General features: G+C 59.0%; 51 protein-coding genes and 2 tRNA genes. 38 read left to right on the forward strand and 15 right to left on the reverse strand.

Features of this window, described 5'->3' with window-relative positions; translation table 11 throughout:
- Positions 1-227 precede the first annotated feature (227 nt).
- Positions 228-965 (forward strand): ABC transporter ATP-binding protein, encoded by a 738-nt coding sequence (locus tag HMPREF3169_RS04950; protein ID WP_061926034.1) that lies wholly within the window; start codon positions 228-230, stop codon positions 963-965.
- Complete coding sequence (locus HMPREF3169_RS04955; RefSeq protein WP_070432964.1) at positions 965-3,508, forward strand: ABC transporter permease; 2,544 nt, start codon at positions 965-967, stop codon at positions 3,506-3,508. Before HMPREF3169_RS04950 ends, HMPREF3169_RS04955 begins: the two co-directional genes overlap by 1 nt.
- On the opposite strand, the gene HMPREF3169_RS04960 is transcribed toward HMPREF3169_RS04955, so the two are convergent.
- Genes HMPREF3169_RS04960 through HMPREF3169_RS13095 form a run of 3 tightly spaced genes read right to left on the reverse strand, consistent with a single transcriptional unit; the run spans position 3,505 to position 4,356 of the window.
- On the reverse strand, positions 3,505-3,873 hold the full coding sequence (locus HMPREF3169_RS04960; protein WP_082778689.1) for a fluoride efflux transporter FluC: 369 nt from the start codon (positions 3,871-3,873) through the stop codon (positions 3,505-3,507). The genes HMPREF3169_RS04955 and HMPREF3169_RS04960 overlap by 4 nt on opposite strands.
- Entirely contained in the window at positions 3,870-4,178 is a 309-nt protein-coding gene (locus tag HMPREF3169_RS04965; RefSeq protein ID WP_070455856.1) for a fluoride efflux transporter family protein, read from the reverse strand. Before HMPREF3169_RS04965 ends, HMPREF3169_RS04960 begins: the two co-directional genes overlap by 4 nt.
- A gap of 10 nt (positions 4,179-4,188) precedes the next feature.
- Positions 4,189-4,356: a hypothetical protein gene (locus HMPREF3169_RS13095; protein WP_168162618.1), complete on the reverse strand. Its 168-nt coding sequence runs from the start codon at positions 4,354-4,356 to the stop codon at positions 4,189-4,191.
- A 167-nt stretch (positions 4,357-4,523) separates the two neighbouring features.
- On the opposite strand from HMPREF3169_RS13095, the gene pgm reads away from it, so the two are divergent.
- The 5 genes from pgm (at position 4,524) to HMPREF3169_RS04990 (ending at position 8,495) form a co-directional block, all read left to right on the forward strand.
- Complete coding sequence (pgm, locus tag HMPREF3169_RS04970; protein ID WP_070455857.1) at positions 4,524-6,140, forward strand: phosphoglucomutase (alpha-D-glucose-1,6-bisphosphate-dependent); 1,617 nt, start codon at positions 4,524-4,526, stop codon at positions 6,138-6,140.
- Positions 6,141-6,156: 16 nt separating this feature from the next.
- A complete protein-coding gene (locus HMPREF3169_RS04975; RefSeq protein ID WP_061924440.1) occupies positions 6,157-6,621 on the forward strand; it encodes a MauE/DoxX family redox-associated membrane protein in 465 nt (154 codons plus the stop codon).
- A gap of 35 nt (positions 6,622-6,656) precedes the next feature.
- Positions 6,657-7,427, forward strand: a complete 771-nt coding sequence (locus HMPREF3169_RS04980; protein WP_061924438.1) for a DsbA family protein — start codon at positions 6,657-6,659, stop codon at positions 7,425-7,427.
- Positions 7,428-7,566: 139 nt separating this feature from the next.
- Positions 7,567-7,639 (forward strand) — tRNA-Ala (locus HMPREF3169_RS04985).
- A gap of 133 nt (positions 7,640-7,772) precedes the next feature.
- Entirely contained in the window at positions 7,773-8,495 is a 723-nt protein-coding gene (locus HMPREF3169_RS04990; RefSeq protein ID WP_246815598.1) for a fructosamine kinase family protein, read from the forward strand.
- Positions 8,496-8,522: 27 nt separating this feature from the next.
- On the opposite strand, the gene nadE is transcribed toward HMPREF3169_RS04990, so the two are convergent.
- On the reverse strand, positions 8,523-9,347 hold the full coding sequence (nadE, locus tag HMPREF3169_RS04995) for an ammonia-dependent NAD(+) synthetase (RefSeq protein ID WP_070455859.1): 825 nt from the start codon (positions 9,345-9,347) through the stop codon (positions 8,523-8,525).
- Between nadE and HMPREF3169_RS05000 the strand changes: the two genes are divergently transcribed.
- The 5 genes from HMPREF3169_RS05000 to nrdE all read left to right on the forward strand — a co-directional run bounded on the left by HMPREF3169_RS05000 (position 9,346) and on the right by nrdE (position 14,378).
- Positions 9,346-10,716 carry a sugar porter family MFS transporter gene (locus tag HMPREF3169_RS05000; protein ID WP_070455941.1) on the forward strand — a complete coding sequence of 457 codons (1,371 nt, stop codon included), beginning with the start codon at positions 9,346-9,348 and terminating at the stop codon, positions 10,714-10,716. The two genes, nadE and HMPREF3169_RS05000, sit on opposite strands and share 2 nt — an antisense overlap.
- A 126-nt stretch (positions 10,717-10,842) precedes the next feature.
- Positions 10,843-10,965: a type B 50S ribosomal protein L36 gene (ykgO, locus tag HMPREF3169_RS05005; protein WP_003847162.1), complete on the forward strand. Its 123-nt coding sequence runs from the start codon at positions 10,843-10,845 to the stop codon at positions 10,963-10,965.
- Positions 10,966-11,410: 445 nt separating this feature from the next.
- Positions 11,411-11,650: a glutaredoxin-like protein NrdH gene (gene nrdH / locus HMPREF3169_RS05010; RefSeq protein WP_061924430.1), complete on the forward strand. Its 240-nt coding sequence runs from the start codon at positions 11,411-11,413 to the stop codon at positions 11,648-11,650.
- Positions 11,651-11,670: 20 nt separating this feature from the next.
- Positions 11,671-12,102 (forward strand): class Ib ribonucleoside-diphosphate reductase assembly flavoprotein NrdI, encoded by a 432-nt coding sequence (nrdI, locus tag HMPREF3169_RS05015; RefSeq protein ID WP_061924427.1) that lies wholly within the window; start codon positions 11,671-11,673, stop codon positions 12,100-12,102.
- Between the two features lie 113 nt (positions 12,103-12,215).
- A complete protein-coding gene (gene nrdE / locus HMPREF3169_RS05020) occupies positions 12,216-14,378 on the forward strand; it encodes a class 1b ribonucleoside-diphosphate reductase subunit alpha (protein ID WP_061924424.1) in 2,163 nt (720 codons plus the stop codon).
- A 115-nt stretch (positions 14,379-14,493) separates the two neighbouring features.
- On the opposite strand, the gene HMPREF3169_RS05025 is transcribed toward nrdE, so the two are convergent.
- Complete coding sequence (locus HMPREF3169_RS05025) at positions 14,494-15,210, reverse strand: FadR/GntR family transcriptional regulator (RefSeq protein WP_070455860.1); 717 nt, start codon at positions 15,208-15,210, stop codon at positions 14,494-14,496.
- 413 nt (positions 15,211-15,623) lie between these two features.
- Here HMPREF3169_RS05025 and nrdF point away from each other — a divergent pair, with 413 nt between their 5' ends.
- The 4 genes from nrdF to HMPREF3169_RS05045 all read left to right on the forward strand — a co-directional run bounded on the left by nrdF (position 15,624) and on the right by HMPREF3169_RS05045 (position 20,817).
- Entirely contained in the window at positions 15,624-16,613 is a 990-nt protein-coding gene (gene nrdF / locus HMPREF3169_RS05030) for a class 1b ribonucleoside-diphosphate reductase subunit beta (protein WP_061924418.1), read from the forward strand.
- A 411-nt stretch (positions 16,614-17,024) separates the two neighbouring features.
- Complete coding sequence (gene ctaD, locus HMPREF3169_RS05035) at positions 17,025-18,719, forward strand: aa3-type cytochrome oxidase subunit I (protein WP_070455861.1); 1,695 nt, start codon at positions 17,025-17,027, stop codon at positions 18,717-18,719.
- Positions 18,720-18,890: 171 nt separating this feature from the next.
- Positions 18,891-20,096, forward strand: coding sequence for a phosphoserine phosphatase SerB (gene serB / locus HMPREF3169_RS05040; RefSeq protein ID WP_070455944.1), 1,206 nt, complete (start codon positions 18,891-18,893; stop codon positions 20,094-20,096).
- Between the two features lie 34 nt (positions 20,097-20,130).
- Positions 20,131-20,817: a peptidyl-tRNA hydrolase gene (locus HMPREF3169_RS05045; RefSeq protein WP_070455943.1), complete on the forward strand. Its 687-nt coding sequence runs from the start codon at positions 20,131-20,133 to the stop codon at positions 20,815-20,817.
- Here HMPREF3169_RS05045 and HMPREF3169_RS05050 read toward each other — a convergent pair.
- The 3 genes from HMPREF3169_RS05050 to HMPREF3169_RS05060 all read right to left on the reverse strand — a co-directional run bounded on the left by HMPREF3169_RS05050 (position 20,786) and on the right by HMPREF3169_RS05060 (position 25,462).
- Positions 20,786-22,768 (reverse strand): ATP-dependent DNA helicase, encoded by a 1,983-nt coding sequence (locus HMPREF3169_RS05050; RefSeq protein ID WP_371441004.1) that lies wholly within the window; start codon positions 22,766-22,768, stop codon positions 20,786-20,788. The two genes, HMPREF3169_RS05045 and HMPREF3169_RS05050, sit on opposite strands and share 32 nt — an antisense overlap.
- Before the next feature lie 145 nt (positions 22,769-22,913).
- Positions 22,914-23,933 carry an HNH endonuclease signature motif containing protein gene (locus HMPREF3169_RS05055; RefSeq protein WP_070455862.1) on the reverse strand — a complete coding sequence of 340 codons (1,020 nt, stop codon included), beginning with the start codon at positions 23,931-23,933 and terminating at the stop codon, positions 22,914-22,916.
- Between the two features lie 188 nt (positions 23,934-24,121).
- Positions 24,122-25,462 carry a nicotinate phosphoribosyltransferase gene (locus HMPREF3169_RS05060; protein WP_061924449.1) on the reverse strand — a complete coding sequence of 447 codons (1,341 nt, stop codon included), beginning with the start codon at positions 25,460-25,462 and terminating at the stop codon, positions 24,122-24,124.
- A gap of 101 nt (positions 25,463-25,563) precedes the next feature.
- On the opposite strand from HMPREF3169_RS05060, the gene clpS reads away from it, so the two are divergent.
- From clpS to rdgB, 8 genes are all read left to right on the forward strand, one after another.
- A complete protein-coding gene (gene clpS, locus HMPREF3169_RS05065) occupies positions 25,564-25,902 on the forward strand; it encodes an ATP-dependent Clp protease adapter ClpS (RefSeq protein ID WP_201040749.1) in 339 nt (112 codons plus the stop codon).
- A gap of 14 nt (positions 25,903-25,916) precedes the next feature.
- On the forward strand, positions 25,917-26,453 hold the full coding sequence (locus HMPREF3169_RS05070; RefSeq protein ID WP_061924406.1) for a DUF2017 domain-containing protein: 537 nt from the start codon (positions 25,917-25,919) through the stop codon (positions 26,451-26,453).
- 3 nt (positions 26,454-26,456) lie between these two features.
- Positions 26,457-27,392 (forward strand): P1 family peptidase, encoded by a 936-nt coding sequence (locus HMPREF3169_RS05075; protein ID WP_201040747.1) that lies wholly within the window; start codon positions 26,457-26,459, stop codon positions 27,390-27,392.
- A 13-nt stretch (positions 27,393-27,405) separates the two neighbouring features.
- Entirely contained in the window at positions 27,406-28,047 is a 642-nt protein-coding gene (locus HMPREF3169_RS05080; RefSeq protein WP_061924401.1) for a rhomboid family intramembrane serine protease, read from the forward strand.
- Positions 28,048-28,824, forward strand: coding sequence for a glutamate racemase (murI, locus tag HMPREF3169_RS05085; protein ID WP_061924398.1), 777 nt, complete (start codon positions 28,048-28,050; stop codon positions 28,822-28,824).
- A gap of 80 nt (positions 28,825-28,904) precedes the next feature.
- Positions 28,905-29,672, forward strand: coding sequence for an MBL fold metallo-hydrolase (locus HMPREF3169_RS05090; protein ID WP_061924395.1), 768 nt, complete (start codon positions 28,905-28,907; stop codon positions 29,670-29,672).
- 13 nt (positions 29,673-29,685) lie between these two features.
- Complete coding sequence (gene rph / locus HMPREF3169_RS05095; protein WP_061924392.1) at positions 29,686-30,414, forward strand: ribonuclease PH; 729 nt, start codon at positions 29,686-29,688, stop codon at positions 30,412-30,414.
- Positions 30,408-31,010, forward strand: a complete 603-nt coding sequence (gene rdgB, locus HMPREF3169_RS05100) for an RdgB/HAM1 family non-canonical purine NTP pyrophosphatase (RefSeq protein ID WP_061924389.1) — start codon at positions 30,408-30,410, stop codon at positions 31,008-31,010. Before rph ends, rdgB begins: the two co-directional genes overlap by 7 nt.
- A 54-nt stretch (positions 31,011-31,064) precedes the next feature.
- Here rdgB and HMPREF3169_RS05105 read toward each other — a convergent pair whose 3' ends face one another.
- Both HMPREF3169_RS05105 and HMPREF3169_RS05110 read right to left on the reverse strand, forming a co-directional pair.
- Positions 31,065-31,409 (reverse strand): DUF3817 domain-containing protein, encoded by a 345-nt coding sequence (locus HMPREF3169_RS05105; RefSeq protein ID WP_061924386.1) that lies wholly within the window; start codon positions 31,407-31,409, stop codon positions 31,065-31,067.
- Positions 31,410-31,420: 11 nt separating this feature from the next.
- Positions 31,421-31,834 carry a hypothetical protein gene (locus HMPREF3169_RS05110; protein WP_061924384.1) on the reverse strand — a complete coding sequence of 138 codons (414 nt, stop codon included), beginning with the start codon at positions 31,832-31,834 and terminating at the stop codon, positions 31,421-31,423.
- Positions 31,835-31,928: 94 nt separating this feature from the next.
- On the opposite strand from HMPREF3169_RS05110, the gene HMPREF3169_RS05115 reads away from it, so the two are divergent.
- The 7 genes from HMPREF3169_RS05115 (at position 31,929) to HMPREF3169_RS05145 (ending at position 41,235) form a co-directional block, all read left to right on the forward strand.
- Positions 31,929-32,010 (forward strand) — tRNA-Leu (locus HMPREF3169_RS05115).
- 593 nt (positions 32,011-32,603) lie between these two features.
- Positions 32,604-34,766: a LamG-like jellyroll fold domain-containing protein gene (locus HMPREF3169_RS05120; RefSeq protein ID WP_061924380.1), complete on the forward strand. Its 2,163-nt coding sequence runs from the start codon at positions 32,604-32,606 to the stop codon at positions 34,764-34,766.
- Positions 34,767-35,266: 500 nt separating this feature from the next.
- Positions 35,267-37,357 (forward strand): formate C-acetyltransferase, encoded by a 2,091-nt coding sequence (pflB, locus tag HMPREF3169_RS05125; protein WP_061924377.1) that lies wholly within the window; start codon positions 35,267-35,269, stop codon positions 37,355-37,357.
- Positions 37,358-37,416: 59 nt separating this feature from the next.
- The gene (gene grcA2, locus HMPREF3169_RS13500; protein ID WP_061924374.1) at positions 37,417-37,668 is read left to right on the forward strand and encodes an autonomous glycyl radical cofactor GrcA2; all 252 of its coding nucleotides are present in this window, start codon (positions 37,417-37,419) and stop codon (positions 37,666-37,668) included.
- Positions 37,669-37,671: 3 nt separating this feature from the next.
- The gene (gene pflA / locus HMPREF3169_RS05135; RefSeq protein WP_061924371.1) at positions 37,672-38,541 is read left to right on the forward strand and encodes a pyruvate formate-lyase-activating protein; all 870 of its coding nucleotides are present in this window, start codon (positions 37,672-37,674) and stop codon (positions 38,539-38,541) included.
- A 68-nt stretch (positions 38,542-38,609) separates the two neighbouring features.
- Entirely contained in the window at positions 38,610-39,854 is a 1,245-nt protein-coding gene (locus HMPREF3169_RS05140; RefSeq protein WP_070455863.1) for an alpha/beta fold hydrolase, read from the forward strand.
- Positions 39,855-40,107: 253 nt separating this feature from the next.
- Positions 40,108-41,235, forward strand: a complete 1,128-nt coding sequence (locus tag HMPREF3169_RS05145) for an SPFH domain-containing protein (RefSeq protein WP_062037446.1) — start codon at positions 40,108-40,110, stop codon at positions 41,233-41,235.
- Between the two features lie 59 nt (positions 41,236-41,294).
- Here the strand turns inward: HMPREF3169_RS05145 and HMPREF3169_RS05150 are convergent, their stop codons facing one another.
- Both HMPREF3169_RS05150 and HMPREF3169_RS05155 read right to left on the reverse strand, forming a co-directional pair.
- The gene (locus tag HMPREF3169_RS05150; protein ID WP_062037449.1) at positions 41,295-41,609 is read right to left on the reverse strand and encodes a GNAT family N-acetyltransferase; all 315 of its coding nucleotides are present in this window, start codon (positions 41,607-41,609) and stop codon (positions 41,295-41,297) included.
- Positions 41,610-41,826: 217 nt separating this feature from the next.
- Entirely contained in the window at positions 41,827-42,588 is a 762-nt protein-coding gene (locus tag HMPREF3169_RS05155; protein WP_062037453.1) for an HNH endonuclease family protein, read from the reverse strand.
- Between the two features lie 37 nt (positions 42,589-42,625).
- Between HMPREF3169_RS05155 and HMPREF3169_RS05160 the strand changes: the two genes are divergently transcribed.
- The 6 genes from HMPREF3169_RS05160 (at position 42,626) to HMPREF3169_RS05185 (ending at position 55,576) form a co-directional block, all read left to right on the forward strand.
- The gene (locus tag HMPREF3169_RS05160) at positions 42,626-42,829 is read left to right on the forward strand and encodes a hypothetical protein (protein WP_145915051.1); all 204 of its coding nucleotides are present in this window, start codon (positions 42,626-42,628) and stop codon (positions 42,827-42,829) included.
- A gap of 147 nt (positions 42,830-42,976) precedes the next feature.
- A complete protein-coding gene (locus tag HMPREF3169_RS05165) occupies positions 42,977-52,090 on the forward strand; it encodes a type I polyketide synthase (protein WP_083286066.1) in 9,114 nt (3,037 codons plus the stop codon).
- 210 nt (positions 52,091-52,300) lie between these two features.
- Positions 52,301-53,266, forward strand: coding sequence for a substrate-binding domain-containing protein (locus HMPREF3169_RS05170; protein WP_371441006.1), 966 nt, complete (start codon positions 52,301-52,303; stop codon positions 53,264-53,266).
- A gap of 119 nt (positions 53,267-53,385) precedes the next feature.
- Positions 53,386-54,357: an ABC transporter permease gene (locus HMPREF3169_RS05175; RefSeq protein ID WP_201040752.1), complete on the forward strand. Its 972-nt coding sequence runs from the start codon at positions 53,386-53,388 to the stop codon at positions 54,355-54,357.
- An 11-nt stretch (positions 54,358-54,368) separates the two neighbouring features.
- On the forward strand, positions 54,369-55,133 hold the full coding sequence (locus HMPREF3169_RS05180; RefSeq protein WP_061924336.1) for an ATP-binding cassette domain-containing protein: 765 nt from the start codon (positions 54,369-54,371) through the stop codon (positions 55,131-55,133).
- Positions 55,134-55,144: 11 nt separating this feature from the next.
- Entirely contained in the window at positions 55,145-55,576 is a 432-nt protein-coding gene (locus tag HMPREF3169_RS05185) for a holo-ACP synthase AcpS (protein WP_061924333.1), read from the forward strand.
- Here HMPREF3169_RS05185 and HMPREF3169_RS05190 read toward each other — a convergent pair.
- Together HMPREF3169_RS05190 and bcp are read right to left on the reverse strand one after the other, a co-directional pair.
- Positions 55,573-56,205, reverse strand: coding sequence for a TetR/AcrR family transcriptional regulator (locus HMPREF3169_RS05190; protein WP_061924329.1), 633 nt, complete (start codon positions 56,203-56,205; stop codon positions 55,573-55,575). The genes HMPREF3169_RS05185 and HMPREF3169_RS05190 overlap by 4 nt on opposite strands.
- 8 nt (positions 56,206-56,213) lie before the next feature.
- Positions 56,214-56,684, reverse strand: coding sequence for a thioredoxin-dependent thiol peroxidase (gene bcp / locus HMPREF3169_RS05195; RefSeq protein ID WP_061924446.1), 471 nt, complete (start codon positions 56,682-56,684; stop codon positions 56,214-56,216).
- A gap of 118 nt (positions 56,685-56,802) precedes the next feature.
- Here bcp and HMPREF3169_RS05200 point away from each other — a divergent pair, with 118 nt between their 5' ends.
- Positions 56,803-57,081, forward strand: a complete 279-nt coding sequence (locus HMPREF3169_RS05200; RefSeq protein ID WP_061924326.1) for a DUF3618 domain-containing protein — start codon at positions 56,803-56,805, stop codon at positions 57,079-57,081.
- Between the two features lie 22 nt (positions 57,082-57,103).
- Here the strand turns inward: HMPREF3169_RS05200 and HMPREF3169_RS05205 are convergent, their stop codons facing one another.
- Positions 57,104-57,667 carry an isochorismatase family protein gene (locus HMPREF3169_RS05205; protein ID WP_070455947.1) on the reverse strand — a complete coding sequence of 188 codons (564 nt, stop codon included), beginning with the start codon at positions 57,665-57,667 and terminating at the stop codon, positions 57,104-57,106.
- Positions 57,668-57,671: the final 4 nt, after the last annotated feature.

The raw sequence follows: 57,671 nt of genomic DNA on the forward strand, positions 1-57,671 counted from the left end.
CCCGGTTTCGGCGGCTTCGATGGGTCGAACGCAGGTTAATTCAGCAACGAAACTATCAACCGGCATTTCCGGTCTATGCACGGCGGGGGAGTGGAGTAGTTCAACGTGGCGTTGATGAACCTTGGAGAAGGATCGGAATCTTCTTAGCAGTTATACGCCGGTCGGGTGTGGCAGCTAGGCTGGGATGGATAGCTTAAAACCATCATTACCGTGAGGAGATTCCCACCATGTGTCCACCGGAGAGGGCAGCGGCGCGCGCCGTCGAACTTTTTAAGCAATACGGGCAAGGCGATACCGCTGTTACCGCATTGGACCATGTCAACGTGGTCTTCGAGCGCAATAAATTTACTGCCATCATGGGCCCGTCAGGTTCAGGAAAGTCTACGCTGATGCACACCATGGCCGGTCTTGATTCAGCTACTAGTGGTTCAGCCTTTATCGGCGACACGGATATGTCGCAGCTAAACGACAAGTCCATCACCGCACTGCGCCGTGACCGCCTAGGGTTCATCTTCCAGTCTTTCAACTTGGTACCTACCCTAACTGCGGCAGAAAACATTACCCTGCCAATGAATATCGCTGGCAAGGAAGTAGATAAGTCCTGGTTCGATGAGGTGACAACCCGTCTGGGATTGGCACAGCGCCTGAGCCACCGTCCCGCAGAGCTTTCCGGCGGTCAGCAGCAGCGCGTGGCGTGTGCGCGTGCGCTTGTATCCCGCCCAGAGATCATCTTCGGCGATGAGCCCACCGGCAACCTTGATTCCAATTCTTCCGCGGAGGTTTTGGATATTCTGCGTACCGCAGTGGATCAAGATGACCAGACCGTCGTCATTGTCACCCACGATGCCAAGGCAGCCTCATACGCAGACCGCGTGGTCTTCCTGGCCGACGGCAAGCTGGTCAACGAGCTGCAGAATCCAACCATGGAATCCATCCACAAGGTCATGGCGGAGATCGAAAGCTAATGGCTAGAAATACCACCATGCGCAAGGTCTCCTTGCGCAATATCGTTGCCCATAAGCTCCGCCTTGCGCTGACGCTGCTCGCGGTCGTCCTTGGCACCGCCTTTATTGCCGGCTCGTTCATGTTCACCAATTCCCTGTCGAATACTTTCGATGCGGCGGTTTCCAATGCTTTTACTGGTGTTGACGCTGCCGTCAGCAAGAAGGATTCGGGCCCGGACTTGGATGAAAAGATGCGCCAGGACCTAGCTAACGACGACATGGTCGGCAAGGTCAACATCGAAAGCGCGCAAAACGTGGTCGTCGCCAATGACAAGGCCGAAGCATTCCAGACCACCGGCGGTGGGGCGAGCGTTAGGCCCTACTACAACGCTGAAGAGTCGGTAGGTGAGCCCGGCGAGATTATCCAGGGCGAGGCGCCACACGGTACTGGCGAGGTCACCATCAACGATGCCGCGGCAGAAAAGTACGGCGTCACCGTTGGCCAAAAGCTGCTCGTTGTCCACCCTGACAAGCGTGACGAGGTCACCGTCGCTGGCATCGAGAAGCCAGCCGTGGACGCAGGCCCAAGTATTACCCTGCAGATGGATAGCAAGGCCTTCGTTGAACGCTACGGAAACTCGCAGCAGCTGAAGGTCTCTGCCGCTGAGGGAGTAAGCCCAGAGCAGCTCGTCGATCATCTTAACGCCACCTACGACGTCGAGGCGGAGTCCGGCGAAAAGCTTGCAGAGGAAATGTCGGATGCTATTTCTTCGGCGCTGAAGTTCGTCAATTACTTCCTCATTGCCTTCGGCCTCATCGCGCTGTTGGTCGGCACCTTCATTATCGCGAACACCTTCTCCATGATCGTCGCACAGCGCACCAAAGAGTTTGCGCTGTTGCGTGCGCTGGGCGCATCGCGCCGACAAATTACCCGCTCGGTCGTCGTTGAGTCCTTCATCGTGGGCCTTTTGGGCTCCGCGGTGGGCGTCGTCGCCGGCATGGGCCTGGTGGCGATCATCAAGGCCGTGCTTGCATCCCGCGGCATGCCTGCAGATAGCGGCCTCGGATTGAGCCCGCTTGCGGTCATCGTGCCCATCATTCTGGGCACCGTGGTTACGGTGGTTTCCGCATGGGCACCTGCCCGCCGCGCGGGTGCAGTCGAGCCGGTTGAGGCCATGCGCACCACAGAGTCCGCTGCGGCAAGCTCGCTGAAGGTACGCACGATCGTCGGCGGTTTGCTCATGGGCTCGGGCGTCATCTTCGTCATCGCCGGCGTGCTTGTCGACGCCGCGACTGGCATCCGCGCCGGACTCGTCGGCCTGGGCGCGCTCAACTTGATCGTAGGCTTCAGCCTCGCAGGCCCCGCACTTTCACTACCCATCGTTCCTACCTTGGGCCGAGTCATCGGAGCGCCTTTCGGGGCCATCGGCAAGCTGGCGTCTACCAACTCCAAGCGCAACCCGCGCCGTACCGCAGCAACCGCCTTCGCGCTTACCCTTGGCGTTGTCCTCGTGACTGCCATCGGCATGCTGGGCGCCACTATGAAGTCCTCCGTTGCGGAGACGATGGAGAAGGACATCAGCGCCGATTACCTGCTCTCCGGGCCTTCCCAGGGCAGTTTCCCCACTCCGGTAGAGACAGGCGAGCGCGCCGCCAAGGCCGAGGGCGCTGGCGAAGTCATCACTGTCGGCACCGCGCCGGTGAAGGTCGAAGACCAAGCCTCGTTGAACTATGGCCCCGAACACACCATGTCGGAGACGGTTGATTCCAACCCACAAAACATCTTCATGCTGAACATGGTCGAAGGCGATAGCGACATCGCCGAGGGCGGTTTCATCGCCGATGCCACCACCGCAGGCGAGCAAGGCTGGAAGGTCGGCGAGAGCTACGAGCTTTCTGGCATGGTTCCGGGCAAGACTACAAAGGTCGAGCTGAAGGGCATTTATGAGGACTTCCAGATGCTGCCCAAGCTGGCGGTTTCCCAAAAGGACGTCGAGAAGCTGCTGCCTGGCGACGCCCTGACCGTAGCGATGGTTGGCGTCAACGCAGCGGAGGGCGTCGACTTGGAGCAACTGCGCACCAACCTGGAGGAATCCGTCAAGGACCTCGTGGTGGTGCAGGTGGCTTCCGGTGAAGAATACGCTGGCGAGGCCGCAAGCATGATTAACCAGATGCTGACCATTCTCTACGCGCTGTTGGCGCTTGCGGTCATCATCGCGGTGCTCGGCATCGTCAATACGCTGACCCTGGGCGTTATCGAACGCCGTCAGGAAATTGGCATGCTGCGCGCCGTTGGTACCCAGCGCCGTCAGATCCGCACGATGATCACCCTGGAGTCCGTCCAGATTGCAGTATTCGGCGCAGTGGTGGGCATGATTCTGGGCCTGGGCCTAGGCTGGGCCTTTATCAAGGTACTGTCCGAAGAGGGGCTTGGTAGCGCCGTTATTCCGTGGGGCATGCTGGCCATCTTGCTGGTGGGCTCTGCCGTGGTTGGCGTGCTGGCCGCGCTATGGCCAGCACATGGTGCATCCAAGACTCCGCCTTTGGATGCAATCGCGGACTAGAAGTTCTGATAGATAATCGGAGCCCACATCGCCCCGCGCCAGGCTAGAACGATGCCCAGCGCGAGGGTGAAGAAGAGGTACTGGATACACTTCCAGTACCTCTTTTCTTTAAGCATTTCTCCGAGCTCCTTGGCTAGGGTCGACCACGTGGAGAGCCCGCCGGCGAACCCGACGATGGCTAGGGGATAGAGGACCTCGCTAAGCGCGCCGCTTACTTGCTCAACAAAGCCGTAGGCGAAACCGATCGCGAGCGCGCCACACATATTTGCGGCGAAGGTGCTAACCGGAGCGGGCAGTACCTTGGTGAAACCGTAGCGGGCCATGCCGCCGAGGAAGGCGCCGGAGAGGATGTAGAGAACAATCACTTGGCGCCTACCTTGTCACCCAGGAGATAGGCTATAACGCAACCAACCACCGTTGCCAGCACGTAGCAGCCAGCCTGCGCGGCAGTAACGGAGGAGGTTAGGAAAGCGAACGTGGCGAAGCTAGTAAAGCCGCCGAGAACGCCCGTGCCCCAGAAGGGCCCCGGCTTGAAATAACCCATCAGGGCGCTGCCCAAAACGTTGATTAAAAGCAGCGGAATCATTCCTCCGCCCAACAGGGATGACAAAAAATAGCGGGCTACGGCGCCTAATGCGGCGCCGGACCCGACTACTAGTGCTTGAGGCATGGCCTACATATTACTTCCACTCCATCTGCTGGGAACGGACGAACGCCTCAACTTCCTCAACTGGCTTGTTGAGCTTGGGATCAAACTTCAAATAGGCCTTGGTCTCGCGGGCGATGAGAACGAATGGACCCCAAATCACCCCGGCGATGCTGTTGAGAATATTTGTCACTGGTTCCATGCTGAAAAGCTACTACGTGACAGAAAAGGTGATTTGTAGATCTGGTTCACATTTTCCCCCTTGTGGGGGTTAAAAGTCCTGCGAAACTCCACGTGGCTTGGCAAGCTAAAGCCACGCCTAAAACGGACTTTTGTACCTCCCCATCCACCCCCCTAAAGGAGCAATCCATGGCACATGAACGAGCTGGCCAGCTTGCGCAACCAAGTGACCTCATCGATATCGCGGAGCTTGTTACCGCCTACTACACCCGTGTTCCCGATGTAGAAAATCCGGACCAGCAGGTGGTCTTCGGTACCTCTGGTCACCGCGGTTCGGCTTTGGATGCCGCTTTCAATGAGCGGCACATTCTGGCCATTACCCAGGCCATCGTGGATTACCGTAAAGAGCAGGGCACCACGGGCGCAATCTTTGTTGGCCGCGATACCCATGCGCTTTCGGAGCCGGCCATGGTCTCTGCATTGGAGGTCCTGCTTGCAAATGAGGTTGAGGTGCGTGTCGACGACCGTGGCCGCTACACCCCAACCCCTGCTATCTCGCATGCCATCCTGACGCACCCAGGCACTGACGGCATCGTCATCACGCCTTCGCATAACCCGCCACGCGACGGCGGCTTCAAGTACAACCCACCAACGGGCGGGCCTGCCGATACTGTTGCCACGGATTGGATTGCGGCGCGCGCCAACGACTATCTGCGAGAAGGTCTTTCCGGTGTTGCCCGTGTAAACGTTTCCGGCGTGTTGGACGAGCGCTGCGCAAAACACAATTACGTCGATTCTTACGTGGCCGACCTGCGAAACGTCGTGGACATGGATGCCATCAAGAAGGCCGGCCTGCGCATCGGCGCTGACCCGATGGGCGGTGCCTCGGTGGACTATTGGGTGGCCATTGCCGAGCAATACGATCTGGACCTTACGGTGGTGAATCCGGCGGTGGATGGAACTTTCCGCTTCATGACGCTCGATACCGATGGCTTGATTCGCATGGACTGCTCCTCGCCGAACGCCATGGCCTCGCTCATCGCAAACCGTGAAAAGTTCGATCTGGCCACCGGCAACGACGCGGATGCGGACCGCCATGGCATCGTCACCCCGGATGCCGGGCTGATGAATCCAAACCACTACCTCGCAGTGGCCATTGACTACCTGTTTAGTCACCGCCCACAGTGGGGCAATGCTGGCGTGGGCAAGACGTTGGTTTCTTCCTCCATGGTGGACCGTGTCGTCGCCAAGCTCGGGCGCGAGCTGGTTGAGGTGCCTGTCGGCTTCAAGTGGTTTGTGCCTGGCCTTCTAGATGGCAGCATCGGCTTCGGTGGGGAGGAATCTGCTGGTGCTTCCTTCCTGCGTTTCGATGGCTCCGTGTGGTCTACCGATAAAGATGGCATCATCATGGATTTGCTCGCTGCTGAAATCACTGCGGTAACCGGCAAGAGCCCGTCGCAGCGCTACGCGGAGCTGGCTGAAGAATTCGGTGCCCCAGCTTATGCGCGCACCGATGCACCCGCTGACCGCGCGCAAAAAGCCATCCTGAAAAAGCTTTCCCCGCAGCAGGTAGAGGCCACAGATCTAGCCGGCGAGGAAATCACCGCTAAGCTCACCGAGGCGCCCGGAAATGGGGCTGCCATCGGTGGCCTTAAGGTGACAACCCGCAATGCTTGGTTTGCCGCGCGCCCATCCGGCACGGAAGATAAATACAAGATTTACGCGGAGTCTTTCCTGGGTGAGGAACATCTCAGGAAAGTGCAAGAAGAAGCACAGGAACTTGTTACCCAAGTGCTAGAAGTTTAGGGCTAAACTATCTCGGGTGACTAAGAAAATCGACAAGAAGCTGATCCTGGACGTCATTAGTGCGTTCGCTCGCTTCTACATGGCTTATATCTGGATTAAAGCCGGTTACGCCAAGTTGGGTGAAAATCTTTCAGTAACCCAATCTATTAGTGCTTATGAAGTTTTCACACCCGAGTGGTCTGGATATCTTGCGTATCTAATCGCCCCATTGGAAATCTGTGGTGGCGTCCTGCTGCTTCTAGGTCTTTTCTTGCGTCCGTCCTCTAAGGTTGCCACTTTTGTTCTTTTGCTGTTCATGATCGGCATCGGGCAAGCTTGGGGCCGCGGTTTGGGAATTGATTGCGGATGCTTCACAGTCAATCCTGACGAAGAGGCACAAGTGATGAACTATATGCAGACTCTTGCTCGTGATACGTTCTACCTAATCTTGACGGTGTGGACGATTAAGCGTCCGTTCAACAAATTTGCGTTGCACCCTTAGACTCTTAGAGCAAGCCATTTAAAAGGAGAATGTCAGTGGCAAAAGTAACTAACCCGAATAGCAAGGGTAACTCGGGCTTTTTCTGGGCAGTTGGAGTTCTGCTCGTTATCGCGGCCGTCGTTATTGGATACATCGTTATCAGCGGCAAGGACGCAAAGTCCGACAAGATTGCAGAAAACGCAGTCGACGTCACTATGGAAACTTCTGTTGATGACAACGGAATTGTGACGTTGAAGAGCGCAAAGACCAAGGAAAGCGCCCCAGAAGTAGACCTCTATGAGGACTTTTCTTGCCCTCACTGCGCTGAGCTCGCTGAAGGCAGTGACAAGGCGATGAAGGAAGCAGTCGAAAAGGGCGAGCTGGTTGTCAACGTGCACCCAATGAACTTCCTGGATCTGCGCGGCGTCGACCTGGAAAAGTTCATGTCCGATGACAGCATCAAGCTGGAGGGACACTCCTCCAAGTCCGCATCCGTGATGGACATTATCGCTCGTTCTGGCGATGCGAAGGCTTACTGGAACATGCGCGCTTACCTGTTTGAGAACCAGCAGTCCGTTGGCTCCTGGGACTTTGAGGACTTTGCAGAAGCTGCCAAGGGCTTCGGTGCTGACGGTGATGTGCAGAAGCAGATCAAGGACGCTGGCGTCGAGGCTGGTAACGAGATTGGTCGTGCGAACGCAAAGAAGCTTAAGGAAACCACGGGTACTGTTTCCTCCCCGCGCGTCATCAAGGACGGCAAGGACATCAACCCACCGAAGGGTACTCCTGTATCCCAGTGGAACTTTGTCCCGCAGGTAGTCAAGTAAGACTCTCGCGCTTCGCGAACCTCATGGGCAGCCGGTTATCGGCTGCCCATTTTTGTATTCCTGCAGGCGATTTGGTTCCGCTAAAAAGTTTCTGCTAACTTTATTTCAGTTGCTAGCGCGAGGTAATCGCGTTGGGAATGGGGCTATGGCGCAGCTGGTAGCGCATCACACTGGCAGTGTGGGGGTCACGGGTTCGAATCCCGTTAGCTCCACTTGATTCAAGGGTCGTCACTTTTGTGGCGGCCCTTTTTCTATTCCTTATTTAATGGGTTGTTTGTTTCTTAGCTCCTGCTAAGAGTACATGTCCGGGGTGGGGGCGTACGGTGGGGCGCCATGGAGACTTTTATGAAGCGAGTAGGCACTGCGGACCAAGCTGGCGCCGAGGTAGCGGGGTTGCGGTGGCTGGCGCAGGCACGGCCTGACGTTGTTGCTGAGGTGGCGGGAGTAGGAGCGCGCTTCATTAGCACCCGTCGCGTTGTGGAGTCGCGGCCGACGGCTAATGCCGCGCAGGCTTTCGGCCGGGCGCTGCGCGAGGTGCACGATGCGGGCGCGGATGCCTTCGGTGCAGCCCCGGCGGGGTGGAAGGGCCGCAATTATATTGGCCGCGTTGAGCAGGAATGCCGGCCGGTCGCGCACTGGGGCGATTTTTATGTGCACCAGCGGGTGCTGCCCTTCGTGGAGGTTAGTGGAGCACTTGGTGTGGAGTGCAGGGACGTCGTCAAGCGCGCCTGCGATGCGGTGCTAAAGCGGCAGTGGGATGTGCGTCCCGCGCGCATCCATGGCGATTTGTGGGCCGGAAACGTGTTATTTACTGCCGAAAGTGCGGTGATGATTGACCCGGCCGCCCATGGCGGGCACCCGCACACTGACCTGGCCATGCTGGCTCTTTTTGGCGCGCCCTACCTGGACGATATCTATCGCGGCTACGGGCTATCGCCCGATGAAAAGCGTTGGTTCCCGCTCCATCAGCTACATCCCCTTGCGGTACACGCGTTGACCCATGGCGTGGCCTATCATCGCGCGCTTGGCGACGCCGCGCATGCCACCCTGCAACTTTTAGAAGGATAGGTCGGGCTCGTTGTAGCGAGTACGGAGCTAAAGCGAGTGCGGGCCCGGCGGCATGATGCGCTTGTGCGCGCCGCGATGCCAGAGCTCTTCGATACGGGTACGGGCAGAGTCCGGGACCTCTTTGCCCTCAAGGTAGTCATCGATATGAGCGTAACTTACCCCGAGAGCTTCCTCGTCAGGCAGCTGTGGGCGGTCTTCCTCCAAATCTGCCGTGGGGACTTTCTTCCACGTCGACTCCGGCGCGCCCAAGTGGCGCAGCAGCTGGGCGCCCTGGCGCTTGTTGAGCCCTTCCAGCGGCACGAGGTCAGCCGCACCATCGCCCCACTTGGTGAAGAAGGCCGCGAGGTTCTCGGCAGCGTGATCGGTGCCGATGACCAGCGCGCCGACTTCACCGGCGATGGCGTACTGTGCCGTCATACGCAGACGGGCCTTGACGTTTCCGCGGTTGAAATCGCCTAAGCCCGGCTTGCCCAGGCTCTTCGCCACGGCGTCGTCAATGCCCTGCGTGGCCGGGGCGATATCCACCGTCAGGCGATGATCCGGCTGGATGAAGTCAAGGGCAATCTGTGCGTCCTCTTCATCGACCTGCACGCCGTGTGGCAGGCGTACCGCCCAGAACTGCGCGCCTTCAACTTTCTCCACCGCCATCTGCGCCAGGCGGCCGGCCAGAGTGGAATCCTGCCCGCCTGAAATGCCCAGGACGAAACCTTTGGCGCCAGTGTTGCGCAGATAATCCGCAAGGAAGTTAACGCGCGATTTCACTTCTTGTTCTGGATCGATTAAGGGCTTAACACCCAGGGCTTTTATGATACTTTCTTGCAACGGAAGTCCAGTTTGCGACATGACGCCCATGGTAGCGGGCTGCAAGGATGAACGAGTGAAGAATAAAACCTATGTCAAAGTCGTCGCCGTAGTCGCCGCACTAGGTGGCCTCCTCTTTGGCTACGACACCGGCGTTATGTCCGGTGCGCTGCTATTCATCGGTCCCGAATTTGACATGAATGCCAACCAAGAGGGCTGGGTTACCTCCATGCTCTTAGTCGGTGCCGCCGTCGGCGCGCTTGTTGCCGGCCGCGTCGCGGATGCAATCGGCCGCCGCAAGACCCTGACTCTCGGTGGCGCAGTATTCGTCGCTGGTTCGGTGTGGTGTGCGCTTGCCGGTTCTGTTGTGGCACTAGCTGCCGCCCGCACCTTCCTGGGGGTTGCGGTAGGCGCGGTATCCATTGTTTCGCCGATGTATATCTCCGAGATTTCCCCAGCGCGTGCCCGCGGCCGCCTGGTTTCGCTGAATACCTTGATGATCGTCGTCGGTCAGTTGGTGGCCTACCTGGTCAACTCCGCGCTCGCTGGCACCGGCTCATGGCGGTGGATGCTAGGCCTTGCCGCCGTACCAGGCGCCATGCTCGCCGTGGGCATGATCTTCCTGCCCGATACACCGGCCTGGCTGCTAAAGAAGCATCGCATCGACGAGGCCTGGAAGCTTGCTGCCCGGGTCGGTATCTCTGGAACCGAGCTCGGAACCGCTGGGGCGGCGGGAGCTTCCGAAGCCGCGAAACGCGGCGAGTGGGCGCGCTTAAAAGAAGAACGCTGGCTGCAAGTGACCGTGCTGCTTGCCATGCTGATGGGACTTACTCAGCAGATAACCGGCGTTAATGCCATCGTGTATTTTGCCCCGACCATGATGAGTCAGGTGGGTATTTCTACTGCGAACGCCGTGTATACCTCCATCCTCATCGGTACTGTATCCGTAGTCGCCTGCTGGTTGGGTCTGAAAGTCGTCGACCGTATCGGGCGCAAGCGCCTGCTCATCATCGGCCTGACCGGAAACGTCATTTCCTTGGTCGTTCTTTCCATCGCGTACCGCTTTGCCGAGGGCTCAAAACCTATGGCGTTGTTGTCGCTGGCGTTTATGGCCCTTTTCATTGCTTTCCAGCAGGCCGCTGTATCGCCGACCACCTGGCTGCTCATCTCCGAGCTCGTTCCCCCTGAGGTTCGCGGCATCGGCATGGGCATCGCTGGGCTTTCCCTGTGGGTAACCAACTGGGCGGTCGCGCAGTTCTTCCTGCCAATGGTCGAGTGGTTGACTGGCCCCGTTGCCTTTATGATCTTTGCTTTCTTAGGCTTTGCGGCGATCGCTTATACCAAGCTGTTGGTGCCGGAGACGATGGGCCGTAGTCTGGAAGAAGTAGGCGATGAGATGCAGGAGCGCTACGCTAATTAATCAGTGTTTTGGTTATGGCGCGCGCGTGGGGTAAGGTTTTTCCTCGTGTCATGGCCGTAACTTTGATGGCTGTGCTTTAAAAGTATTCAACCGCATGAAGTTTGCGCATAACGAAAGGAGCGCCCGATGAAGGTTCGTAAGTCTCTTCGGTCGCTGAAGAAGAAGCCGGGCGCCCAGGTTATTCGCCGCCACGGTAAGGTCTTCGTGATCAACAAGAAGGATCCGCGCTTCAAGGCTCGCCAGGGCTAGAAGCATCGGCTTTCTTGATTAGAAGCACCCGCCTAGGATTTCGGTTCTAGGCGGGTGCTTTTCTTTTGTGCTTGCCGACGTCGCTTTGGCTGCCCGATCCGCATCTCCTGTTGCGGGTGTGTTGTTAAAGCGATCAGTGGGCAAAGAATTGGTGACAATAGTGTTCTTTATCACAACTTTAGGTTGCCGGCAGGTAAACTTGCAGGAGTCTCATCGATGTAATTTCATGGCCGAGCGTCGGGCGGGTCAACATGTGGGGTCTGGGTGGATAACATCCTGGGAATATCACGAATGTAACTACTATATGTAGTGTGGGTTGCAGCTTTTTGCCACAAAGTATAGTGTCGTTCGTGTCGTTCCGGTGGGCTGGATGAAGCGCTAAAAGCGCACCTAGTTAGGCCGGATAACCCTTAAAAACTTGAACTAGCGTCAAAGGACTTTCATCATGAGCATCACTCTCTACACCAAGCCAGCCTGCGTCCAGTGCAACGCTACTAAGAAGGCCCTCGACCGTGCTGGCCTTGAATACACCTCTGTAGACGTCACCCTTGATGATGATGCTCGTGACTACGTCATGGCACTGGGGTATGTGCAGGCGCCGGTCGTTGAGGCCAATGGTGAGCACTGGTCTGGCTTCCGCCCAGAGCGCATCAAGGAGCTGGCCGCTCTAAGCGCCACCGCTTAAACGGGGCAGGGCTTATAGCAATGTTGGTTGTGTATTTTTCCTCCGCAACGGAAAATACCCGCCGTTTCGTTGACAAGCTGGGCCTGCCAAGCGCCCGCATCCCACTGCGTAAGAATGATGAGCCGCTCATTGTGAATGAGCCTTATGTTCTTGTCTGCCCCACCTACGGGGGAGGGGCCTCTGTTAGCCGCGAGAACTCTCGCCCTGTTCCGGGGCAAGTCATTCGTTTTCTCAACAATGAGCACAACCGCGGCCTCATCCGCGCGGTTATCTCCGGCGGAAACAGTAACTTCGGCGCAGACTTTGGCAAGGCCGGAGACGTAATCTCCGCCAAGTGCAAGGTGCCCTACGTTTATCGCTTCGAGTTACTTGGTACCGATGAAGACGTTAAGATTTGCAGGGAAGGCCTGCTGGCGAACGCAACGGCCCTAGGGCTGGAAGCCGCTGCCTAAACTTATAAAAATAGGTAACTGTGCAATGCGCAGTTACCTTACATATTTTTCTAAACCGTTTCTCACCGCGGCGTAAGACATGCGCTGCCAAGCAAAGGAAGGCTCCAAAAGCCGTGACAACGCAATTGGGCAAGACCGTAGCCGAACCAGTGAAGCCAGAAGAACAGCTTGATTACCACGCTCTGAATGCCTTGCTGAACCTTTACGACGAAGAGGGCAAGATTCAGTTCGATAAGGACCACGAGGCTGCCAACCAGTTCTTCCTGCAGCATGTCAACCAGAACACGGTCTACTTCCACGACTTGGAAGAAAAGATGCGTTACCTGGTGGAAAACAAGTACTACGAGCCAGCTCTGCTCGAGCAGTACGACTTTGACTTCATCAAGTCCCTATTCAAGCGCGCTTATTCCTATAAATTCCGCTTCAAGTCCTTCTTGGGTGCGTACAAGTATTACACCTCTTATACGCTCAAGACTTTTGACGGCCGCCGTTACCTCGAGCGCTTCGAGGACCGCGTTTCTATGACAGCTCTGTTCTTGGCAGACGGTGACACCACCATCGCTGAGCACCTCGTCGACGAAATCATGACCGGCCGCTTCCAGCCGGCAACCCCGACCTTCCTCAACGCTGGCAAGGCGCAGCGCGGCGAGCTCGTTTCCTGTTTCCTCCTGCGTATCGAGGACAACATGGAGTCCATCGGCCGTTCCATTAACTCTGCGCTACAGCTTTCCAAGCGCGGCGGCGGCGTGGCACTCTTACTGTCCAACATCCGCGAGGCCGGCGCTCCGATCAAGCACATCGAGAACCAGTCCTCCGGCGTTATCCCAGTCATGAAGCTGTTGGAGGATTCCTTCTCCTACGCAAACCAGTTGGGTGCGCGTCAGGGCGCAGGTGCCGTCTACCTCAATGCGCACCACCCAGACATCATGAACTTCCTCGACACCAAGCGTGAAAACGCCGACGAGAAGATTCGTATCAAGACCCTCTCCCTGGGTGTCGTCATCCCGGACATCACCTTCGAGCTGGCCAAGAAGAACGACGATATGTACCTGTTCTCGCCATACGACGTCGAGCGCGTCTACGGCAAGGCCTTCGGTGACATCTCCATCACCGAGCACTACGAAGAGATGGTCGAGGACCCACGCATTCGCAAGAAGAAGGTCAACGCCCGCCACTTCTTCCAGACCATCGCCGAGCTGCAGTTTGAATCCGGTTACCCGTACATCATGTTCGAGGACACCGTAAATAACGCGAACCCGGTCAAGACCGGTCGCATCAACATGTCCAACCTCTGCTCGGAAATCCTGCAGGTCAACTCTCCGTCCGTATTTGCCGACGATCTCAGCTACGAGACCATGGGCTCCGATATCTCCTGCAACCTTGGTTCGCTGAATATCGCCACCACCATGGATTCCCCAGACTTCGCTTTGACCGTCGAGACCGCCATCCGCGGCCTAACCGCCGTGGCCGACAAGACCGCCATCAACTCTGTACCTTCCGTGCGCAAGGGCAACGATGATTCCCACGCCATCGGCCTTGGCCAGATGAACCTCCACGGTTTCTTGGGCCGCGAGCACATCGAGTACGGCTCCGAGGAAGCGCTGGACTTCACCAACGCCTACTTCGCCGCGGTCCTCTACGCTGCTCTGCGTGCTTCCAACAAGATTGCCCGCGAGCGCGGCGAGTACTTCTCCGAGTTCCCGCAGTCTGAGTACGCCTCTGGCGAGTTCTTCGATCGTTATGACCCAGCCGAGTTCGCCCCACGCACCGCACGTGTGCAGGAGCTTTTCGACGCCTCGTCTATCCACACCCCAACTGCGGAAGACTGGGCTGCGCTGAAGGCGGACGTCGCCAAGCATGGCCTCTACAACCGCAACCTACAAGCAGTGCCGCCGACAGGCTCCATTTCTTATATCAACAACTCGACCTCTTCGATTCACCCAATTGCGTCGAAGATCGAAATCCGTAAGGAAGGCAAGATTGGCCGCGTCTACTACCCGGCGCCGCACATGGACAACGACAATCTGGAGTACTTCAAGGACTCCTACGAGATCGGCTACGAAAAGATCATCGATACCTACGCTGCCGCCACCAAGTACGTGGATCAGGGCTTGTCCCTGACCTTGTTCTTCAAGGACACCGCCACCACCCGCGATATCAACAGGGCGCAGATTTACGCATGGCGCAAGGGCATCAAGACCTTGTACTACATCCGCCTTCGTCAGATGGCGCTTGAAGGAACCGAAGTCGAAGGCTGCGTTTCCTGCATGCTCTAACTGCAAAGAGCCCTCACCTTAACGGGTGAGGGCTCTACTTTTGTTCTTGTGTTTGTTTCGCTCTTTTCGCCTTGCTTGTTTGCTTCTTTCCCCTTGCTTGGCGCAAAGGAGCCTTTTAAGCCTTCGCTCCGGCGCTTGCGCGGGCCTCGTCCAGGATGGCCCGCGCGATATTCTCCGCATCGTCTGGGCGTTGCTCCGCGATTGCGCGCGCCAACTCTTGATGCAAGTGGGCGGTGCCGGCGATGGGGTTGCGCTTTTCCGAACCGAAAACTGACTTTCCTTTGAGCATTGAGAGTAGGGAAGGGGTAAGCGCCGCGAACATCTCGTTGCCCGAAGCGTGCAGCACCATACTGTGGAAGCGCAGATCCGTAGCTAGCTCTTCGCCAACTCGGCGGGAAGGCTTCATCTCCAACTCGTGGAGACGCTTTGCGAGCTCCAGGATTTCTTCTCTTTCCTCTTCCGTTGCTTCCGTGGCGGCCATCCTTGCGGCGATCGGTTCGATGGCAAGGCGGAGCTGATTGAGAGAATTGAGCTGCTTTTTCTGGGAGGCCTCGCAAGCTAGGCGCCAGTCAATAATCGATTGATCGAATACTGACCACTCGCTCAACGACAGAACCGTAATACCGACGCGCCGTGAGGAAGAAACCATGCCTAGCTGCTCCAGAGCGCGCATGGCCTCGCGGGCAACGGTGCGCGAAATGTCGAAACGAACGCAGATATCTTGCAAGGTGAAGCGCTGGCCAGTTTCAATGGCGCCGCTCACTATTTCTGCGCCGATTTCGTCCAGAACAGTATTGAGCAGGGGAGTAGGAGACTCGCTGGTGCTGGTCACTGTAGGGGCTCCTCCTTTTATGAGACCGCAGTTTGAGAGTGCACGAGACAAAGCTGAAAGAGAATAATTGCCGGCATCCATAAGCCAATCTTGAAACGTAAATACATCTTAAGCGATTGCCGAATCGAACGCTTTCAATGCGTGCAATAGTTTTTGAATTGCGTTCAACCTCTAAACTTTCGGGGTACGCACCAAAGTTGTATTTCCCGGCTTTTCTAAAGCTCAGATTAGGCAGTCTTTGATTCCGACCTTGAGACTACTTGTTAGGCCGCATTTGAGACCGCCGTTTAGGCCGCTTTCTAAAGCTGCAGCGCTCATCGTTGGCCGGGCCTAGGGTGGTACGCTCGTTGGAGAATGGTTAACCGCAGTTAGCCCAAGATGAATTCCGTTTAAGAAGAAGGTGGAGTCTGACCGTGTCGCACGAGTATGACGAGTACATCGCTAGCCACGCAGAGCCTGTGAAGGCTATTAACTGGAATACCGTTCCAGACGATAAAGATTCCGAGGTCTGGGACCGTCTTACCGGCAACTTCTGGTTGCCAGAGAAGGTGCCTGTTTCCAACGACTTGCAGTCTTGGAAGACCTTGACTGAGCACGAGCAGCAGACCACCATGCGTGTCTTCGCGGGTCTTACTCTCCTCGACACCATTCAGGGCACCGTTGGTGCTGTCTCTTTGCTGCCAGATGCAAAGACTCCGCACGAGGAAGCCGTCTACACCAACATCGCTTTCATGGAGTCGGTTCACGCGAAGTCCTACTCAAACATCTTTATGACGCTGGCTTCCACTCCGATGATCAACGATGCATTCCGTTGGTCTGAGGAAAACGAGAATCTTCAGCGCAAGGCCAAGATCGTCATGTCCTACTACAAGGGCGCCGATCCGCTGAAGAAGAAGGTCGCCTCCACTTTGCTCGAGTCCTTCCTCTTCTACTCCGGTTTCTATTTGCCGATGTACTTCTCTTCCCGCGCTAAGCTTACTAACACCGCGGACATCATCCGCCTGATTATCCGCGATGAAGCAGTTCACGGCTACTACATTGGCTACAAGTTCCAGAATGGCTACAACGAGCTTTCTGAAGCGGAGCAGGCAGAGATTAAGGAATACACTTTCGATCTTCTTTACGATCTCTACGACAACGAGATTGACTACACGGAAGATCTTTACGACGAGCTCGGCTGGACCGAAGACGTCAAGCGCTTCCTGCGATACAACGCCAACAAGGCGCTGAACAACCTCGGCTTCGAGGGGCTGTTCCCGGCGGACGAGACCCGGGTTTCCCCGGCCATCTTGTCTTCGTTGTCTCCGAACGCGGACGAGAACCATGACTTCTTCTCTGGCTCTGGTTCCTCTTACGTCATTGGTAAGGCAGAAGACACCACCGATGAGGACTGGGACTTCTAACTCGTTCCGCCAGCTCGGCTGCCACCTCCCTCTCTTGAGTCGCATTTTTAACAGCGACTGTTGAGCGTTGGGAGCCACGCGCACTTCCAAGGATTAATCAATCTTCCGGTTGATTACCTTAGGGGGTGCGTTTCGTTGTTTTAACGCCAGGCAACCGCAAAATCCTGTGGCGAGAATCACGCAGAAGTGCAATGGTTTTGGGGCAGGTTTTCGGCCGGTGGCCGTCGTGCTGGGAATTTTCGAAAAATACTGCCTAAAAACGGGGTTAACTAGCTTCTATGGCCATTGGGGAAAGCTGGAAATTTCACAGCGAAGTCCCCTAATATAAGTCGAGTAAACCTAGGTGTTGTGGCGCTAGGTCTTATTTTGAGGCTTTGGCGTGCACGACACTTGTTCTTCAGGAGGAAATTAATGACCGCTGTGGCGCCAAGGCTCGACGATTACGTCGCGCCAACTCGTCCAGAGCCGACTGGCAATGCCAAGACCGGCTCTAAGGCTTGGGTAATGCTCACCACCACCGACCACAAGCAGCTGGGCATCATGTACTTGATCATGTCCTTCAGCTTCTTCTTCCTCGGTGGCTTCATGGCCCTGTTGATTCGTGCTGAGCTTTTCAGCCCGGGTCTGCAGTTCCTGTCCAACGAGCAGTTCAACCAGCTGTTCACTATGCACGGCACTGTGATGCTGCTGCTGTTCGCTACTCCCGTTGTGTGGGGTTTCGGTAACTACATCCTGCCGCTGCAGATTGGCGCGCCGGACGTTGCCTTCCCACGTCTGAACGCATTTGGCTTCTGGATCACCCTGACTGGCGGCATCGTTATGCTGCTGGGCTTTGTCACCCCGGGCGGTGCAGCTGACTTCGGCTGGACCATGTACGTCCCGCTTGCCGACGCCGTCCACACCCCAGGCATCGGTGCCGACATGTGGATTGTCGGTGTTGGCGCTACCGGTGTTGGCACCATTGCTTCCGCAGTCAACATGATCACCACCATCCTCACCCTGCGTGCGCCTGGCATGACCATGTTCCGCCTGCCGGTATTCACCTGGTGTATCTTCACTGCTTCCGTCATTGTTCTGATGATCTTCCCGCTGCTGACCTCTGCAGCACTGGGCATCTTGTACGACCGCAAGCTCGGCGGCCACATCTACGACTCCGCTAACGGCGGCGCTATCCTGTGGCAGCACCTCTTCTGGTTCTTCGGCCACCCTGAGGTTTACGTCTTGGCGCTTCCGTTCTTCGGCGTTATCTCCGAGGTCGTTCCGGTCTTCTCCCGTAAGCCAGTCTTTGGCTACATCGGCCTGGTGTTCGCGGTTCTGGCCATCGGCTCCCTGTCCATGGCTGTGTGGGCGCACCACATGTTCGTTACCGGCGCTATCCTGCTGCCGTTCTTCTCCTTCATGACCTTCCTCATCGCGGTTCCGACCGGCGTTAAGTTCTTCAACTGGGTAGGCACCATGTGGAAGGGCCACATCACCTGGGATACCCCGATGATCTTCGCTATGGGCTTCATGTCCACCTTCCTCTTCGGCGGTATGACCGGCGTTATGCTCGCTTCCCCGGCACTGGACTTCCACCTTGCTGAGTCCTACTTCCTGATTGCGCACTTCCACTACACCCTGTTCGGTACGGTTGTGTTCTCCGCGTTCGCAGGTCTGTACTTCTGGTTCCCGAAGATGACCGGCCGCATGCTCGACGAGCGCCTCGGCAAGATTCACTTCTGGCTGACCTTCATCGGCTTCCACGGCACCTTCCTTGTCCAGCACTGGGTGGGCAACATGGGTATGCCACGTCGCTACGCTGACTACCTCGAGTCTGATGGCTTCACCGTCTACAACCAGATCTCCACGATCTTCTCCTTTGTCCTCGGTGCTTCCGTTATCCCGCTGGTTTGGAACGTCTTCAAGTCCTGGCGCTACGGCGAGATCGTTACCGTTGATGACCCTTGGGGCTACGGTAACTCCCTTGAGTGGGCTACCTCCTGCCCGCCGCCGCGCCACAACTTCGTTTCCCTGCCGCGTATCCGCTCTGAGCGTCCGGCCTTCGAGCTGCACTACCCGCACATGGTTAAGCGCATGCGCGAGGAAGCACACGTCGGCCACCACTAGAGCTTTTAGCACTGACTGTTAAGCACTAGAGCTAGCCGCTTTACTCCTGACAACCGCCTCCCCAACTGCACTGGCAACGGGGGAGGCGGTTTTGTGCGTTCAAGGCACTATCCAAGTCAAATGCTTGGCGATTACTCCCATTTCCATCGATTCGCGTGGGATACTAACCGAGTGGATTATCAAGCTGACAACGTAAAGGATCCCGCGTGTGATACCTTTGCGGTGATTACGACTTCCGGCCCCGATAAGCCTGGTGTATCGGCGGCATTCTTCCGAGTGCTCTCTTCGCATAGCGCGGAGCTTGTCGATGTCGAGCAAGCCATCTTTTCGGGCCGCATCTCGCTTTCGGCCTATGTCCGTGTTGCTGGCGAAAGATTGCCACAACTAGAACATGGTCTGCGCAATACGTTAAGTATCTATAGCCAGCAGGTGACTCTGTCTGTAGAAGAGGCAGAGTCAGGCTCCCGCCCACGCTCGACTCACTCGGTGGTGATTCTGGGGGAGCAGTTATCAGCCCAGACTATGTCATCGCTTGCTCAGTGCCTGGCAAACTTCGATGCGAATATCGATCGCATTCGCGGGGTGTCGACTTCCCCGCTTTTAGGATTCGAACTATTCATTAGCTTGGAAGGCTCTGCCGATCCAGTCCGTGCAGCTTTGGCGCAGTTGTCGAATGAGCTTGGCGTTGACATCGCGATCGAGAGAGCGGGCCTGCAGCGTAGGGCAAAGCGCCTCGTGTGCTTCGATTGCGATTCCACGCTTATCACAGGAGAGGTCATCGAAATGTTGGCCGCTCACGCAGGCAAGGAAGCCGAAGTCGCTGCAGTCACCGAAAGGGCAATGCGGGGAGAGCTCGATTTTGAGCAGTCTCTTCGTGAGCGCGTAGCTACTTTGGCTGGCTTGGACGTGGCAGTAGTCGACGAGGTTGCTCAGCAGTTAGAGCTTACCCCAGGAGCGCGGACAACCGTGCGAACCCTAAAGCGGATGGGGTATCGCACTGCTGTAGTCTCCGGTGGATTTATCCAAGTGTTGGAAAGCCTCGCCAAGGAACTGGAGCTTGACTATGTGCGCGCTAATACCCTGGAGATCGTCGACGGAAAGCTCACCGGCCGTGTTGTCGGTAAGGTCGTCGACCGAAAGGCGAAGGAAGAATTCCTTCGCGAGTTCGCCGCGGACTCAGGTCTCCTGATGAGCCAAACAGTCGCAGTTGGGGATGGCGCTAATGACATCGATATGATCACTGCTGCGGGCCTCGGAATCGCGTTCAATGCGAAACCTGCGCTTAAAGAAGTCGCTGATGCTTCCGTCAATCATCCGTATATGGACGAAATTCTCCAGATTCTTGGGGTGCCCGCAGAGGAGATTGCAATTGACTAGCTTTGATGTTGCACATGCACGTCTGGTGAGCGCCATGGACTCGCGCAACTGGCGTGACGACCCAGAAGATCCTGCAAAGCCAGAAACCGTTCAAGCAATGCAGATTGCGTTGCATATCCCAAAGCAGCCCGTTCCGAGCCGAACTGAGGTCCTTGAGGCCGCAGCCCAGGCAGTCGTGGCGGTATGCCTCGACGAGCGAGCAGGCGAGGATGGTGCTTTCGCCGAAGCGCTCGCGCAGTGGTATGGACACCGCATCCGCAAGGTCGCACGCCGTGCGCGGAACAAAGCATGGAGCGATGTCCAACAGCTACCTGGCGTAACCGTTAGCGATCGTGCTCGTGCTTTTGTGCCTTCTGCGGTCTCTGATGTTGAACCGGCTATCCGGAAACTACAAATCGGCCATACCGACCTAGAGTATGACGAACCAGGCCCGGCAGTACCGGATACACCAGTTATCTACGTCGATGCGTCGCTGGGAATGTCGGCAGGTAAGGCTGCCGCCCAGGTGGGTCATGGGTCGATGATGCTCGCAGCTGCGATGAGCCTCAATGATGCCCGCGCTTGGGCGGAGCGTGACTTCGCGCTTTCAGTACGCGAGGTAAGCCACGCCGACTTCCAAGAAGCCTGCGCGCGACCTGAAGCCGTCATCATCCGCGACGCCGGCTTTACCGAGGTCGCCCCTGACTCTGCTACTGTGTGCGCGCTGCCACGAGCCGTTTAAGCGCTGCCTTTACTGTCTCGGAATCGGTTGTTGTCCAAAAATGCGGCATGGATGCTTTCAGGAATCCGCCGTAGCGTTTTGTTTCGAGGCGGCTATCCAAGACTGCGACGACACCGCGGTCATTGATCGAGCGCAATAACCGTCCAGCTCCCTGTGCCATGAGCAGTGCCGCATGAGTTGCAGATACCTCCATGAACCCACTGCGCCCTGCTGCCTGCGCGGCCTCGGTACGCGCTTGCATGAGGGGATTATCGGGGCGGGGGAAGGGGATGCGGTCAATCAGCACGAGCGAGCAGGAAGGCCCCGGCACGTCGACGCCCTGCCAGAGCGTGAGCGTACCGAAGAGGCAAGAATTTTCGTTCTTGCTGAATTTTTCGACAAGCGCTCCAATTGAGTCTTCGCCTTGGACATAAATATCAAAAGGCAGCTTCGCTTTGAGCTCCTGCGCTGCCTGATCAGCAGCGCGCCGCGAGGAGAATAACCCGAGGGTCCGGCCGCCTGCGGCCATGATGAGCTCACGCATTTCCTCGAGTGTCTCTGTAGCGAGCCCATCGCGGCCAGGCTGTGGCAAGTGCTTGGCTACGTAGAGGATTCCCTTCTCGGCGGGGTTAAAAGGAGTGCCCGCATCGAGGGAATCCCACGTTCCTTTCGGCATGCCCCATTGCGCGGCCATGGCATCGAAGCGGCCACCGAGCGCAAGGGTTGCCGAGGTAAGCACGACAGTCTGTTCGCCGAAGAGCTTCTCGTGGAGCATGCCAGCGATGGACAAGGGAGCGACAGCCAACGTATCGATCATCGAACGCTCATCGCGCTCTACCCACACCACGTCTTCCTGCGCGGAAGGATCACCAGTGGCGAAGACATCCAGAATACGGGCAACTGCCTCGGACATAGTGACCAAGTGATTGGCCAAGTTCTGGCGTTCGGCGAAGGTTTCTGGATCGTTTGCCTGCTCACCTTCAGGCGCGCGAGCGATGGCTTCTTTGCAATCGCGTAGAGTATCGCCCAGCGCGGTCAGCTGTTGCTTGGCATTGTCCGGCATATCGATCCAGCGGCCGGGCGGAAACTCGCCCAGAAGCATCACGAATTCATCGGCCATTTGCGAAAGTCTTTGGTCTTTGCCTTGCGCACCAAGTGATTTGGCGCGGTTAGCCGCCATCTTGATTGCACGACCGGTGATTTCCGCAGTAGACACCGAGGTGATACGCCCATCGAGTTCGTGGGCCTCATCGATGATTACAACTTCGTGCTCAGGGAGAATATTGATATCCGATACCGCATCGATGGCAAGCAGGGCGTGGTTCGTCACCACGATGTTGACATCCGCTGCTTTTCGACGCGCCGCCTCAGCAAAGCATTCCTCACCGTGCGGGCAACGCGATGCGCCGAGGCATTCGGCAGAAGTGACAGAAACTTGGCGCCAAGCTAAGTCGGGGACGCCAGGATCAAGGTCGTCGCGGTCACCCGATTCGGTCTCATCCGCCCACTTATAGATGCGTTGAATATGCCGGCCCATTCGGGAGACTTCTTGTTCTTCCATCAGGGCATCTTCCGCCGCCAATTCTTCGGCTCGCGCCACCTTGTTCATGCAGAGGTAGTTGGAACGGCCCTTCATGATTGCGAATGTGGGCTTAACTTCCATTACCGCTTCCAGAGCGTCGGCCAATCGCGGAAGGTCACGCTCAACAAGCTGACGCTGCAGCGCCAAGGTAGCAGTTGAGACGATGACGGTGTGCCCGGAGTTCTGTGCATGCCTGATCGCCGGAACCAGATAAGCCAGCGACTTGCCCGTACCGGTGCCAGCCTGCACCGCAAGATGGCGCTCTGACTCGAGCGCGCGCGTGACTGCATTTGCCATCTTCATCTGGCCATCACGCCGCGCGCCGCCGAGCGCTTCGACGGCAGTATCGAGGAGCAGTTCCGTGGTTTGATTCAAAGGCTGGTCGCTCACTCGACACAGTCTAGCTACTTGCCACACTAAGTAAGAACCCAGAGGCTGAGCCAACCGCAGCAATGCCGGAGCAATGCTGAAGGCATGCCGAATTGGCCTTTCGAGCTGTCCTTGAAAGGCTAGGGCTAATCTTGAAAGGCTAGGGCTAATCAACTCGGCACGCGATGGGTTCAGCGAAAGGCGGGATGAACATGACGCCTTGTTTAGTTCGCCGATAGGTAGCATGTTCTGCTTTCAGGCCGTTGTGGTAACGACACAAGGGCAATAGGTTTCCGGCATTTGTTTCGCCTCCCGACTTCCAAGGGGTGATGTGGTCAACCTGGCAGTCTGTGCCGGGAATCGTACATCCGGGATGCGCGCATTGTGGAAATGTCGAAAGCGCCATGTCCCTTTGTTTCGCATTGGCAAAACGCTGCATACGGTACTGATTAACTGGCCCGTGCCGCGGATGAACGAGGGTTGCAAGCCCATGCTGGGTTAAGCGTTCAGTGACAAAATCGGCGCCGTTGCGCACCGTACCGTCGGTTGCTCGCAGCTGTATTTCTTCGCCAGCGCCTTGTGCGATTTGGGTGAGTTCGTCGAGCGTAATGATGACGTTGGCTACACGTGCTGGGGCAAGAGCGACGTCGCTAAGCGAGGCCTCACCCCGCCCTAATCTTTCGAAGCCTCTTAGGATTGCCGACTCACTAGGGGTAACGGAATCGCTAAGGCCGGTGATCCGCTGGAGAGCATCCTTCAGCCAAGGTTTGTCGGTGGTAATGGCCAGCCGCATCCATCCGTTCGCGCCGTGGGAAAAGCTGGCGCGTGGTTTCCGCGGTGGCTTCTTGATGAGTTTGCGGGCGGTGGCGTCGATAAGATGCTCCGGTGTGGCACAGAGGCGAGCGCGTATCTGCCAGGAGTTGCGTACCTTCGTTAGTTTTCCCTCGATCTTCTCTAGAATGCGCAGGCTATGGCCTTGGGATTGAGCATTTGTGCGGGCTGCGGCCTGAAGGCGTGTGGCATGAGTCTTTCCGTAATAAACCTCGGCGAGGCGCACGGCCATGGTTGCATCGACACGGCTTACACCCATGCGCGTGAGAGCGCGGACGTCTAGACCAGCGATGGGCTCTAGGCTGGTGACGTCGAGCCGCAACGCTGCGATAAGCGGTGGGTGCGTGGTTGTCATAGCCCTGACAGTAGGGGCTGCCAAGAAGACAAAACAAGAGGCAATTTTCTGCCTGTGGATAACTCTCGGCCGGTCTAGTCTGGTGCCTAGCCGCCCGGTCAGCTTCGTTTATTCGTCAACAAAGTTATCCACAGCTGTGCTACGTTTATCGCAGTTTTCGCAACTCAGCTGTGGCTTTGCCAGCGGGGTTAGGAGTGCTCGGGAAATCCCACCAGGCGGGTCGGAACTGCCGGCTCATCGCGAGTAAGCGCAAGGCCTTCCCACGGCAGGGTGGTAATCGCTTGGGCACGATATTCGCGGGCCTGGTGCAGGTTGGGTAGTCCCTCGACAATCTCTCCGTCACGCATTAGCGGGACTGTCATCTCACGGGTGGAAAGAGTGCCAGTGTCAGGATCCGCGGCGTCGAAAGGCAGCACAATCTCCTCGACCGCGACACCTGTGGAGCGGTAGGTGCGCAAAGCACGCTTGGCGCCGCCTTGCGATTGCTTCGAAGAAGAACGCTTTGCCACCGGATGGCCCTCTACTTCAACGACCTTGTAGACCATGCCGGCAGTTGGCGCGCCGGAGCCGGTAACGACGGAGGTACCCACGCCGTAGACGTCAACCGGATCGCCACGTAGGCCCGCGATGGCGAACTCGTCGAGGTCGGAGGAGACCACAATCTTGGTGTTGTGGTTGCCTAGGTCGTCGAGTTGTTTGCGCACGCGGCGGGTAACTGGGCCGAGATCGCCGGAATCGATACGTACTCCGCCCAACTGTGGGCCGGCTACTTTCACTGCGGTTTCGACACCCTTGGTGATGTCATAGGTATCGACCAAGAGGGTGGTATCAACTCCGAGCGTATCAATCTGGGAGCGAAACGCTGCTTCCTCATTGTGTGAGCCATCCTCGTTGACGTGCGCTAGCGTCCAAGCGTGGGCAGCGGTGCCAGAGACGGGTATGTCGTAGCGGTATCCGGCTTCCAGATTCGAGGTGGCGTTGAAGCCCGCCAGGTAGGCGGCGCGGGCAGCGGTGACTGCGGCATATTCGTGGGTGCGGCGGGAGCCCATTTCAATGATGGGGCGCCCATCTGCAGCGGTAACCATTCGCGAGGCTGCCGACGCCACTGCCGAGTCGGAGTTCATGATCGACAGGATGACGGTCTCTAGGATTAGGCACTCGCCGAAGGTGCCCCGAACGGTAAGCAGGGGAGTGTTAGGGAAATAAATCTCACCCTCGCGGTAGCCGTCGATGTGACCGGAAAAGCGGTAGTTGCGCAGGTATTCTTTGGTCTGCTCATCGAGAAAGTCCATCTGCGCCAGCTGCTGGGCGGTGAACTGGAAGTCTCGAACCGCACGTAGCACACGCTCAGTGCCGGCGACCACGCCATAACGCCGCTCATTGGGCAGACGGCGGGCAAAAACTTCGCAGGTCACCTGGCGGTGCGCGGAACCGTCTTTGAGCGCTGCTTGGAGCATGGTCAGCTCGTACTTATCGGTCAGCAGCGCTGTGGAGCGGTCAGGGTCGGAGGGAAAAGTATGTTCGGCGATGTTAGTCACATCGGAAATGGTACCTAGCGGCCAACTTCTTAGCAGCGATTACTCCTTTAATCTTTTAATGTATGTGTAGAAATTTCGATAGGGTAGAAGGCATGAATGCGCACTTTGCTCTACCTGGTGGTTCTGTCCGCCTGGGGTCGCCCATGGCCACTCCGGAATTAGATGAGGCCATCGAAGTCGATGTTGCAACCAGCGAAAACCTCCCTTGGATGTGCATCGTTTGGGACGACCCAGTCAATCTGATGAGCTACGTTTCCTACGTCTTCCAGACGGTTTTGGGCTACGACAAAAAGCGCGCAAACGAGCTGATGATGCAGGTCCATACTGAAGGCAAGGCTGCGGTATCGACGGGCGAGCGCGACAAAGTCGAGGCAGACGTAAAGAAGCTGCAGATTGCTGGTCTGTGGGCCACGATGCAGCAGGCAGGCTAGGAAGGCACAGTCAGATGCAAGCTTGGAAAAAGAAGAAGTCGCTGATGCGCGCGGCGCGTTACACCACCATTTTGGAGCCGATGGAGCGCGAGGTTTTAGGTGACCTCACCTCTACTGTCTCTGAGGCGATTATTGCCCGTGCTCAGTCTGCCCCGCAGGATGAGCTTGCGCAGATGCTGGATATGCCAACTGGGCATACGGAGGCGCCGGAAGACCCTTCCTTGGCTCGTCTTTTCCCTGACTTTGAGAAGCCGGGGGATGAGGAATACGAAGGCGATAACTCTCTTTTGCGTTCTTTGCATGAAAATGACATTGCGCGCGCAAAGCTGAAGAACCTGCAGGTTATTAACACTGCGTTGGGGCCGACGGGCGGCGTGGAGGTCACTATCAGCGAGGAAGAAGCGCATGCCTTCCTTGCGGGTTTGAACGATCTGCGTTTGTTTGTGGCTGCAGGCGATGTCCCAGAGGAATCGATGAGCGAGGACCGCGACATGCTCGTGGAATGGTTGGCTTATTGCCAGGATTCTCTGCTGCAGGTGTTGATGGGCTAAATCATGGCGCTTATCTCCATTGGCCATGTCAGCAGGCATGACACTGGCGTCACGGTTTTGTATTGCGGCGCTGAAGGCGCGCTCGCGAGCGTCGACGTTCGTGGCGGCGGCCCAGGCACGCGGGAGACGGATCTCCTCGAGCCACACAACACCGTTGAGCGCGTGCATGCCATCACTTTGGCTGGCGGTTCTGCGTTTGGGCTCGCGGCTGCCGACGGCGTGATGAACGAGCTAGCTTCCCAAGGCATCGGTTTCCCGGTGCTGGGTGAGGACAAGCCTGGTCCGCGTGTGCCGATTGTGCCGGCGGCGGTGATTTTCGATCTCCTTGTTGGTGCTGAGTGCCCCACAGCATCTGATGGTGCGGAGGCGGTGCGGCGCGCTATTGCGGAACATGATGATTCGACGGGCAGCGTAGGCGCTGGTGTGGGCGCTACTGCTGGCAAGCTCCGCGGCGGTTTGGGCTTGACGGAGCAGCAGGTGCGCACGCCGATGGGGCAGTTTACGGTTGGCGCCCTGGTGGTAGCGAACCCCGTGGGCAACGTTGTGGACGCAGAGACTGGGCGCCTGTTTGGTGCACCGCATGCCGCGCCTATCGACGTCGCGCGTTTCAGCCAGCTGCAGCACCCCGCGGAGTCCAAGCTCAACACCACGATTGGGGCAGTGTTTTGCGACGCCCCGGTGACCAAGGCTCAAGCCAAGCGCTTGGCCATGGTGGGACATGACGGTATCGCTCGGGCAGTGCGCCCGGCGCATTCGCCGTTGGACGGGGACACGCTTTTCGCGCTGTCGACTGCCACAGAAAACGGTGGGGTTGATACCGCGACGCAAGCGGCGCTGTGCGATGCTGCGGCGGAGGTTGTCGAACGAGCGATCGTCGAGGCAATCGTGAAAGCGGCCCCTGGCCTGGGCTTAGAGGCTTATAGCTCTATGCTGGACTAAAGTTATTGCCATTATGACTTCAGGTGATTCCTCGCGTTCTACCGTTTTGAAAAATCGTGGCGATTCAAAAAATTACACGCGCGGCGGGCGCATCCGCACAGGCCTGGGGATTGCCGTGGCCTTTTTGATTGTGGAATGGGCCGTGCAGTTGGTCAACTACGTGCTTTTTAATGGCAACTTGGCCAACTACGGCATCCACCCGTTGGATTTCAACGGTATCTGGGGCATCTTTACGGCGCCGTTGCTGCACGCGAACTTTGAGCATCTCATCGGCAATTCGGTGCCGGGCGCTATCTTTTGCTTCCTCATTGGTCTTTCTGGCCGGAAAGCCTGGTGGGAGGTCACGATCATCACGGTGCTGATTGCCGGCATTGGCACTTGGCTCCTCGGCGGGCCTGGTACCTCGCACATCGGTGCTTCTTCTTTGGTTTATGGCTGGCTGAGCTATCTCATCGTACGTGGCCTGTTTAACCGTTCTTTCGCCCAAACGGCATTGGGCGTATTCCTCGGTTTTGCTTATTCGGGCTTGGTGTGGGGCGTGCTGCCGGTCTATGAGGGAGTCTCGTGGCAAGGGCACCTCTTCGGCGCGATCGGTGGTATCGCTGCGGGTATGATTATCACTTCCGACGACCCAGTGAAGGTGGCGAAGAAGTAAATGGCATCCGCTGCATCCCCGATCGGTATTTTCGATTCCGGCGTGGGCGGACTCACGGTTGCGCGAACGATCATTGAGCAGCTGCCCAACGAGTCCATCATCTACATTGGAGATACTGCGCATTCGCCGTACGGCCCGCGTCCCATCGCTGAGGTGCGCGAGCTATCTACCGCCATTGCAGATGAACTCGTAGAACGCGGCTGCAAGATGATCGTCATCGCTTGCAATACCGCCACGGCGGCCTTCTTGCACGATGCTCGCGAGCGCTATGACATCCCGGTTGTTGAGGTCATCCGCCCGGCAGTCCGACGCGCCATCGCTACTACGCGCAATGGCAAAATCGGCGTTATCGGTACTGAGGGCACCGTGAACTCTGGTGCCTATCAAGACCTTTTCGCTGTCAACCCACACGTCGAGGCGCATGCGGTGGCGTGTCCGGACTTTGTAGGTTTTGTAGAACGGGGGATTACTGCCGGCCGCCAGATCCTCGGCGTCGCTGAGGGCTACCTCGCACCGCTGCAGTCCGCGGGCGTCGACACCCTGGTGCTCGGCTGCACACATTACCCACTGCTCACTGGCGTCATCCAGTTGGCTATGGGTGAGTCCGTCACCCTCGTTTCCTCTGCAGAAGAAACGGCCAAGGACGTGATGCGTATCCTTACTGAAACCGACATGCTGGCGCCGGAAGACGCCACTCCGATCCGTAAATTCGAATCAACCGGTGACCCAGAGACCTTTTCGCGTTTGGCTTCCCGCTTCTTAGGCCCGCAATTGTGACCTACCGCGCGTGACACGGTTTCACGTCTTTTTCACCCCAATCCCAGCAATCGGGAAGGTTTCGTGGAACTATTGGACACATGAAGCTGACGATTCTTGGCTGTTCCGGCTCCGTCCCAGTCCCGGGAAACGCCGCCTCTGGGTATCTGGTGTCCTTTCCTGATGCGCCATCAATCGTGATGGATATGGGTCCTGGAACTTTGGCGCGCCTACAAGAAGCCCAAGACCCCTGCAATGCGCATGTCGCATTTAGCCATCTTCACGCCGACCACTGCATGGACTTTCCCTCGTTGATGGTCTGGCGTCGCTTCCATCCCACGGCGCCTGCGCCTTCGCGCAATTTTTGCCTTGGGCCGTCATATACGCCACAGCATTTGGGTCGTCTTTCCTCCGACGAGGTCGATGGCGTCGACGATATGTCGGATACCTTCGCCTTTTCCCCGTGGATAGACCGTGAAAGTCAGCTCATCGATGACGTCTATATGACACCCTTTAAGGTGATCCACCCAGTGGAGACGTATTCGCTGCGCATGGAGCATGCGAAGACCGGTAAGACCATTACTTACTCCGGCGATACCTGCCCGACCCCCGCGCTTGTCGATGCTGCCCGCGACGCCGACCTCTTCCTCTGCGAGGCCGCATGGGGCGCGACGTCGGAAGGCAAGGCCCCTAACATGCATATGTCGGGCGCGGAGGCTGGCCGCGTGGCGCGGGAGGCGGGCGTCGCTAAGCTGGTGCTCGTCCACCTCCAGCCATGGGGAGATAGTTCAGAAACCCTGCGTGCAGCGCAGGCGGAGTTCGACGGTGAGATCGTCTTGGGCGCGCCGGGCATGGAGTTCGAGCTCTAGTACCCTTGGGTGCATGACTGATTTTTCTCGTGCTGATGGTCGCGCGCTAGACCAAATGCGTAGCGTGCGTATTACCCGTAACTTCACCACCAACCCGGCAGGTTCCGTGCTCGTCGAGTTTGGCAACACCCGCGTGATGTGTACCGCCTCCGTGGAGTTTGGCGTGCCGCGCTTTAAGAAGGACTCCGGCGAGGGCTGGTTGACCGCTGAGTACTCGATGCTGCCGGCAGCCACGCACGACCGCATGCCTCGCGAGTCCATGAAGGGCAAAGTCAAGGGCCGTACTCACGAGATTTCCCGCTTGGTCGGGCGCTCTCTGCGCGCTGCCGTGGACCTTTCCGAGCTGGGCGAGAACACCATCCAGCTCGACTGCGACGTTCTGCAGGCAGACGGCGGTACCCGCACGGCTTCGATTACCGGTGCGTACGTGGCCTTGGCAGATGCTATCGAGTACCTGAAGTCCGAGGGCGTCGTGCCCGGCGAGCCGCTGCTGGACCCAATCGCCGCGGTATCCGTGGGCATCATCGATGGCGAGATTTGCCTCGACCTGCCTTATGAAGAAGATTCCCGCGCGGAGGTCGACCTGAACGTGGTGATGCAGGAAGGCGGCGACTTCGTGGAGATTCAGGGCACCGGCGAGCACGGCTTGTTCGGCCGCGCTGAGCTGAACTCCATGCTGGATGTGGCCCAGAAGGGCTGCACCGAGCTGATTGCTGCGCAGAAGGCTGCTTTGGGATGGTAAAGCTTCTCGTCGCATCGAATAATAAGAAGAAACTTGGCGAGCTCGAACGCATCCTCGCAGACGCGGGAATCGAAGGCGTCGAGTTGCTACCGCTTTCCGCTGTGCCGGCGTATGACGAACCGGTGGAGGACGGACGCACGTTTGCCGATAACGCACTGATTAAGGCCCGTGCTGGCGTTGCCAATACTGGTATCGCCACGATTGCGGATGACTCGGGTATCGCCGTCGAAGAGCTCAATGGAATGCCGGGCGTGCTCTCCGCGCGCTGGTCTGGTCAGCACGGCGATGACCAAGCCAACAACGAGCTGCTTCTCGCACAGATGGCTGATGTTCCCGACGAACGACGCCAAGCCGCCTTTGTCTCCGTGTGCGCATTGGTCACGCCAGACGGCGCGGAACACGTAGCTGAGGGCCGGTGGCCAGGAATGCTGCTGCGCGCACCAAAGGGCGAGAATGGCTTCGGCTATGACCCGCTTTTCCAGCCGGAGGGCGAGCAGCGCTCCTCGGCACAAATGAGCCCGGAGGAAAAGAACGCGGTTTCCCACCGCGGGCGTGCGCTGGCGCAGCTTACTAGCGTCATCGCCAAGCTGGCGTAGCTTTACCCCGGATACACTTGAGGCCCAGCAGATGCTGGGCCTTCTGCTTCTGGACTAAAGCTGGAATTGCTCGGTGACTTCGCGGCGTCGCTTGTATTCCATCCAGAAAGATAGGAAAGGCACAACGCCGGCTAGGGCAGTGGTGATGAGCTTGCCTGCTGGCCACAGCGCACGCGGGCCGAGGATGAGAATCGAAAGCAAGTAAATCATGTAAGCCACGCCGTGGGCCTGGGCAATGTAGAGGCCCCAGTGCGGAATCTCCACGCCGACGACGTACTCGAGAACCATGCGCGCAACCAAGAGAAGTAGGAAGATACCGGTCACGGTTGCGGCGATGGAAAAGAACTTGAGTGGGCCGCGGATGCGGGCCTTACGGTCTGGGTGAACTTGGTTAGTCATGGCCCTACTTTCTAATTCTGGTCGTCGCCACGCCTGCGGCGCTGTTGGTTTAAGGCGTTAAAAGTTTCTACGTCCATCTGCGGGCGCTGCGGCAAGAAGTCCTCATCGATCTTAGTGACTTCGCCTTGCTCGGACTTTGCTTGGTGCTGGTAGTCCGTGACACCCATTTCGGCGGCTTCGTTCTCTGCCTCGATGCGCTCATTTTCATAACCTAGGGCGGTCTTATACGCATAAACCACAAAGACAGCGAAGAGTGGCCATTGGAAGGCATAGCCTAAATTTTGGAAGGTGCCGGAGCCGGAGCGGAAGCGCGTCCACTGCCAGTAGGCGAGCAATAAAAAGAGCACCACGAAAAACGCGATGAGGACGATATGCCACCATCGCACTTTCAGCTTCTGCCGCTTTGGCGCTTTGTTATTACTCACCCGTAACAGCCTACTCAACACAAACAAAAAACTGGATTCGGGTGCGCCAGTTTTAGCGTGGGCGTAGAAAACATGTAAACTACTTTCGTTGCAAGCGCCCGTGGCGGAATTGGCAGACGCGCTAGATTTAGGTTCTAGTGTCTTATGACGTGAGAGTTCAAGTCTCTCCGGGCGCACGCTTAGCCTCCGTGTCACACGGAGGCTTTTTGCCGTTCAGGGCTTATTTCTTGGCGCCATGAACATTTCGGGCTAAGTAGCAAAAAGTGTGTCCGCTACGGCGTGTCGTGGGTACGTATCTCCGGGCATAAAGCCTCCTAGGGGCTACGTGGCTTCCATCGTTGTGAGCACAAGGTGCGCGCCTCGGAGATCGCACATACCAGTTTGTGTGCGCCTCGTTTGAGGCGGCGTAGAGGGCCGGTATGAAGCCTTTAAGCGTTCCACCTGCAATGCGCTGCAGGTAGCTAATCTAAACCGTTGCATTCCGCTCTGATGAACCCCCGCGACAATGAAGTTGTATTCACGGCTTCTAAGAGTCGGATGCTGTGGACTACCACAGACTCACATCGAAAGCGGTATTTCGCTATCTAACCTGGCCTATTTCGTATTCGATGAAACAAACCAAGCATTTATATATTCTGGCCAGCACCAATGCTTGGAATCAGACACACTTTTTGCTACTTAGCCCAACATTTCACGTGAAGGTAATACTTTCGCAACCTAAGTTTCTTAGGCTCTTGAGGTCCCCCGGAATCTCAAACGGAGAAAATTCATGGTCCTCTCGCATCGTAAAATCGGCATTCTTGTTATCTCTTCGCTGTGCGCAAGCAGCCTCGTTGCCCCACATGCGCTGGCGCAGTCTGCTTCGGAAGGCTCACGCTTTACACTCGGCGTGCTTCCCGATACGCAGTTCTACTCTCGCTATTCCACCCCTGAGACTGGCAACCTCGCGCAGGAGCGCTACGGAAGTGAGCCTTATCGGGCGCAAACCGAATGGCTTGCGGAAAACAAAGACGCCCTAAATATGCAGTTTGCTACTCACTTGGGCGATGTCGTGGACCAGTCTGATGTGGAAGGGGAGTGGAAGGTCGCCGACGAGGCGATGCGTACGCTCGACCAGTCGGATCTTAACTACTCCATCCTTCCTGGCAATCACGACTTGACCGGCGATGCTTCCTACCAGCCTTTCAACCAGTGGTTTGGGGCTGACCGCGCCAAGGAGGCCAACTCGACGTTCCAGGAACGCTTCACTGGGGTCGATTCTGATTCCGAGTACCACATTTTTGAAGCCGAAGGCCAAGAGTATTTGGTCTTGGCCCTTGCATGGCGCGCCAACAACGAGGTGCTGGATTGGGCGCAGCAGGCTATCGATGAACACCCTGACCTTCCGGTAATCCTGACTACCCATGAGGTCTTGAACATTGATGGCTCCGGTGAGGTTTTCTATTCAGACGATTATGGCAAGCACTTGTGGGACGATTTCATCAGTAAAAACGACCAGATTTTCCTCACCATGGGTGGTCATCACCATGGCGCAGGCTACCGAGTGGACAAGAACGACTACGGACACGATGTTGTAGCTATCTTGCAGGATTATCAGATGGCCTATCAGGGCGGAAACGGCCTTTTGGGCGTCCTTGAGTTTGATCTCACCGGCAACGAACTCGAGATGGCAGCGCTTTCGCCATGGGTCGCGCAGAAGCCCCAGGAAGAACTCACGCAATTCGATGAGCTGATTTTGGAGGGCAAGGGCGATAGTTACAAGATTCCGTTCAATTTCGCGGAACGCTTCGCTGATTTTGACCCGCAGTTCCAGGTCGGTGATGAAAACAATGGCGATTTGGCGCAGGAGGCGCGCGATATCGTGTCTGCCGGTTATCGGCCATACGAAATTAAGGCCGATGAGCTTCCGCAGGGTCCGGATGACTTTGTGAAAAATGACAACACTGTCTTCCATTGGCGTCCAGGTGAGGCAATGGACAAGGAAGGTGCAGCGCTTAACGACGGCGCACCTGCCGGCGCTGGCACCATCATTCCGGATATTGCGGGTGAGGGTGACTTGCATCGTGAAGGCGGCGTCGTTGGCGCAGACCGGGTGACGTATAGCTCGGACCATCACCCATTGTCGTCGGATAGCGGCTCGCTTTATTGGGCTGACCCGGCCGGCAAACCTACGACTGCGGAGTTTAAGTCGGCCAAGGATGCAGCTATTAATCGCTTTGATTCCGATTCGGGCTATACCTTTGAGTCTTTTGTGAAGCTGCCGGAGGACTTTGATGGCGAAAAGCATGGCTGGGGCAGTGCGATTTCGCGGGATTCGCAGATTTCCAAGTTGGTACCGGGCTCGACGGATACTGATCCCACCGTGATGTTCGGTGTGTCGAACCTGCGGGAGTTGCGCTGGTGGGCAGAGCCGGAAGAAGGAAGCGGCTCGACTGTGTGGTCGCACGAGGTGCCGAAGGACGAGTGGATGCACATTGCTGTGGTCAACGACCCAGAAAAGGACACCGTGGAGATGTTCATCAACGGTGCGCCGATTTTGCGTAATGCCAAGGGAGCGGAGGGGCTGTTGCCGCGTGACCTGCAGTGGGTAATGGGCGCAGGCCGCGGAGAAGGCCACCCACAAGACCCGTGGTACGGCTGGATCGGCGAGACCCGTCTGAGCAGCGGCGTGCTGGATAAGGAACAGTGGCTAACTGCTCGGGATCATGATGCTGGTGCATCTACTACCGGGTCGGCTTCGGGATCGGCTTCGGGATCGGCAGCCGGGTCTTCCACTGGCTCTACGGCGGGCCTGTCGAGCGGGGCGTCGAGTAGCGGCGGCGTCCTAGCCGCGGTGTTGGTGGGCCTTTTGGCGGTAGTCGGTGGAGGCTTTGCGCTGGCGAATTTCTTGAGCCGAACACTGGGAATTCCGCTGCCACGCTTGCCTTTCTAAAGCTTGCGAAAATCGCGATCGGAAGTGGAAACAATCGGGCGCAGAATGTGATTTTGTGCCCGATTTATCCTGTTACTGAAGTAAATAAACACTATGTGCATTAAGAATCTGAGCTGGTGTTTAGCTATAGAAATTCGCAACAATGGTTTTCTTCCGATCGGCAGGTAATTCGGAAATTGCTGATAAAAAAGCTATCAATGCGTTGTGGGGAAGCTTACGATCGGGGGCAATTTACCCCCGATCTAAACGGTATGTCCGTCTTTTATGAAATTGATGACCTGCGTGGGCATCGAATAAACGCGGATGTGCTCTGTTGCACAATTGCTCAAGTAGGAGGGTGCAGTCACGGCTCCTAAAATTGGAGACAAGAGGCGCTCGTCGCTTAAGGGTGAGACCAAAGTTTCCGCTAGGAAACGTACGGAACACAGTGACAGGAAACAGCGGCAAGGCGCCCCGAATCACTTGAATGAAATGTGTCAAACAAGAAGGGAGTCACAATCGTGACCACCGCAACGCAACCGCTGCAGTTTGAAGCCTGGAAAGGATTCGAGCCTGGTCCATGGACTGAAGGCATCAACGTCCGGGACTTCATCCAGCGCAACTACACTCCGTACGATGGAGACGCTTCCTTCCTCGCGGGCCCAACCGAAAAGACCCAGCGCACGTGGGACACCCTCGAAAAGGACTACCTGTCAGTAGAGCGCCAAAAGCGCATTTTCGATGTCGACACCCACACCCCAACCGACATCGATGCTTTCCCGGCCGGCTACATCTCTGAGGATGACGACGTCATCGTCGGCTTGCAGACCGACACTCCGCTCAAGCGTGCCATGATGCCAAACGGCGGCTGGCGCATGGTTGAGCAGGCCATCCGTGAGGCAGGCAAGGAGCCGGAGGAAGACATCAAGAAGATCTTCACCCGCTACCGCAAGACCCACAACGACGCCGTCTTCGATATCTACACCCCACGTATTCGTGCGGCTCGATCATCACACATCATCACCGGTCTGCCTGACGCATACGGTCGCGGCCGCATCATCGGTGACTACCGCCGCGTGGCTCTCTACGGTGTCGACTACCTGATTGCCGAGAAGGACGCTAAGAAGCATGAGGTCGGCGAGCTCGGATTCAGCGAACACTGGGCACGCTACCGCGAGGAGCATGCAGAGCAGATCAAGGCTCTGAAGAAGCTCAAGGCCATGGCTCAGTCCTACGGCTTCGACATCTCCGGTCCTGCAAAGACTGCTCACGAAGCTGTTCAGTGGACCTACTTCGGCTACTTGGCTTCCATCAAGTCCCAGGACGGCGCCGCAATGTCCATCGGCCGCCTGTCTGCATTCTTCGACTGCTACTTCGAGCGCGACCTCGCAGCCGGTATCATCACCGAAGAGGACGCACAGGAAATCATCGACCATCTCGTTCTGAAGCTGCGCATCGTTCGCTTCCTGCGCACCGAGGACTACGACCAGATCTTCTCCGGCGACCCATACTGGGCAACTTGGTCTGACGCTGGTTTCGGCAATGACGGCCGCCACATGGTCACCAAGACCTCCTTCCGTCTGCTGCAGACCCTGGTCAACCTTGGCCCGTCACCAGAGCCAAACATCACCATTTTCTGGGACCCAGCACTGCCAGAGGGCTACAAGAAGTTCTGTGCTCACATCTCGATCACCACTTCTTCCATTCAGTACGAGTCTGATAGGCAGATTCGTGAGCAGTGGGGCGACGACGCAGCGATTGCTTGCTGTGTTTCCCCGATGGAAGTTGGCAAGCAGATGCAGTTCTTCGGCGCTCGCGTCAACGCTGCAAAGGCCCTGCTCTACGCCATCAACGGCGGCCGCGACGAGGTTACCGGCAAGCAGGTTGTTGAGGGCTACGACGCTATCCAGGGCGACGGCCCGCTCGACTTCGACGAGGTTTGGAAGAAGTACGAGGAGATGCTCGACTGGGTAGTCGGCACCTACGTCGAGGCTCTGAACATCATCCACTACTGCCACGATAGGTACGCTTACGAGGCAGTCGAGATGGCGCTGCACGATTCCAACATCGTTCGCTCCATGGGCTGCGGCATCGCTGGCCTGTCCATCGTGGCTGACTCCCTGTCCGCCATCAAGTACGCCAAGGTGTACCCGGTCCGTGACGAGTCCGGCCTCATCGTTGACTACAAGACCGAGGGCGACTTCCCGTTCTACGGCAACGATGATGACCGCGCCGACGACATCGCCGCAACCATCGTCCACACCGTGATGGATAAGATTAAGGCCATCCCGATGTACCGCAACGCAATTCCAACCCAGTCCGTTCTGACCATTACCTCCAACGTGGTCTACGGCAAGGCAACCGGTGCTTTCCCATCCGGCCACAAGGCAGGCACCCCGTTCGCGCCGGGCGCAAACCCAGAGAACGGCGCTGACAGCCACGGCATGGTCGCTTCCATGCTGTCGGTGGGCAAGCTGGACTACAAGGATGCGTTGGACGGCATCTCGCTGACCAACACCATCACCCCGTCTGGTCTCGGCCGCACTCCGGAGGAGCGCATCGACAACCTGGTGGGCGTGCTGGACGCAGGCTTCATCATGGAGTCCAAGTAAGCCACCCCGGCAATCAAGTTTCCCCCATTCAACCTCAACTCACTTCAAGGAGTATCACCATGGCAACCCCAACTTTCGACGAGCGCTTGGCAGACATGAAGGCTAACCGCGACGAGCACCAGATGAACGCGGGCCTGTACCACGCAAACATCAACGTTCTGGACAAGGCAACCCTCGAGGACGCTGTCGAGCACCCAGAGAAGTACCCGAACCTGACCGTCCGTGTTTCTGGCTACGCAGTTAACTTCGTCAAGCTGACCAAGGAGCAGCAGCTCGACGTTATCTCCCGTACCTTCCACCAGGGTTCATAAAAAATGGCTGATGGCATTACTGGAGTCGTGCACCTCGACCCCCAAGCGGGCGAGAAGGTGCGCGGTGCGGCCGCCGGCCTAGGTACCGATAACTCCCTCGACGAGATCAAGCGCCCGGAGCTCATGGAGGCACGCCGTACTGGCGATATCGCCTTGGTGCACTCCTGGGAGCTGGTGACCTCCGTCGATGGTCCAGGTACCCGCATGACGATGTTCATGTCCGGTTGCCCACTGCGCTGTCAGTATTGCCACAACCCAGACACCATGGAGATGAAGGTGGGCACCCTCGAGCGCATCGAGGACGTCGTCAAGCGCATCAAGCGCTACAAGCCCATCTTCAAGACTTCCGGTGGCGGTCTGACCATCTCAGGTGGCGAGCCGTTGTTCCAGATTGCGTTCACGCGCCGCGTGCTCAAGGAAGTCCACGATGCGGGTATCCATACCACCATCGATACCTCGGGCTTTTTGGGTACGCGCCTGCGGGACGAAGACCTGGAAAACATCGATCTTGTGCTTCTCGACGTCAAGTCTGGCGACGAAGAAACCTACAAAAAGGTCACTCGCCGCGAGCTGCAGCCAACCATCGATTTCGGTGACCGACTGTCGGCGATGGGTAAGCCGGTGTGGATCCGCTTCGTGGTGGTTCCAGGCCTGACGGATTCCCCGGAAAATGTGCGAAACGTCGCCAAGATCGTGGGGCGTTGGAGCAACAACGTCGAGCGTATCGAGGTGCTTCCGTTCCACAACATGGGTGCTGATAAGTGGCATGAACTGGGCTATCCGTACACCCTTGAGGATACGAAGCCGCCAAAGCCGGAGGATATCGAAGCAATTCGTGACGTCTTCCGCGACAAGGGCTTCACCGTTTACTAAACGAGTGTTCCCTGAATAAGAAAAGTTTTTAGCGCTGTGCCGTTTGGTACAGCGCTAAACTTTTATCCATGACTCGCCGTTTCGGATATCCAGTAAAAGAGCACACACTTTCCGTCCCTTGGGACTACAACGACCCGCAACAGGGCACGTTTGAGCTCTATGCCCGCGAAATCGGTGACCCGGATAAGCCCGCCATTCTCTATAACCAGGGCGGGCCAGGCTTCCCAGCCCCGCGTCCACTGGGGCCGACGGGCGTTATTGGGAAGGGCTTGGAGCGGTTTCGCTGGATCTTGATGGACCAGCGTGGCACGGGGCGCAGCTATCGCATTGATGAGCTTTCCGACGCCGCCGACTTAAGCGTCGATCGCCTTAAACTACTGCGCCAGGACAACATCGTGCGCGATGCGGAGCGGCTGCGTGAGTACCTTGGCATCGACAAGTGGTCTTTGTTCGGCCAGTCCTTTGGCGGATTCTGCATCACGAGCTATGTCTCCTTGTTCCCCGAGTCAGTGGACAAGGCCTTCCTGACCGGCGGCCTACCGACCTTGGACAAGGGCGCAGACGATCTTTACCGTTCCACGTTCACCAAGCTCAAAGTGCGCCAACAGCGCTTCTTCGACTACGTACCTTTCGCGCAGCAGCGCATCGCGGAAATCATCGATCACCTGGACAACTCGCAGGAGGTTTTGCCTACTGGGGAGCGCTTGAGCTCGCTTCGCTTCCGCACCATCGGCATCGAGCTGGGCCGCGGCTCCGGATTCGATTCCCTGGGCTACCTGCTTGAGGAGCCTTTCCGCACCGTGGGTGGGGAGAAGCACTTGCGCTCCGATTTCCTCCACGAGGTTGGTGCTCGCGTGAGCTTCCAGGGTGGGCCATTGTATGCGGCCATCCACGAATCCATTTATGGCAGTGTGGGCGGCCAGCACGTCACGGGCTGGGCGGCGCACCGCGTGCGCGAGGAGTTCCCGGAGTTTGCCGAGTCAGGCACGTGGCTGACAGGCGAGCACATCTTCCCGTGGCAGTTCGATGAGGATCCGGCGCTGCATGCGTTCAAGGATTCGGCAGAAGCGTTGGCGCAGTTTGAGTGGGATGCTGCGCCTTACGACGCCGCGGTATTGGGCAACGCTGAGGTGCAGGCCGCCGCAGCTGTCTATCTGGATGACATCTTCGTGCCCTTCGAAGAGGCGATGCAGACCGCTAGCGCCTACCGTGACCTGCGCCCAATGGTGACTAACAAGTTCCAACATAACGGAATCGGCCACGACGGCGAGGGCATTCTGGGCGAGCTTTTCCGCTTGGTTGATGACCACTAGAACACCCGTTTGCGCCGGCCGGCCCCGGTCGGTCGTCGATCAGTTCCTGCGCCAGGCGGTGGCGGCACGACGCTGCACAGAGTGGAAGATGGAAAAGCAGACGGCGGACTTGGCGCTCGCTGCCTAGCCCCTTGTCTTATTCGATAGCAGTTTCATTAAGACTCTTCTTTCCTGCTCGCACACTTATTCAAGGTGTGGCAAGGTGGGGAGAGAATCAAGAATTGAACAAAGAATTGAACGAGAGGAAGAACCAATGATCGGAATGATTGTTGTTGGCGTTGTTCTGCTGGCGATTGTTTTGACCATTTTTGATGGCTACTACATCGTGCGCACCCGTGAGGCTGCCATTGTGGAGCGCCTGGGTAAGTTCGTGACCGTGGCGCACGCTGGCCTGCACTTCAAGCTGCCGTGGGTTGATCGCGTGCGCGACAAGATCAGCCTGCAGGTGCGCCAGCTCGATGTCATGGTGGAGACCAAGACCAAGGACAACGTCTTCGTTCAGATTCCGGTCGCCGTTCAATACGAGGTTGTTCAAGGTCGCGAGCGCGAGGCCTACTACATGCTCTCCAACCACGAACAGCAGATTGTGGCCTACGTGCAGGATAACGTTCGTTCCTCGGTTGCCAATATGGACTTGGATGATTCCTTCTCATCCAAGGACACCATTGCACAAAACGTCGCAATGTCCTTGCGCGATAACATGGCCGCTTATGGCTGGCACTTCGTAAACACCCTGGTTACCGATATTCGCCCGGATACCCGCGTGCGCGAGTCGATGAACTCCATTAACGCTGCGCAGCGTGAGCGCGAGGCGGCTATCGCACAGGCTGAGGCGGAGAAGATTCGCGTGGTTAAGGAAGCCGAAGGTGCCGCTGAGGCAAAGAAGCTGCAGGGTCGCGGTGTGGCTGAGCAGCGTAAGGAGATTGTCGAAGGCATTGCGCAGCAGTACGAGATGCTGCGTGCTGCAGGCGTTCAGGAAAACCCGGAGACCCTCATGCTTGTCTCCCAGTACCTGGACGCGATGGTCGACGTCGCCGACCGTTCTCACACCAACGTCCTCTACATGCCTTCGAATCCAGGCGGCATGCAGGATCTCTTCGGCGGCATGCGCGACGTATTGCTTTCGACTCAGGCTATTAACAACGAAGCCTCTGATGGACTCGACCGCGAGCAGCGCAAGCGCTTGGAGCAGCTGCGTGCGCAGAAGGCGCAGCGCGCGCAGCAGGAGGCGCGCGAGGTGCAGCAGCGCGCTGAGCACGCCTTTGAGCAGGCTCCTTACGGCGGCCAGCAGCCACAGGCTCCACAGCAGCAGGGTCAGCACCCACAAAACGCACGTCAATACTTTGATGAGCTGCGCAAGCACCTCAAGGATGAGGGTTAGTACTTCCGTGGAAGGACTCTAAGGATCGCACCTGCAAGCCGTCTTCGGTGAAGTTGGATTTATCTAACCACGCCTCGAAGACGGCTTTTTTGCAGCCATTCGGCGTCGGTGATGGAAAGCCACTCGGTGTCGCGGGAGCGACCTTTGTAAACCATGTGGTTGCGGAATATGCCCTCCGGAACAAATCCCAAGCGTACAGCGGTGTTGCGGGAAGGCTGCTTGAGATGCTTGGAATAGTAGACCCATCCCATCTCCACGCTGCCGTGCTCGGGCACTGCGTTGATGAGTGAAATTGAGCCAATGGCTTGCTCAGCTATCGCCGTGCGAAACTCAGCAGAGTCCTCGAATGGGCCGGAACCATTGAAGTAGGTCAAATAGTGCTTTGGAGCTCGCCTTCGAAAGCTGCCACCATGTCGTCGCCGTGCTTGTCAGCATCCAACGGCTCGAGGCGGCAATAGCGACCCTCCAGCGTTACAGGTTGGGGAAGCGAACGAGTGGTCTAATTCTTGGGTCTAATGGGTTGGTCGAGTTTGTTGATACGTGTCGTGTTGACATCCTAAAGGTGCTCGTTCCCCCACGCCGGCGGCGACGCTAGTTCGCTGGGCATGCGGCGAGTAATCCTGCGAGCGCGTCGCGCTCAGCCTCGGTGACCCACAGCCCGTAGGTTGACTTCACATCGATGATTCGCTGGGCGTAAGAGCAGCGGTAGCCATTGTTCGGCGGCAGCCAGGTTGCTGCGTCGCCTGCGGATTTCTGCTGATTAAGTGGGCCGTCGACCGCGAGGAGATTGCGCGGGTCGTTGGCAAAGTCGCGGCGCTTTTCCGGTGACCATTCTTGGGCGCCTTTTTGCCAGGCGTCGGCAAGCGGGACTACGTGGTCGATCTGAACCTTGTCTGAAGTGTCTTGCCCGCGCTGGAAGCTGATCTCCGTGCCGGAATAGGGATCGTGCAGCGTACCTGTCAGGACCACGCAGTCATGAGTGTTTTCTTTGAGCGTGATATCCACGAGGTCACGGCGCAGAATGTCGTTTCGCGTATCGCAGCCGTTGTGGCCAAATTCCACGGTGACATCGTCAGACCACGCCTGCCCGAACTGCTCACGTTCGTAGTCAGTCTTTGGCGCGCGGCCCTTAACCGGCAGTGCGTTGAGCTGTTCTAATGCAGGATTTGGTGCAGGTGCCGCGGGGGTGTTGGGTGCATTGTCCAGACTATCGTTTGCAGTGGTTGTGGGCGCAGTCGCTGAGGTGGACGAAGTCGGGGCGTCGAGAGTTGCGCCAAAGATGACGAGAGCTGCGACGATGAGGTTGAGGATGCCGACTATGTAGTACGGGCGAAAAGGGGAGCGGGCTGCCATGATGGGGATGATTTTAGCGGCTAGACTGGCGCCGGTAATGAGTATTGATAGGTTCTTTGATGAATACACGCAACAGCGCGGGATTGTCCGCAGTGCGCTTGTGGTTCCGGCGAGTGCATGTGAGATTTATGCAGAGGTAGAGCCCGAAGGTCCTGCCGGGGAAGGCATGCGACGGGGCCAATCGCGCGTGGAACTAAAGCGTGCTGAAGAGCTAGTTTCCCAGCTCTTGGGTGATTTCTAGCCGTATTCTCGCCGCCGTGATTTACGAGCGGCACCCACACACGCCGTCAAAAGATGATGGTTTCCTCATGATTTTGTGGCATGCTGTTTTTCTGACTTTCTGATACAAAACAATTCTGGCCGCACTCGCATAGGAGCAGCAACCACAGTGAGTACCACCCCGCGTACCGAAACTACGACCATTATCCAGCCGCATTCCACAGGAAAACGCTTGGTCAACCGCCTAGACGCCGAACCTTTCGCGCTGTCATTTTCGGGCCAGGGCTATGCCTGGCTTCCCAATCTGCAGGCATCCATCGCCGCAGGCGCAGGCACCCGCCTTGCCGGGCACCTGAAGCAGGCGGAAAAGATCCTCGAGCCACTCGCAGACGATCTCGCCGCCGCCTTCCCGCACGGCTTTGCCCCGCTCGAGTGGGCAGCACCAGCGAACTCGCCGCGCATTAACCTGGCGGATTCTGCTATCTCTACCCCGGGCATCGTCACCGCCCAGGTTGGTGTGCTCGAAGCGCTTTCTGCCCAGGGGCTCGACGTCTCGCAGGCGGTCGCGGCCATTGGTCATTCCCAGGGCACCTTGAGCACGTTTGTTGCCACCGGCCGCGCCGAAGCCGGCGAGGTCATCGTTTTGGCGCAGCTCATCGGTGCCGCTATCACGCGTACAGCCCGCACTCATGGTTTGGTCCGCAACGCTGAGGGTTCTCCTATGGTGGCAGTCTCCGGTGCCACTCAAGAGCAGATTGAAAAGGCTGGCGGTCGTATCGGCCTGCGCAATGGCCGCGACAAGTTCATCATCGTCGGTACCCCGGCGGAGGTAGCCGCAGTTCAAGGCCGCCTCGAAGCGGCGGCCTCCAAGGACGCTAAGCTCGTCGAATCCAAGCAGCGCGGCGGCGCCCCGTTCGCACCTCGCTTTAGCCAGCTCGACATCCAGGCTGCCTACCACCACCCGGCAATGGAAGAGGCCGTTGCGCAGGTCATCGTGTGGGGTAAAACCGCAGGTCTTGATCCCGTGCTCGTGGAGGAGGGCGCCCGTGCCGTCCTCACCGACATCGTCGATTGGCCAGCCCGCGTCACCGAGGCCATCGAGGCAGGCGCCCGCTGGATCTTCGAGTGCGGCCCTGATGGCGGCGTCGAGCCGCTGACCCGAGACATCGTCGCAGGACGAGGAATCGGCACCTTGGTGGTGTGCGGTTCGCAAGGGCAGTCGCAGCTTTTCGACGCCGGCCAGGCACCCGCCCTGCCCATGTCCTGGGAGCGCTTCCGTCCGATCCTGCGCGCAGGTCGCCTTTTCACCAAGTTCACCGAGGCAACCGGCTATTCGCCAGTCATGCTGCCCGGCATGACCCCTTCCACCGTCGACCCAGAAATCGTGGCTGCAGCAGCCAACGCTGGTCACTGGGCAGAGCTCGCAGGCGGTGGCCAGACCACCAACGCCTTGCTGGCACGCAACTTGGAGAAGCTAGAGGAACTCCTCGAGCCAGGCGTGAACGCACAGTTCAACGCCATGTATCTCTCCGCATCGCAGTGGCGCCGCCAGATCGCTGGCGAGCGCGCCCTACCCAAGGCACGCGCAAACGGTGCGCCCATCAACGGCGTGGTTGTCTCTGCTGGTATCCCACCGCTCGATGAGGCAGTGGAACTCGTAGAATCCCTGCACGCGGACAACTTCCCGTGGGTCGCATTCAAGCCAGGCACCATCAAGCAGATCGACCAAGTACTGCGCATCGCCGAGCAGGCCCCAGGACTTATCATCATGCAGGTCGAAGGCGGTCACGCCGGTGGCCACCACTCGTGGGAGGACCTCGACGAGCTGCTCGCTGCCACCTATGGTCGCATCCGCGAGCACGACAACGTGGTGCTGGCCGTCGGCGGCGGCATCGGCACCCCAGCCCGCGGCGTTCAGTACCTGCTGGGCACCTGGGCACACAAGCAGGGGCTGCCGGATGCGCCTGTCGACGCCATCATGGTGGGCACCGCCGCCATGGCGACCAAGGAATCCACCGCTTCCGAATCCGTGAAGCGCGCACTCGTGGCCGCGCAGCCGACCGTCCAGAACGACGGCTGGGCCGGCGTGGGCGCTGCAGCCCAGGACTTCGGCGGCTCCGTGACCTCCGGACTGTCCCAGCTGGGCGCGGACATCCACGAGATCGACAACTCCTTCGCACGCGCCGGGCGCCTGCTCGACGAGGTCGCGGGCGACGCTGAGGCCGTGGCCGCACGTCGTGACGAGATCATCGAGGCCATCGGCAAGACCTGCAAGCCTTACTTCGGCGACCTTGACTCTATGACCTACGCGCAGTGGCTCGAGCGCTACCTTGAGCTTTCCTACATGGGGCAGTGGGTCGACGAATCCTGGTTCCAGCGCTTCGTCGCGATGGTGGAGCGCACCGAGGCCCGCCTCAACCCGGCGGATCACGGCGAGATCGAACTTCAGGTCACCGCAGAGCGCGAGAACCCGGAGCAGGCAGTCAAGCAGCTGCGCGAGCTCCTGGGCAGCGCCGCCCTCGACCAGCTCGTCCACCCAGGCGACGCCGCGTGGTTCCTGCAGCTGCTCAACCAGAAGGGCAAGCCCGCCAACTTCGTCCCCGTCATCGACGCGGAGGTCCGCCGTCTGTGGCGCCAGGACTCCCTGTGGCAGGCCCTCGACGAGCGCTACGACGCCGACCAAGTCTGCATCATCCCAGGCACCACCGCAGTCGGTGGCATCGAGCGCGCTGACGAGCCGGTGGCTGAGCTGCTTGCCCGCTTCGAGCAGGCCGCAACAGATGAGCTGACCCAGGCCGGTGTACAAGACAAATCAGAGCACTCGGACTTCGACAAAATCCTCAAGGCGCCAATGGTCAATTGGGCAGGCCGCGAGCAGCTCAACCCTCTTCGCCTCGTGCTTGGCATCGGCCAGTTCTTGGCTGAGTCGATCGAGAGCAAAGACAACGGCTCCCGCTTTCAGAAGCTTGCCGAAGGCGAGTACTGGCTGAGCGTCCCGCTCAAGGGCGCGATTGCAGGCGCGCAACTGCGCCTGCGCATCACCCCACCGCAGATTCCGGGCGCCTCGCCGCTTATCACCGAGGCCGATGCCGCTGAGTCCATGCGCGAGCTGGCTCGCGTCGCCGCCGGCGGCACCCTGCCGGAGGTAACCGGTGGCACCGCCATCTGGTCCGGCGAGCTCAGCGCCGCGGATTCCGCGGACTATGAAAACGTCACCGCGGGCTATGCGCCTGCCGACGCCCTTTCCGCAGACGTTGCCGAGGGCGCACACGTGGCCCCAGACGTCCTCGTGGGCAAGGCCTGGCCAGCCGTGTTCGCGGTCATCGCCAATGCAGTTACCGAAGACGGAACCAACGTCGTGGAAGGCCTGCTCAACCTGGTCCACTTGGAGCACAACCTCGAACTCAAGTCCGCCCTGCCGCGCGAGGCGAAGCTGCGCATCACCGCCACCGCGGGCGAGGTCCGCGACACCCCAGTCGGCCGCGTCGTCGACGTCGCAGTAGATATTGAGACGGCCACCGATGGTGCTTCCGCAGCTGGTGCAGACACCGCAGGCACCCCGGTTGCGCGCCTCTTCGAGCGCTTCGCAATCCAGGGTCGTCGCGGAGAGCAGGAACTCGGCGCAGCGGACTTAGCCGCAGGTGCAGCGTCCACCACTGCGGAAAAGCCGCGCAGCTTCCGCCACGAAATGACCGTGACCGCCCCGCAGTCGATGCACCCATTCGCCGCGGTCACGGGCGACCGCAACCCCATCCACGTTGCCGATCTCGCCGCCCAGCTGGCTGGCCTGCAGGACGGCGTCATCGTCCACGGCATGTGGACCTCCGCGCTGGCGCAGCTGGCCGCCGCTTTCGACGGCGCCGCAGTCCGTGAGTGGAGCGCCACCATGCAGGCGCCTGTCCTGCCCGGCGCGCAGGTCACCTTCGTGGTCGAGCGCGTGGGCCTGGACACCCGCCCAGGCTTCGGCGAGGTCCGAGCCGTCACCGCTTCCGTCGACGGCGTTCCGGTCCTTGAGGCTCGCGCAACTGTCGCTGACAAGCTGACCTTCTACGGCTTCCCCGGCCAGGGCATCCAGTCGCAGGGGATGGGCATGGACGCCTTCGCGGCGTCGTCAAGCGCCCGCTCCGTGTGGGAACGCGCGGACAAGCACACCCGCTCCAAGTTGGGATTTTCCATCCTGGAGATCGTGCGCAACAATCCGCAGTCCGTCACCGTGCGCGGCGAGGAGTTCACGCACCCGGACGGCGCTCTTTTCCTGACCCAGTTCACGCAGGTAGCCATGGCTACCCTGGGCTGCGCGCAGATCGCCGAGATGCAGGAGGCCGGCGTCCTTGACTCCGGCGCCTACTTTGCGGGCCACTCCGTGGGCGAGTACAACGCCCTTGCCGCCTACGCGCAGGTGCTCTCCCTCGAAGCAGTAGTGGAGATCGTCTACGCCCGTGGCCTGACCATGCACCGCCTGGTCGAGCGCGACGCCGAGGGCAACTCCAACTATGGACTGGCGGCGCTGCGTCCGAACAAGATCGGCGTCTCCGCCAAGGACGTGTTCCCGTACGTTGCTGAGATTTCCGCGCAGACCGGCGAGTTCCTAGAGATCGTCAACTACAACATTGCAGGCGTGCAGTACGCCGTCGCCGGTACTCGCGCGGGGCTTAACGCCCTGCGTGCCGACGCCGAGCGCCGCGCGCCGGGGGCGCGTGCCTTCATCCAGATCCCGGGCATCGACGTGCCGTTCCACTCCTCTCATCTGCTGGGCGGCGTGCCTGCCTTCCGCGAGCACCTCGATTCCCTGATTCCGGCGGACATCGACCTGGATATCCTCGTGGGCCACTACGTGCCGAACCTGGTCGCGCGTCCATTTGAGCTCACTGAAGAATTCGTGCAGGCCATTGACTCCGTGGTGGACTCTGAGCCCGTCAAGGCCATCCTGTCTGACTTCGCGGGCGCCCTTGAGAACCCGGTTCAGTTGGGCCGCACCCTGCTCATTGAGCTTTTGGCCTGGCAGTTCGCTTCACCTGTCCGATGGATCGAAACCCAGGATCTCCTGCTTAGCGAGCCGGGCACCATCGGCGGCGCTGGCACCCCGGGCCTGGGCGTGGGGCGCTTTGTCGAGGTGGGCGTGGGTTCCTCGCCAACGCTGGCGAACATGCTGGGCCAGACCCTGCGCCTGCCGCAGTATGCAGGCCACGGCATCGAGGTGCTCAACATCGAGCGCGACCGCGATGTCGTCTTCGCTGAGGATGCCATCGCTCGCCCGGAGCCGGAGCAGACTGCAGCGGCTCAATCTGGTGCCGAGGGTGGTGCTGTCGAATCTGACGCTACCGCAGCAAGCCTGGTCCCTGAGACCTCGGCAGCAGCGGAGACCACGACCCTCGTGGCTCCGGTTCCGGCACCTGCTGCGGGTGGCGAGACCCCAGCGGATAAGCCGTTGAGCGCGCAGTTCGCCACCGAAATGCTCGTGGCGGTGTGGACCAAGGTTCGCCTGGATCAGATGGGTCCTGCCGATACCATCGAACTGCTCGTCGAGGGCGTGTCCTCCCGCCGCAACCAGCTCCTGCTGGATCTGGGGGTGGAGTTCGGCCTGGGCGCTATCGATGGCGCGGCCGATGCTGCGCTGTCGGAACTCAAGGAGACTGTCGCAGGCATGGCCAAGGGCTATAAGGCCTTTGGCCCGGTCCTGGGCGAGCAGGTAGCTGATGCGCTGCGCCGCCTTACTGGACCTGCCGGAAAGAAGCCTGGCTACGTGGCTGAGCGCGTCACCGGCGCCTGGGGCTTAGGCGAAGGCTGGGCAGACCGCGTCATCGCTGAGCTTGTCCTCGGCACTCGCGAGGGCGCGTCCCTACGCGGCGGCGACCTGGCCACGCTCGGCACGGGCGCTGCGAATGCCAAGGAGCTGGATGCGCTTATCGACGCCGCCGTGACCGCCGCCGGACAGCGCGAGGGGATTAGCATCGCGATGCCTTCCGCGGGTGGTGCCGCGGGCGGTGGGGTAGTGGACTCCGCGGCTTTGGATGCCTACACCGCGGAAATGACCGATACCCTTGCGGAGACCGCCCGCACCTTGCTGTCCAAGCTGGGAGTTGCGGCGCCTGCCACCGAGTTTTCGGAAGTAGATGAGAACGCCGCACTGGCGGAGCTAGTCTCCCGTGAGCTGGGCTCCGATTGGGCCAAGCAGGTGGCGCCGTCCTTCGATGCGGATAAAGCAGTGCTTCTTGACGACCGCTGGGCTTCTGCCCGCGAGGATCTTGCGCGTGTTGCCGCGGGCGAGCTCAACGCTGCGGACGTCGATGTTCTGGGCGCTGGCGAAGCCGTGGCGCGGCTGGCGGAGCACTTTGGCCTGCCGGATCACGCGCAGGAAGCGCGTGTGGATGCCGCTAGCTTGACCATGAGCAACGACGTTGCCGTGGTTACTGGTGGCTCCCCGAACTCGATTGCGGCCGCTATCATCGGCGAGCTCCTCAACGAGGGCGCCACTGTGGTGGCAACCACCTCGCGCCTAAACCATGACCGCGTGGAGTTCTACAAGGAGCTCTACCGCACGCGCGCCGCTGGTTCCGCCGCGTTGTGGGTGGTCCCTGCGAACTTGAGCTCCTTTAAAGATCTCGACGCCTTGGTGGAGTGGATTGGTAACGAGCAGACAGCCACAGTGGGTGGCAAGTCCAAGCTGGTCAAGCCGGCGCTGGTGCCGACCTTGCTCTTCCCGTTCGCTGCTCCGCGCGTGCAGGGCACGCTGGCCGACGCCGGCGCCCAGGCCGAGTCGCAGATGCGTCTGCTGCTGTGGTCGGTGGAGAAGCTCATCGCGGGCCTGTCTCAGCTGGGCGCGGATACCCACGTGGGCCAGCGCCTGCACGTGGTGCTGCCAGGCAGCCCGAACCGTGGTCGCTTCGGTGGCGACGGCGCCTATGGTGAGGCCAAGGCGGCACTCGACGCCCTGGTTACCCGCTGGAAGGCAGAGCCTGTCTGGGGCGAGCGCACCTCGCTGGTCCACGCCCACATTGGTTGGGTACGTGGCACTGGCCTGATGGGCGGAAACGACCCAATGGTCGAGCTTGTCGAGGCCAAGGGCGTGGAAACCTACTCCACCGAGGAAATGGCTATCAAGCTGGTCGACGGCGGCGCCAACTCCGATGTGCGTGAGCAGGCGGCCCAGGGTCCAGTCACCCTTGACTTCACCGGCGGGCTGGGCGAGGCCGACCTCAACCTGCCTGAACTGGCCCGCGAGGCCACGCAGCGTGCGGAGCAAACAAGCGCATCCAATGGCGGCGTCATCCGGGCCCCGAAGACGGTGCAAGCACTGCCGAACCCGCTGTCCCCGTTGCAGTGGACCACGCCAGACTTCAGCGGCGTGACGCAGTCGTTCGATGACATGGTCGTCATCGTCGGCGCAGGTGAGCTCGGTCCGCTGGGTTCCTCGCGTACCCGCTTCGAGGTCGAGCTCTCCGGCGAGCTTTCCGCTGCCGGCGTGCTTGAGCTGGCCTGGACCACGGGCCTTATCAAGTGGGATGCGCAGTCGGCCCAGTGGATCGTTCTGGAGACCGGCGAAGCCATTGCCGAGGAAGACGTCTACGAACAGTTCCATGACCAAGTGATGGCCAACATCGGCGTGCGCCGCTACCACGATGACTTCGGCCCGCACATGCCGATGGTGGACAACCTCGCACCTGAATTGACCACCATTTACCTGGAGAAGCCGCTGACCTTCACCGTGGACGATGAAGCAACCGCCAAGTCCTTCGTAGAAGAAGTTGAGGGCGCTACGGCGCACTTCGATGGTGAGGAATGGCAGGTTACCCGCCCGGCCGGCTCGCCAGTGCGTGTGCCGCGCCGCGTGGCAATGTCGCGCTTCGTCGGCGGCCAGGTACCCACCGGATTCGACCCGGCGGTCTATGGCATCCCGGCCGACATGATCGACAACCTCGACCGCGTGGCGCTGTGGAACATCGTGTGCACCGTGGATGCATTCCTCTCGGCGGGCTTCAGCCCGGCAGAGCTGCTCGCGAGCGTTCACCCCGCACGCGTGTCCTCGACGCAGGGCACCGGCATGGGCGGCATGGCCTCCCTGCGCTCGCTCTACGTGGATAAGCTGCTGGCGCAGTCGCGCCCGAACGACATCCTGCAGGAAGCCCTGCCGAATGTGGTGGCAGCGCACGTGATGCAGTCCTACGTGGGCGGCTACGGCCAGATGGTCCACCCGGTTGCAGCCTGCGCTACCGCTGCGGTCTCCGTGGAGGAAGCGATGGATAAGCTGCGCCTGCACAAGGCAGACTTCGTGGTCGCTGGTGGTATCGATGACTTGTCCATCGAAGGCATCACAGGCTTCGGAGACATGGCGGCCACCGCGGATTCCGCGGAGATGGAAGCCAAGGGAATCGACCACAAGTACTTCTCCCGCGCAAACGACCGACGCCGTGGCGGCTTCATCGAGTCTGAAGGTGGCGGCACCCTGCTGTTGGCCCGTGGCTCATTCGCCGCGGAGCAGGGACTGCCGGTTCTGGGCGTGGTGGCCTTCGCGGAGTCCTTCGCGGACGGCGCTCACACCTCCATCCCCGCGCCGGGATTGGGCGCGCTGTCTGCTGCCCGTGGCGGCGTGGATTCCCGCTTGGCGCAGGCCCTGCGTGCTCATGGCGTCACGCCGGATGAGGTGTCCATCATCTCCAAGCACGACACCTCGACTAATGCGAATGACCCGAACGAGTCGGATCTACACGAGCGCATTGCTGCCGCGATGGGACGCAATAGCGGCAACCCGATGTACGTGATTTCGCAGAAGACCCTGACTGGCCACGCCAAGGGTGGTGCCGCCGCGTTCCAGATGGTTGGCCTGACGCAGGTCCTGCGTGAGGGCATCCTGCCGCCGAACCGCTCCCTGGATTGCGTGGACCCGGTGCTGGCTAAGCATGAGCACCTGGTTTGGCTACGTCATCAGCTGGACCTGCGCGGAAACCAGGCAAAAGCGCCGAAGGCTGGCCTTGTTACTTCGCTGGGATTCGGCCACGTCTCCGCTCTGGTGGCGGTGGTGCACCCCGGTGCGTTCTTGGTGGCATTGGCTGCGGCGCGCGGTAGCGATGCGGCAACACGGTGGGAAGCGCGAGCTCAGGCACGTGAGCGCGCCGGGCTGCGTCGTATTGAGTCCGCCATGCGCGGTGGGGCAGCGCTCTATGAGCGCCCCGTCGACCGCAACCTGGGCGGGACTGGTGACGCCGTGAAGGAACGAGAAGCCCGTGTCCTCCTTGATGACAGCGCACGCTTGCAGGGTGGTGTGCTTAGCCTCGGGAAAGGATAAAAACCTTTAGGACTGCGGTTTAGGGAGGGCACCCCAGCTTGTGGGGTAGCCCTCTTCTTGTGTGTTGTTCGCGCAAAACGGGGGTGAAATTCGCCGCGAAAGTGCCAGCGTGTTCCGTCTGAAACGATAAAGATGCAGGTCATGAGGTTTGAGTAGCTGCTTGCGGTGGGGCACTATGCAAGGGTGAAGTTCAACGTTAAAGCAAGCAAGATTGTGGGAACTGTGGCTTTGGTAGCCGCACTTGGGGGATGTTCGGCTACAGGCGGTGCCCCGCGTGCTGACGAAGAAGGCGGCCTCGCCGGGGGAGTGGACACCGAGCGCATCGTGGTGTCGATGATCTCCCACGGCGCCCCTGGTGATACCTACTGGGACTTGGTCCGCAAGGGCGCCGAGGACGCTGCCAAGAAAGACAACATCGAGCTGCGCTACTCCTCCGACCCGCAGGCACCGAACCAGGCTAACCTCGTCCAATCCGCCATCGATTCCGGCGTCGACGGCATCGCCGTAACCATGCCGAACGCGGGCGCCATCGGCCCAGTGGCCAAGAAAGCTTCCGAGGCTGGAATTCCCACCGTCGGCCTGAACGCCGGCATGGATGAGTATCAAAAGTACGGCATGAGCGCCTTCTTTGGTCAAGAAGAAAAGGTTGCTGGCAACAAGGCGGGCGAGCGCCTGAAATCCCAGGGCGCGAAGCACACGCTGTGCGTTATCCACGAGCAAGGCAACAAGTCCCAGGAGGACCGCTGCGCGGGTCTCAAGAAGGGGCAGGGCAGCAAGGTGGAACTGCTCTACGTCAACGGTCAGGATCTCACCGCCGCGCAGTCCACGCTGAACGCGAAGCTCGCTCAGGATAAGTCCATCGATTGGGTCATGGCGCTCCAGGCGCCCGTCGCGCTTCGCGCGGTCGACGCTATTGCCGACGCCGGTGCATCCGCCAAGGTCGCCACCTTCGATACCAACGCTGAGCTTGTCGACGCCATCGCCCAAGGCGACGTCGCCTGGGCCGTGGATCAGCAGCCTTATATGCAGGGCTACCTCGCAGTTGATGCGCTGTGGCTTGCGCACCGCAATGGTTCGACCGTCGGCGGTGGACGCCCGGTCTATACCGGCCCATCCTTCGTTGACGAGAACAACGTCGACGTGATTTCTGAATCTGCGAAGGAAGGCCTGCGATGACAGTTCGGACCACGCAAGTAGCAAACACCGCGGCTAAAGATGCGGCAAAGGGTGAGGAAAATACGGCGTCGCCAAGCGCGGATGGAAGGCTGCACAAGCGCAGCCTGGGTACGAGAATCATGCGCCGCCCCGAGCTGGCCAGCGTGCTCGGCGCGCTCGTCATCTTCGCGCTGTTTATGGCAGTCGCGCCCTCGTTCCGCTCGATGGAGGCCTTCTCCACGGTGCTCTATGCCAGCTCCACGCTCGGCATCGTCGCGCTCGCCGTGGGTCTTTTGATGATTGGTAACGAGTTTGACTTATCGTCCGGCGTTGCCGTAACCACTGCGGCGCTGGTGGCCACCATGCTCAACTACAACCTGCACCTAAACTCCTGGGTAGGCGCGGGGCTCTCGCTGCTGGTCGCGCTTTCCATCGGTGCCTTAAATGGCCTGCTTGTGGTGCACACGAAGATTGATTCCTTCCTTATCACTCTCGCTGCTTTCCTAATGTTGCAAGGCTTAAACCTCGCAGTGACGAAGCTGATTACCGGCCAGGTTGCCACCCCGTCCATTGCGGATATGGAGGGCTTTCCCACAGCGCAGACCATATTCGCCGGGACCATCCACATCGGTACACTCAGCATTCGTGCCACCGTCTTGTGGTGGATTTTCTTCGTGGCGCTGGCCTCCTTCGTGCTGTACAAGACCCGCTTTGGTAACTGGGTCTTTGCCGTCGGCGGCGATGCAGAAGCAGCGCGCGCGGTAGGCGTTCCGGTGCGCCGCGTGAAGGTGATTTTGTTTATGCTCGTCGGCTTCGCCGCATGGTTCGTCGGCATGCATACCCTCTTTGCCTTTGACTCCATCCAGGCGGGCCAAGGCATTGGTAACGAGTTCCTCTACATCATCGCGGCCGTCATCGGCGGCTGCTCCATGACTGGCGGGCGCGGTACGGCCGTGGGCACCGCTATTGGTGCAGTCATTTTCGGCATGACCAACCAAGGCATCGTGTATGCCGGCTGGAACCCGGACTGGTTCAAGTTCTTCCTCGGCGCCATGTTGCTGTTTGCGGTGCTGACCAATAGTTCCGTGGCTAATTTCAACAAGCGAAAGTAGGGCAGACCATCATGACTACTACAGCTATTGAGCTGCGTGAGATTGAGCAAACATTCGGCAACTTTCAGGCGCTGCGCGGGATTTCCATGAAACTGGTCCCTGGCACGGTCACGTGCGTGCTGGGCGATAACGGCGCCGGCAAGTCCACGCTGATAAAAATTTTGTCCGGCCTGAACACTCCAACAGGCGGGCAGCTGCTTGTCGACGACGCGCCCACCACCTTCTCTAACCCCCGCGACGCGTTGGACGCGGGCATTGCCACCGTCTATCAAGACTTGGCACTTGTGCCGCAGCTTTCGGTTTGGCGTAACTTCTTCTTAGGCCAAGAGCTCACGGGCCGTTTCGGCGGCCTGCAGGAGAATAAGATGCGCGCCATCGCCCGCGAGCAGCTGGCGCAGATGGGCGTGGAGCTGCCCGACATCGACGTCGAGTTGGAGGCGCTTTCCGGCGGGCAGCGCCAGGTGGTCGCGATTGCCCGCGCCATCTACTTCGGCGCGCGCTACATCGTGCTGGACGAGCCGACTGCGGCACTAGGCGTCAAGCAATCCGGCATGGTGCTGCGCTTTATCGCGGCGGCCAAGCAGCGCGGCATGGGCGTGGTCTTTATTACCCACAACCCGCAGCACGCTTACCTGGTGGGAGATCGCTTCGTGGTCTTGAACCTTGGCGAGGTGGCACTGAACGCTGACAAGGCCGACGCGAGCGTCGAAGAGCTGACGAAGTGGATGGCCGGTGGCGCAGAGATGGAAACCCTCAAGGCGGAGTTGGCCAGCTAGAATAAGCGGCCATGAGCCAAGCAACCTTCGCCGTGGGCACGGACCTCGTTTGTATCTCCGAGTTTGCCCAGCAGCTGGAGCTGCCAGGCACTCGCTTCGAGGGCGTCTTTAGCCCCACGGAGTTGCGCGTGGCAGCGACGAAGCCGAGTCCACAGCGCCGCGCTGAGCATTTGGCCGGACGCTGGGCGGCAAAGGAAGCCTTCATCAAAGCGTGGTCGCAGGCCCTCTATGGGCGCCCGCCGGTGCTTGCGGAAGATGAGGTGCGTTGGGCAGAAATTGAGGTCCAGCCCGATGCCTGGGGCAGGGTAGCTATCTCGCTTAAAGGCGCAATCCGCGAGCGCGCCGCAGCCAGCCTGGGCCAGTTTTTCACCTCGCTGAGCATTAGCCACGATGGTGATTACGCCACTGCGACGGTGCTGCTGCAGATTGCTTCAGCTGGTTAGCTCGTCGCTACAGCGAAGAGATAGGCGATGAGCATGCGCTTGATTTCGCGCACGACGTCATCAAAGCTCTCTGGCTCCCCCGAAGCCGCGTAATTGAGCATGGAGACCACCGTGTGCACCAAGAAACCGGAAAGTTCGATGCGTTCGTCATAGCTCATCTGCTGGGCAAGCGGCTCCAAGATATCCGCCAAGGGCTTGAGCATCTGCAGCTCGGTATCGGCGGCGGTAGCGCGGGTGGCAGGGGTGGATTGCACCGCATGCCAGACTGCCCGGCGCGAAGGATCCTCACGCCACATACGGGCCAGATGGTCGATGAACTCGTCCAAGAAATCCGGCCACTGCAGGGCCGGGACATGCTCGGAGAAGCGGCGGATTTCCTCCAGGTTGCCCGCGGTATCTTGGCGGTCTAGTTCGCAGATGAGCACGTATTTATTGGCGAAGAACTGATACAGCGTGCCGATGGGAACCTCGGCGCGCCGGGAGACTTCGTCGAAGGTGAAGGACTCAAAGCCGACGTCGACAAGCACGCTTCGCGCAGCCTTGAGGATTCGATTGAACTTCTCGCGGCTGCGTGCTTGGGCGGGGCGCCGGCGGGGAACCAGCAGCTCTGTGTCCTGCTTAGTGCTCATCTGTTTGTTTAGGAAAGACCCTTCATCACGCGAGCCACGTGGCCGGTGGCCTTGACGTTGTAGAGTGCCTGGACGATGGTGCCATCGGCCTCGACCAAGAAGGTGGAGCGGATAACGCCCTGGACTACCTTGCCGTAGTTCTTCTTCTCACCAAATGCGCCGTATGCGCTCATGACCTTTTTGTCAGGATCTGAAAGCAGCGGGAAGTTCAGCTCGTGGTCTGCGCGGAACTTGGCCAAGGCCTCCGGCTTATCAGGGGAGATGCCAACGACGGCAATGTCTAGACCATTGAGCTGCTCGAAAGCATCCCGGAAGTCACAAGCCTCCTTGGTACAACCCGGGGTATTAGCGCGCGGGTAGAAGTACACAAGCACGCGCTTTCCTGCGTAATCGCTAAGGCTGACGGAGTTGCCTTCGTCATCGCTCAAAGTAAAGGTGGGGGCAGTATCTCCGATTTCCAAACGCTTTGCTTCAGTCATGCCCTCAACCATACCGTGCACACCGGCGGGCAAACACTGTAGACTTATTCTTTGATTGACTCGGTGGAAGCTGAGCCATTAACGCCATAAATGCGAAAACAAATTCAGGAGTTACAACGTGGCACGCGACATTAACGACATTCAGCGCGACATCGAGCGCACCCGCCGCCAGCTGGCTAGCACCCTCGACGAGCTCGCGGATCGCAGCAAGCCGCAGAACTTGGTTGATGACGCAAAGGGCGCCGCAACCGAGAAGCTGCAGGACCGCAACGTACAGATGGCACTCGCCGGCGTTGGCGCAGCAGTAGCTGGCCTTATCGCTTTTTCTGTATTCCGTTCCAAGCGTCGCAAGAACGACCTGAAGGAACTGCAGCGCCTGCTCGCTGAGCGCCGCTAACTCGGCGCGGATTTAACCGCTTTTAGCTGACCTTTGCCCCTGCCTCTAGCAGTTCGGCAAAGGTCTTTTTTGCGCGCTCTTCGCTCACCGGCGCGCAGTAATTTTCTAGAACGTTGACGCCAAAGCCCTCTTTTAATGCATCGAGAGCGGTGGCGCGCACGCAGTGATCGGTGGCAATCCCCACGATGTCGAGGCCCTTTACGCCACGGTCGCGCAGCCACTGCGCGAGGCTTGCTCCATCGTCGGTGCACTCGGCCTCAAAGCCGGAGTAGGCAGCGGTGTAGGCGCCTTTGTGGAAGTAGGCGTCGATGGGGGCGTCGGCAAGCGCAGCGTGCATGGCCGCACCCTGGCTGTCTGCAACGCAATGCACAGGCCAGGTATCGATGAAATCCGGCTCGGTGGCAAAGTGCCCCTCCGGCTCGATGTGCCAATCCTGCGTAGCCACGACGACGTCACACGACGCTTCACGCACAAGCTTTGCGATGCCGCGGGCTACCGCATCACCGCGACTCGTTGCGAGGGCTCCGCCGGGGCAGAAGTCATTTTGTACGTCCACAATCACAAGAACCTGAGGAGTGCTGTTCATGCGG

It is taken from the genome of Corynebacterium sp. HMSC08C04 (assembly GCF_001807495.1).
GTDB lineage: Bacteria > Actinomycetota > Actinomycetes > Mycobacteriales > Mycobacteriaceae > Corynebacterium > Corynebacterium simulans.

Bases quoted from the DNA above. Each gene is read 5' to 3' on its own strand.
- HMPREF3169_RS05155 (WP_062037453.1), bottom strand. From the start codon at position 42,588: ATGGCAGCCCGCTCCCCTTTTCGCCCGTACTACATAGTCGGCATCCTC.
- HMPREF3169_RS05160 (WP_145915051.1), top strand. From the start codon at position 42,626: ATGAGTATTGATAGGTTCTTTGATGAATACACGCAACAGCGCGGGATT.
- HMPREF3169_RS13095 (WP_168162618.1), bottom strand. From the start codon at position 4,356: ATGGAACCAGTGACAAATATTCTCAACAGCATCGCCGGGGTGATTTGG.
- HMPREF3169_RS05105 (WP_061924386.1), bottom strand. From the start codon at position 31,409: ATGACTAACCAAGTTCACCCAGACCGTAAGGCCCGCATCCGCGGCCCA.
- HMPREF3169_RS05000 (WP_070455941.1), top strand. From the start codon at position 9,346: ATGGTAGCGGGCTGCAAGGATGAACGAGTGAAGAATAAAACCTATGTC.
- murI (WP_061924398.1), top strand. From the start codon at position 28,048: ATGGCATCCGCTGCATCCCCGATCGGTATTTTCGATTCCGGCGTGGGC.
- HMPREF3169_RS05205 (WP_070455947.1), bottom strand. From the start codon at position 57,667: ATGAACAGCACTCCTCAGGTTCTTGTGATTGTGGACGTACAAAATGAC.
- HMPREF3169_RS05055 (WP_070455862.1), bottom strand. From the start codon at position 23,933: ATGACAACCACGCACCCACCGCTTATCGCAGCGTTGCGGCTCGACGTC.
- nrdI (WP_061924427.1), top strand. From the start codon at position 11,671: ATGTTGGTTGTGTATTTTTCCTCCGCAACGGAAAATACCCGCCGTTTC.
- HMPREF3169_RS05045 (WP_070455943.1), top strand. From the start codon at position 20,131: ATGGACTCGCGCAACTGGCGTGACGACCCAGAAGATCCTGCAAAGCCA.
- HMPREF3169_RS04955 (WP_070432964.1), top strand. From the start codon at position 965: ATGGCTAGAAATACCACCATGCGCAAGGTCTCCTTGCGCAATATCGTT.
- nrdH (WP_061924430.1), top strand. From the start codon at position 11,411: ATGAGCATCACTCTCTACACCAAGCCAGCCTGCGTCCAGTGCAACGCT.
- rdgB (WP_061924389.1), top strand. From the start codon at position 30,408: ATGGTAAAGCTTCTCGTCGCATCGAATAATAAGAAGAAACTTGGCGAG.
- rph (WP_061924392.1), top strand. From the start codon at position 29,686: ATGACTGATTTTTCTCGTGCTGATGGTCGCGCGCTAGACCAAATGCGT.
- nadE (WP_070455859.1), bottom strand. From the start codon at position 9,347: ATGGGCGTCATGTCGCAAACTGGACTTCCGTTGCAAGAAAGTATCATA.
- HMPREF3169_RS04965 (WP_070455856.1), bottom strand. From the start codon at position 4,178: ATGCCTCAAGCACTAGTAGTCGGGTCCGGCGCCGCATTAGGCGCCGTA.
- HMPREF3169_RS04950 (WP_061926034.1), top strand. From the start codon at position 228: ATGTGTCCACCGGAGAGGGCAGCGGCGCGCGCCGTCGAACTTTTTAAG.
- ctaD (WP_070455861.1), top strand. From the start codon at position 17,025: ATGACCGCTGTGGCGCCAAGGCTCGACGATTACGTCGCGCCAACTCGT.
- pgm (WP_070455857.1), top strand. From the start codon at position 4,524: ATGGCACATGAACGAGCTGGCCAGCTTGCGCAACCAAGTGACCTCATC.
- HMPREF3169_RS05140 (WP_070455863.1), top strand. From the start codon at position 38,610: ATGACTCGCCGTTTCGGATATCCAGTAAAAGAGCACACACTTTCCGTC.
- bcp (WP_061924446.1), bottom strand. From the start codon at position 56,684: ATGACTGAAGCAAAGCGTTTGGAAATCGGAGATACTGCCCCCACCTTT.
- clpS (WP_201040749.1), top strand. From the start codon at position 25,564: ATGAATGCGCACTTTGCTCTACCTGGTGGTTCTGTCCGCCTGGGGTCG.
- HMPREF3169_RS05180 (WP_061924336.1), top strand. From the start codon at position 54,369: ATGACTACTACAGCTATTGAGCTGCGTGAGATTGAGCAAACATTCGGC.
- HMPREF3169_RS05070 (WP_061924406.1), top strand. From the start codon at position 25,917: ATGCAAGCTTGGAAAAAGAAGAAGTCGCTGATGCGCGCGGCGCGTTAC.
- HMPREF3169_RS05185 (WP_061924333.1), top strand. From the start codon at position 55,145: ATGAGCCAAGCAACCTTCGCCGTGGGCACGGACCTCGTTTGTATCTCC.
- grcA2 (WP_061924374.1), top strand. From the start codon at position 37,417: ATGGCAACCCCAACTTTCGACGAGCGCTTGGCAGACATGAAGGCTAAC.
- pflA (WP_061924371.1), top strand. From the start codon at position 37,672: ATGGCTGATGGCATTACTGGAGTCGTGCACCTCGACCCCCAAGCGGGC.
- HMPREF3169_RS04990 (WP_246815598.1), top strand. From the start codon at position 7,773: ATGAAGCGAGTAGGCACTGCGGACCAAGCTGGCGCCGAGGTAGCGGGG.
- ykgO (WP_003847162.1), top strand. From the start codon at position 10,843: ATGAAGGTTCGTAAGTCTCTTCGGTCGCTGAAGAAGAAGCCGGGCGCC.
- HMPREF3169_RS05090 (WP_061924395.1), top strand. From the start codon at position 28,905: ATGAAGCTGACGATTCTTGGCTGTTCCGGCTCCGTCCCAGTCCCGGGA.
- HMPREF3169_RS05145 (WP_062037446.1), top strand. From the start codon at position 40,108: ATGATCGGAATGATTGTTGTTGGCGTTGTTCTGCTGGCGATTGTTTTG.
- HMPREF3169_RS05080 (WP_061924401.1), top strand. From the start codon at position 27,406: ATGACTTCAGGTGATTCCTCGCGTTCTACCGTTTTGAAAAATCGTGGC.
- HMPREF3169_RS05120 (WP_061924380.1), top strand. From the start codon at position 32,604: ATGGTCCTCTCGCATCGTAAAATCGGCATTCTTGTTATCTCTTCGCTG.
- HMPREF3169_RS05075 (WP_201040747.1), top strand. From the start codon at position 26,457: ATGGCGCTTATCTCCATTGGCCATGTCAGCAGGCATGACACTGGCGTC.
- HMPREF3169_RS05190 (WP_061924329.1), bottom strand. From the start codon at position 56,205: ATGAGCACTAAGCAGGACACAGAGCTGCTGGTTCCCCGCCGGCGCCCC.
- HMPREF3169_RS05175 (WP_201040752.1), top strand. From the start codon at position 53,386: ATGCGCCGCCCCGAGCTGGCCAGCGTGCTCGGCGCGCTCGTCATCTTC.